Source organism: Mesorhizobium sp. M0139, from assembly GCF_040322455.1.
In the GTDB taxonomy this organism is placed as follows: Bacteria; Pseudomonadota; Alphaproteobacteria; order Rhizobiales; family Rhizobiaceae; genus Mesorhizobium.
Map to the genome: position 1 here is coordinate 278,063 of NZ_JAMYTN010000008.1, position 45,084 is coordinate 323,146.

Genomic DNA, 45,084 nt, shown 5'->3' on the forward strand with positions numbered 1-45,084 from the left:
TGCGCACCGCGCCCTTTCTGTCGATCGTTCCGGGCATCGCCTTGGTGCTGACCGTGCTTGGCGTCTATCTCACCGGCGAAGGCGTGGTCGAAACGACGGCGGTGCGGAGGAGCCTGTCGTGACCGCACTGGCTGAGATACGCGATCTGTCAGTGCGCTATCGGCGAGATGGCAGCGAGGTGACGGCGCTGAAGGGGGTCAGCCTGGATGTTATTGCCGGCGAGCGGCTGGCGATCATTGGCGAAAGCGGTTCGGGCAAGAGCACGCTGGCGCTGGCGGTGGCTGGACTGCTGCCGGCGAGCGCCAAGATTGAAGGGCATGTCAAGTGGCAATTTCAGGCGCCGCGATCCTTCCCACCCCCCTCTGTCCTGCCGGACATCTCCCCCGCAAGGGGGGAGATCAGCAGCTTTGCCGACGGCTTCCCTTCTGCAACGTTCGTGGTTGGCGAAGGCGGAGATGAGAGAGCAATCTCCCCCCTTGCGGGGGAGATGTCCGGCAGGACAGAGGGGGGTGTGACGGAACGCCGACCTCTCAAATTAACCGAGCCCAGCACGCTCCCCCTTCCCGGTCGCGACATTGGTTTCGTCTTCCAGGACCCCTCCGCCAGCCTCGACCCCGTCATGACCGTCGGCAAACAGATCGCCGAAGTCGCCCGCACCCACCTCGGCCTCGACTGGCCACAAGCTTACGCCAAAGCCAAAACCCTGCTCCAACGTGTCCGGCTGCCCGACCCACAAACCGCCATGCGTGCTTTCCCGCACCAGCTCTCCGGCGGCCAGAAGCAGCGCGTTGCTGTTGCCGCGGCCATTGCAGCCGGTCCGAAACTGCTGATCGCCGATGAGGCGACCAGCGCGCTGGACACCATTGTGCAAGCCGAAATCGTCAGCCTCATTCGGCAACTGGTGGCGGAGGACGGCATGACGCTGCTGTTCATCAGCCACGACATCGCGCTGGCCGCCGAACTCGCAGAGCGTATCGCTGTATTCCGGAACGCCGAACTGATCGAACTCGGCCCGACGGAGCAAATCATAAACGCCCCGCGCCATGCCTATACGCGAACGCTGCTCAACGCCCATCTCGGCCTCGACGCCGATCCGCTGCTACGACGGGCGCCGGCATGAACTTGCTCACCGTCTCCGGTCTTACCAAGCGATACCGTCTTGGCGGCAAGGCCATCGCGGCCGTCGACGGTGTCTCCTTCGCCATCGAACCCGGCGAGACGCTGGCGCTGGCCGGGCCCTCCGGCAGCGGCAAGTCGACGATCGCGCGGCTGGTGCTTAGGTTGATCGAGCCCGACGCCGGCACCGTCCAGTTCGAAGGCGATGACTTTCTGCTCTTGAAGGGTGCGGCCCTGCGCACCAAGCGCGCGCGCCTGCAAATGGTGTTCCAGGATCCGCTCGCCGCGTTCAACCCGCGCGCCACGGTGGCTCGCGTGCTTGACGATCCCTTGCGCATCCATGCCATCGCTTCCCGCGCCGAGAGGCCGGCCCGCATTGCTGCCTTGCTGGATCGCGTCGGGCTGGCAGCCGATCTCGCCCCGCGCGCCATTCACGAAATCTCCGGCGGCCAGCGCCAGCGCGTCGCCATCGCCCGAGCCATCGCGACCAAACCGTCGCTGATCGTGCTCGACGAGGCGGTGTCGGCGCTCGACGTTTCGGTCCGCGGACAGATCCTTGAGTTGCTGCTCGACCTGCAAGCCAGGGAACGGATCGCCTATCTCTTCATTTCGCATGATCTCGGCGTCGTACGGGCCATCGCCCACCGCGTCGTTCTTCTCAACGCCGGGCGGATCGCCGAGAGCGGCGACCCCCGCAACGTAGTCGACGCGCCGCAATCGGCAATCGGCAAGGCGCTGGTTGCGGCGGCGCCAAGATTGGACAGAAGCAGCAGGCAAGTACCATGAACGAACCAGAAGCCAGAGCCGAAAAACTCTCGCGCGAACTCGATTCCGCCTTCCGCAACCGCGCCGATCTCTACCGTCTGTTTCTCGACGAGCTGACCGGCGAACTCGGCGCGGAAAAGGCCGAGGCGATCATGATCCGCACCATCGAGCAGCGCGGCAAGGAGGTGGCGGCGGCCGCCTTCGCCCGTTTCGGACCTAACGACGCGCCGGCCATCGGCGAGGCATTTTTGGCCGTCAGCCCGGATGGCGGCCTGATGTATCCGACCGATGTCGAGCGCGGGCCGGACCACATCGCCTTCAAGGTGAAGCGTTGTCCGCTGAAGGACGCCTGGGTCGAGGCCGGTGTCGGTGATGAAAAACTCGCCACGCTCTGCCGCATCGCCGGCGCTTTCGACCGTGGTCTGTTCGAGGCAACGGGCGTGCGCTTCGACAATGTCACCTGGACGCCGGGCCACGGCCCCGGCTGCTGCCACATCGCGCTGACCAACAGGGATGCCGCCGGATAGCCAATGCTGATCAGTCGGCGGCAAACACATGCAGCTCCGTGCCCGCCTGTTCGGCAGCAGTGCGCAGGTCGGCCTTCGGTTCGCTATCGGTGACGATATCGGCAATGTCATCGAGCCCGCAGATGCGTTCCAGACTGCTGCGGCCAAACTTGTCGTGGGTCACCACCAGCACCGTCGACAGTGAACGCGATATCATTGCGCGTTTAACGGCTGCGGCGCCCGAGATCATGTCGCTCGGACCATCGGCGCTTATCCCCGATGCCCCGATAATGGCGACGTCGGCATTGTAGCGGCGCAGGAACTCGACGGTGTCTTCGCCAAGCACGCTGCCTTCGCGGCTGTCATAGGTCCCGGGGCAAAGCAGCACGCGGAAGGTCGGATTGGCGCCGGCCACCGAGGCCACGCCGGTGGAATTGGTGATGATGGTCAGGTCGCGCTTCAGCTGCGAAAGGTTGCGCGCCACCTCATAAGTGGTCGAACCGCCATCGATCATCACGATCTGGCCCTTCTGGACCAGGCCCGCTGCGCCGCGGCCGATGCGGGCGCGCTCCTCGACCAGGGTCAGGCCGCGCTCCGAAATCACCGGCTCTGATGTCACCAGCGAGATCGTCGCACCGCCATAGGTGCGGTTGATCAGCCCGGCATCGCCGAGTTCGATGAGATCGCGGCGGATGGTCTCGCCGGCGACGCCGATGCGCCGTGCAAGTTTGGAGATGCGGATGGACGCCGACCGGCGCACTTCCGAAAGGATAAGCGCGTGCCGCTCCTTCTTCGTCAGTCGGCCCTGATCCATGATTATTCCATTCCCTTTGCAGCAATCAGTGCGTCGGCAAGCTCGGCAAACCCTTGCGCGCCGCGCCCGCTTGTGACGAAGGCAGGAGATGCCGGAAGTTCGCCGGCGAAGTCCAGCACATTAGCGACACCGACGCTGTTGGGGAAGAAGCCGAACATTGGCGCATCGTTTGGACTATCGCCGACGAAGACAATGCTGTCCTTGTCGTGGTCTATGTCTATACCAAAACAGTCGCGCAAGAATAGCCGGCTTGTTGACAGTTTGTCGTATTTGCCGAACCAGCCATTGACATGGATGGACGAGATTTTCGCCGCCGCTCCATAGCGCTGAAAGATAGCGACGATCTTCAGCACTTCAGATTTGGGCAGCGGCGCGACATCCTCGCGAAAATCGATCGCCAAATCGGCTTCGCGATAGGCCTGGTCAGCGGCGACCGCCGCACCCGGAATTTCCGCGAGCACGGCGCGTTCGATCTCGCGCAGGCGCGCCGCGTCAGCCTGCCTTTCCCCGGCACTCCTGGCATAGTGACGAACGATGCGCTTGGCAGTGCCGTCATAGCGGAAATAGAAAGCGCCGTTCTCGCCGATCACGCCATCGACCGGCCATTGCCGCGCGATCAGGTCGCACCAGCCGGCAGGGCGGCCGGTCACCGGCGCGACAAGGAAGCCGGCCTGCTTCAGCCGCTCGAGCGCCGCATAGGCTTTTGCCGGCAGCCGTCCCTTGTCGGTCAAGGTGTCGTCGATATCGGTCAGAACGACGGCGATGTTGCGCCGGTCTAGCGCGGTGAAGTCGGCAAGCGGACGCAGCACCCGCTCAGGCTCCCGCCGCAACCGTTTCGAGCGAGGCAGCCGCGACGTCGAGCATGGTGAACCTGTCGCGGATCAGCCGGGCATTGGCGACCGCCTCGTCGTAGAAGCCAGCCGGTATGGCAACCTCCTGCGGCGTGGTCGGCGCGCCGGCGGCGCGCAGTGCTGCCGCGATCTCGCGCGCCGGGCGTGCCACCCGCACCAGCCTTTCACGATGCGAGCGCCATTGCTTGGCCAGCATGGTGTTGATGGCGTTTGCCCGTTCGCGGTCCAGCAGCTTGGGCTTGAATGCCGCCCAGCAGGAACGTCCGAGCGTTTCGCCGAAGATTTCGATGAAGCGGTCTGGCGTATCGGCGGACGGCGCGAGCTGCAGCTCCCGCAGCGCCAGCACGCGTTCCTGCAGCCGCGCCATCGTCAACGTCGTCACCGCTATGTGTTCGCCGTGATGCGCCTCAGGCAATCCCTGGCCCCGCATGTCGATATAGTGGGCGATCAGATGTTCGCCCTGGCTGGCCGGATAAGAGCCGCCGCACAGTGTCATGCCGAGACCGGACATGACCAGCGTGCGCACCAGCACTTCCATCGCCTCAAGGTCGCCGGTCCCGAGTTCGCCGGCCTTGGCGATGAGCGCCTTCTCGTCCTCGGCCAGAAGCATGAACGGCGCCTGCCTGTAGGGCGTGCCGAGCAACAGATGCGCCATCAGCCAATCGGTCTGCGCGGTCGGCCGCGCCATCGAATCGCCGAAGCCGGCAGCGATCAGCCGGTGCGGCGCCCGCGCCATGACATCGAGATCGAGGAAGACGCCGACCGGCAGGCTGGCCGTCAGCGATTTCTTCAGGCCGTCCTCGGTGATTGCCGCCGACACCGAGGTGTAGCCGTTCATCGATGGCGCGGTGCCGAACACCGCATAAGGTTTTTGGGTGAGATGGGCAGCATATTTGGTGATGTCGTTGATCGAGCCAGATCCGACCGCGACCAGGCCGCTGGCGTCTTTCGTGCGTGCGATCACCGATCGCACCGCGTCCATGTCCGGATGCGGATGGCGCGGCAGGATGATCTTGTCGACATCGCTGCTGCCACGCAGTCCGATCGACACCCTCTCACCCAGCGCCAGCCTTGTGTCGGGATCCATGACCACGGCGAGCTTGCGGCCGAGCGGCAGCGGCTTGACCAGCGCATCGGCCTCGTCGCCGAGACCGCGCCCTATGACGATGGTCTTCAGCGGCACCGACAGCATTCCCTGGCTGTCCGGGTCAGGCAGCGTGCCGGCAATAAGGCGATCGAGCATTTGTCTGGACATAGGATGCAGTCCGGTCAATCAGCATGAAGCGGGGTCAGGGCATCGAACAAGGTGCGATACCGGCGGTAACTTCTGTCGTAGGCGGCCTTGGCGGAAGGATCAGGGTCGATCGTCTCGATGTGGCCGGCCAGCCTTTCAGCCGCCTGCTGCACTGAGGAGGTAAGGCCGATGGCTGCGGCGGCAAGGATTGCCGCACCGATCGGCGAGGCATCGGCCGCACCCGTGATCTCGACCGGCCTGCCGCTGACATCGGCACGGATTTGCGCCCATACCCGGCTGCGCGCGCCACCGCCTGAGAGCCGGATGCGATCCGTCGCGATATCGAGATCGTCCAGCCGGTCGACCACGTCGCGCATGGCAAAGGCACAGCCCTCCAGCACGGCACGGGCACAAGCGGCTTTGCCGTGGAAGGATGTCAGGCCGTAGAAAGCGGCACGCGCTTCGGCGATCCAGCGCGGCGCCATGGCACCGGACAACGCGGGCAAGAACAGCAAATCGTCGCTGCCGGCAACCACCGTCGCCGCCAGTTCCGACATCGCCGCCGGCGAATCGACGCCGAAGGTTGTTAGAAACCACGTCACCGCGCCGCCCGAGAGCCATCCGGGATTGGAGATGAAATAGCCGTCGCCGAGAAAGCCATGGGTCTCGACCAGGCCGCCGGGGTCGAGGCGAAGCGTGCCGGACACCGCGCCGACCACTTCGGCCGTGCCGAGATTGCAGGCGACGACACCGGGCACGACAACCCCGGCGCCTATGGCGGCCGAAAAATCATCGCCGGTGCCGACCGCCAGCGGCGTGCCCACAGGAAGACCGGTGAGCTCGGCGCCGGCGTGGGTCAAGGCGCCGGCGATCTCAGATGCATCGTCGATGCCGGGCAATTTATGTGCATCGATGTCGAAGGCCGCCAGCAGATCGCCGGCATAATTGTGCTCCTTCAGCCCATAGAGCATGGTCGTCGAGGCCAGCGCGTGATCGATGACGGCACGACCGCACAACGCTGCGACCACGAATGATACCGGTTGATGCCAGAGCGCCACTCGGCGCGCTTCGGGCAGGTTGCGCGCGGCCCAGCGGATTTTCGCCGCCATATGGGTGGCGTCCAGAACGAGACCGGTGCGCTCACGGATGAAGTCCGGGTCGATGGCGGCGATCTCTCCTGCCGCCCGCCGGTCCATCCAGATGATGCACGGAGCCAGCGCCTCACCATTGCGATCGACCGCGACGCAGCCGTCGAGCTGGCCGGCAATGGCAATACCCTTGATGTCGGACGGCGCAAGCCCAGCCTTGTCGAGCGCGCCGGCAATGGCCGGCTTGAGCGCCGCCAGCCACAGCGCCGGGTTCTGTTCGGCCCAGCCGGGCGCCGGGAAGGCCGGCTGGTACAACACAGCGGCCTCGCCACGCAGCCGCAATTCGTCATCGACAACGATCGCCTTTAGGCTTTGTGTGCCGAGATCGATGCCGATGACTGGCATTAGACACGCTCGCAATCCGCGAGGACATCCCGCAGTTGCGAGAGGATAGAACCTTTCGTCGGCGAATAGGAGCCATCGAAAACCGCTGTGCCAATGGTAAAAGCGTTGGCGCCGGCCAGCTTGATTGCCTTGATCCGATCGGCTGATGCCACAGCGCCGGCGACGATCAGATGCCGCGACGGACCAAGCCCGCGCCGGGCTGCGCGCACCAGTTCGGCCGGGTCGGCCTCGGTGGCGCGATAGGCGAGGATGTCGCATCCCGCACAACCCTTCTCGGCGAAGGCCCGGCAGTCGGCCTCGACATCCTCGGCCGAACCGCCGAGCTTGGTCGGATGGCCGACCGGCCGCCCGGGAAAAGGGTAGTATTCGGTGCCGCTCCCCTCCAGCAACGCCATGATCTCGTCGACCTGGGTACCACCGAGCAGGCGCTGGATGCCGAGATCCCTGGCGATGCGCGCGGAATTAAGGCAGGCCTCAGCCGTCGTCGAGACAACTTCCATGTAAGTGGTGGCGCCTGTCCGGCCAATGGCGACAGCGAGCTTGCGCAGCACATCCGGCGCGACGCCAATATCCTTGAAGCCGACATGCTTCAGGCCGACCGGCTCAATCAAATCGACCAGGTCGAGACAGTCCTCGACCGTGCGATCGTTGCGCGTCAGCATGAAGATGAAGTCCATCCGAAAGGTCCCTCGCCTGGTCGGGAAAGCCGGTTTGCTGCCGGTCTGTTAACACCTCCCAACCATTTGTTGCAAGGTGCCACATTTTGATTTGCAGTACCACACATTTTATGACAAAACGGGCGCCGGCCCGCCAGGCACGACTTCTAGGGAGAGGGAAGAATGCTCAAGCCGCTGAGACGTACCGCGTCCAGACTGCTCGTCGCAGTCGTATTTGTGTGGCCCCTGACGTGGCAAGTGACACAAGCGGACGCGTGGGATCTGAAAGAGGCGTCGAAACCCTATAGCGGCCAGACCATCCGCATGGTCGGCGAGGCGCTGCCGCCGCTCGAAGCGCTGAAGAAGATGGCGCCGGAGTTTGAAAAACAGACCGGCATCCATGTCGAAGTCGAGATGTACGAGCACTCGGAAGCCGTCAACAAGGTGCAGCTCGATCTCAACTCGCACCGCGGCCGCTACGACGTCATCATCCAGCCGCATCGCGAACTCGGCAAGTTCGCCACCAACAACCATCTGGTCGAAATCGCCAAGATGATGGCCGACCCGGCTTTGCGCGATCCGAGCTTCGAGCCGGAGAAGCAGCTCTACCAGACCGCCTGGCACGAAATCTCCTGGTATGACGGCAAGGAGTACGGCTTCCCCTTCACAGTGCTCAACATGTTCATGTGGTATCGCTCGGACCTGCTCGCCGATCCCAAGGAGCAGGCAGGCTTCAAGGCCAAGTATGGCTACGGCCTCGCTCCCGCCAAGGACTGGAAGCAATACCGCGATATCGCCGAATGGTTCTATCGCCCCGACCAGGGTTTTTACGGCACCGCCCTGCAGGGCAAGCGCCATGAGGCACTGTGGTATGAGTGGCTCAATTTCCTTTATTCCTTCGGCGGCGACGTGCTCGACGTGAAGAGCGGCTCGGCCTGCGGCCCGGTCATCGTCAACAGCCCCAAGGCCGTCGCCTCGCTCGAATATTACAAGAGCCTGCTGCAATTCTCGCCGCCGGACAGCCTCAACTATTTCTGGGATGATGTCATGGCGCTGATGCAGCAAGCCAAGGTCGCCGAGCTGATCATGTGGAACGACGCAACCTATGCCGTGTCGGTCGACACCACGGCCTCCACCGTGGTCGGCAAGGTTGGCTTCGATCTCGTGCCGCAAGGCGACGGCGGGAAGATCGGCCAGGTCGAGGGCTGGACCTATCTCATCCCGGTCTATTCGAAGAACCAGCAGGCCGCCTTCCTCTTCGTCCAGTGGATGATGGGCTATGACCGCCAGCTCGAACAGCATCTCAATGGCGGCGCTTCAGGTCGGCCGGATGTCTATGCCTCCGCCGAGGTGCAGAAGCTGCCCTATGCCAAGGCTTCGATGGAGGCCAACGAGCATGCGGTGCCGAAGGCGACGCTGCCGCAATCGGCCGAGATGACCGACATACTAGTGCGCGAACTGTCATCCTACCTCGCCGGCGAAAAGGAGGCGCAGGCCGCCCTCGACACCGCCGCCACCGACATCTCGACACTGCTCGGTTCTTGCGCACCCATGACCTATCCGGCACGATAGGCCTTGAGATGTCGCGCAGAGGCTACCCGCACAAGCGGGTAGCCGTTCTTGTCCGCAGGAAACGCCCGTGACGAACCGCACTCCATCGCCGCGCGGAATGCCGCTTCTCGACCGTGGGGTGGGGCCGCTCTTGATGCTGCCGGCGACGCTGCTCGTCGTCGTCTTCCTGGTCGGCCCGTTCTACTACATGGTCTACACCGCGCTGACCGACCTCAGCTTCGCCGACGCCAGCCATGCCGGCGCCTTCGTCGGTTTCGACAATTTCCGCAAGCTGATGCGCAACGACCCATTCTTCTGGGCATCGTTCCTGCTGACGCTGAAATTCGTCATCATCGCCGTCGGCCTGGAATTCCTGCTCGGCTTTGCGCTGGCCTTCCTGATCTTCCGCTTCGTCGCCAGCCAGCGGCTTCTCACCACACTGCTGCTCATCCCGATGATGATCGCGCCGGTCGCCGTCGGGCTGATCTGGCGGCTGCTGTTGCAGGGCGATTTCGGCATGCTCACCTTCTACATGCGCAAGGTCGGCCTGCTGGCGCAGAATTCGGCGGTGCTTTCGGCACCCGACCTGGTGTTTCCGACCATCGTCGCCATCGATGTCTGGCAGTGGACGCCTTTCGTCACCCTGATCATGCTCGCCGGGATGATGAGCCTGCCGCGCGCGCCGTTCGAGGCGGCGATGATGGATGGCGCCAAACCGTTCCAGATTTTCCGAAACGTCATGCTGCCGCTGCTGCGGCCGGTCATCGCGCTCGTGCTGCTGCTGCGCGGCATCGACGCCTTCAAGGAGTTCGACAAGGTTTTCCTGATGACCGGCGGCGGACCGGGAACGCTGACCGAGCTGGTCTCGATCTACGCCTACCGCGTCAATTTCCGTAACTGGGACCTCGGCTACGGCGCCGCGGTCGCCTTCATGATCTATCTCGTCGTGCTGATCCTGTGCTCGGTCTTCTACAAGGCCGTCTACTGGTCGAGCCGCAAGCAGGTGGGGGCGTTTTGAGGGCGCTGCGATGATCGATCAGTCCACCAACCGCGCCTGGAAAAGCTTTGCCTGGGCGGTGTTGCTCGTCGCCGTCGTGGTGGCGCTGACGCCTTATGTCTGGATGGTGCTGGCGTCGTTCAAGAACCGCGTCGATCTTCTGTCTTCTGTGCCGAAATGGATTTTTTCGCCGACGCTTGCCAACTATCCCGCCGTCTTCATCGACAAGGGATACTGGCCGCTGGCGATCAATTCGGTGCTGATCTCGGTGTCGTCGACCATACTCTGCATCGTCATCGGCGCGCCAGCGGCCTATGGCTTTGCCCGCTCGGATTTTCCCGGCAAGGAAGACCTGTTCTTCTTCTTCCTGACCACGCGCATGGCGCCGCCGATCTCAATCGCCGTGCCGCTGTTCCTGTTCTTCACCTCGCTGGGCCTGATCGACACCATCTACGCCGTTGTGATCGCCCACACCTCCTTCAACCTGTCGCTCGTCGTCTGGATGATGCGCGGCTTCTTCGCCGAAATCCCCAGGGAGATCGACGAGGCCGCGATGATGGACGGCCGCTCGCGGCTCGGCGCATTCTTCTTCGTCGTCGCGCCGCTGGCCGCACCCGGCATCGGCGCCACAGCGGTGCTCTGCTTCATCCTGTCGTGGAACGAGTTCCTCTATGCCTTCATCCTCGTCGCTTTCGACGGGCGGCCGCTGACCGTCGGCATACCGGGGCTGGTGACGCCGCATGGCACGCTCTGGGGACAGGTCGCGGCAGTCGCGATCGTGGCAACGCTGCCGATCGTGCTTTTCACGTTCCTTGTCCAGAAACAGCTCGTCCGCGGCCTCACCTTCGGCGCGGTCAAGGGTTGAAGGGATCTTGTATGGCAATTGTTTTCGACGGCGTCACCAAGGCCTTCCCGGACGGGACGGTGGCGCTGCAGGCGCTCGATCTTGCTTTCGAGCCCGGCGAATTCCTGGTTCTGCTCGGCCCGTCCGGTTCCGGCAAGACGACAGCCTGCCGGCTGCTCGCCGGGCTGGAGCGGCCGACCGCCGGGCGCATCATGGTCGAGGGCCTCGATGTCACCGACCTGCCGCCGCGCCTGCGCGGCATGGGCATGGTGTTCCAGAACTATGCGCTCTACAGCCATAAGAGCGTCTACGAGAACATCGCCTATCCCTTGCGCATCCGAAAGATGCCGGCCGCCGAGCTTGACCGCTGCGTCCGCGCCATGGCCGAGCTGCTCGAAATCACCCGTTACCTCGACCGCCGCCCTTCGCAATTGTCGGGCGGCCAGGCGCAGCGCGTGGCTGTGGCCCGCGCACTCGTCTGGCAGCCGAGCCTCTGTCTGATGGACGAGCCGCTGTCCAATCTCGACGCCTTGTTGCGGCTCCACATGCGCACCGAGCTGAAGCGTCTGCATCGCGAGCTGAAAAAGACCTTCGTCTTCGTCACCCACGACCAGGAAGAGGCGATGACGCTGGCGACCAGGGTCGCGGTGTTGCGCGAAGGCGCACTGATCCAGTACGACGACCCGCGCGAGATCTATCGGCGGCCTGCCAATCGCTTCATCGCCGAATTCATCGGCCGTCCAGCGATGAACACGTTCGATGGCGATGTCCGCGCCGGCGTCTTCCACGCCAGCGGTTTCACTTGCCCGCTTCCGGGAAAGCCTGATGGTCCCATCGTGCTCGGCATTCGCCCGGAGCAGATCCAGCTTGTCGACGCGACTGCCGGCGACGCCATCCTGTTTGCCGTCGACGTCGTCGAACCGGTCGAGCCGGACGTGCTGATCTTCGCCAATAGCGAGGCCAACGCGCTGATCGTCAGGACTGTGAATGACGATCGCGCTTTCGATCCCGGCCAGCCGCTTTATCTACGCTTTCCGCCGGCAGCGCTGCACACATTCGATGCTGTGTCGGGAGCGCGGCTGCCGTGAGCACGCTGCTCGCTTTGGTGCCGCTGGCCGCCGCAGCCTTGGTCTGGTGGCTGTTCTACAGCTTCAACCGGTCGCGGCGCTGGTTCTCGACAGGCGAACTCATCTTCTGGGACGCCATTGCACTGGTAACCCTGCAGCTTGTCTGGCTGATCTGGTTCTGAATGCGCATTCCAGCAACGCAGATCAGTAGCCCAGCGCACAACCGTCCTTGCGAGGATCGGAGGCACCGGTGAGCGTGCCCTTTTCCCAATCGATCAGCACCAGCTGGCCGCCGCCATGCGGCTCCTCGGCGATCGAAACCTGATGACCGCGCTGACGCAGGCCGGCGATCGCCTCAGCCGGAATCCCGCGCTCGGCCAGCACGGCATTGTCCTTGTAGAACACCCGTGGCGCATCCAGTGCCTGCTGCGGGTCCATCCCGAAATCGATCATGTTGGTCAACAGATGGACATGGCCGAACGGCTGGTAGCCGCCGCCCATCACCCCGAACGGCATCACCACCTTACCCCCTCGCGTCGCCATGCCAGGCATGATGGTGTGCATCGGTCGCTTTCGCGGCGCGATACGATTTGGATGGCCTTCCGTGAGGCGAAAACTGCTGCCGCGATTCTGCAGCACGACGCCTGTCTTGGGACCGACGACGCCGCTGCCGAAGGAACCGAAGGTCGAGTTGATGAAGCTGACTGCATTGCGGTCGCGGTCGACCACGGAGATATAGACGGTGTCGCTGCGCGGCAGCTCAAGCCGCGGCAGATGCGTCATGGCGAGGGCCGGATCGATGGCGGCGCGCAGCCGCTCCGCATAAGCTGCCGACAGCAGTTGTTCGACGGGGACCTGGACGAAATCCTGGTCGCCGATGAAAGTATCGCGGTCCTGGTAGGCAAGCCGGCCGGCTTCGATCTCGAGATGCAGCCGCTGGGCACTGTTCGGCTCCAACGAACCAAGGCTGAAGCCCGAAAGCACATTCAGCATGATCAGCGCCGTCATGCCCTGATTGTTCGGTGGCATCTGATGGATATCGTAGCCGCGATAGGACGTATTCACCGACGTGACGTAGTCGCCTTGGGTCTCGGCGAAATCCTCCAATGCATGCAGCCCGCCCAGCGCGCGAAGACGTTCCACCAGATCGTCCGCGACTTCACCTTCATAAAACCCTGCACGGCCTCGGTTGGAGATGATGCGCAAGGTGTCCGCCAAGTGCGGCTGCCGATGCACATCGCCGGCTTGCGGCGCCCTTCCCTCGGGCAGGAATATGCGCGCGGCATGTTCATCGGCTGAGAGCAGGGCGACCTCGTCGGCCCAGTCGAAGGCGACGCGATCATGAACGACATAGCCTTGTTCGGCATAGCGAATGGCTGGCGCCAGCGCGGCGTCGATGCCCTTTTTTCCGTGGTCCTCGAGTAGCCGGCACCATGCATCGATGGCGCCTGGTATGGTGACGGCATGCGGTCCGGCCGCAGGCAGTTCGCAATGCCCCCGCTCCAGATACCATTCGGCGGTTGCCGCAGCGGGCGAACGCCCCGAGCCGTTGAAAGCGAGAACATCGCCCTCGCCTTTGGGACTGTAGAGCACAAAACAGTCGCCGGCGATGCCGGTCGATTGCGGCTCGACGACGCCTTGCACCGCCGCAGCGCACACAGCGGCATCCATGGCATTGCCGCCGGAGCGCAGCATGTCGATGGCGGCCAGCGTCGCCAGCGGATGCGATGTCGCCGCCATCGCTTCTGTCGCGCGAACTGGCGAGCGTCCGGGGGACTGAAAATCACGCATGCAATCGCCTCCAATGATTTCGCGCCCGCCGGCCGCAGCCTTCAATGCTTGATGCGGTCGCGCATGGCGTACCACAACATCCCCAGCACATAGAGCGGGCCCCGCAGCGCCGTACCGCCCGGGAACGGCATCGGCGTCAGCGTCGAGAACAGGTCCAGCCGCGAGGCGTCGCCCGTAATCGCTTCGGCCAAGAGCTTGCCCGACAGCGTTGACAGGATGACGCCCTTGCCGGAATAGCCATGCGCGAAATAGACCTCGCCATAGTGCCCGACATGCGGCAGCCGCGACGTGGTCACCGACACCAGACCGCCCCAGGCATGATCGATGCGGCAGCCCTTCAGTTGCGGGAAGGTGGCCTCCATGTGCGGCCGCACGAAGCCAGCGATGTCGGCCGGCGGCGATGGCGTGTAGCGCTCGCCGCCGCCGAACAGCAGCCGACCGTCCGCCGACATGCGGTAGTAGTTGACGACGAAGCGCGTGTCGGACACCGCGACATTGGCCGGGATGACATTGTGTTTGCCCTCCAGCGGTTCGGTGGCGACGATGTAGTTGCCGACCGGCATGATGCGGCTGTTGACGCGCGGCTCCAGCCCATGCAGCAACGCGTCGCCGGCCAGCACGACATGTTTGGCCCTTACCGACCCCTGCGCCGTCGAGACCCGGATCGAAGGCTCGCGCTCCAGCTTTACCGCGACGGAATTTTCATGGATGACGACACCGGCCGCCACGGCGGCACGGGCAAGGCCGAGCGTGTAGTTCAGCGGATGCATATGGCCGCCAAGCGGCTCATACATCGCGCCATGATAGGGCGTGTCCACCTTGCCGCGTGCCTGCGCCGCCGACAGGATCTCGACGTCGCGGAACTTCATCACGCTCTCGAGGCATTTGGCCTCGTCTTCGAGATCCCTGAGGTCGGAGCCATTAACGGCACCGACGAGATGGCCGGTCAGCCGCAGATCGCAATCGATGGCGTGGCGCTCGATGATGTCGAGCACCAGGCCCCGCGCCTCGAAGGCGAGGTCGAACAGCGCCTTCGCCCGCTCGGGGCCGTAAAGCTTGACCAACCCCTTGGCGCCTTTGCGCAGGCCAGGGATCATCTGGCCGCCATTGCGGCCCGACGCGCCCCAGCCGATCTTGCCGCCTTCGAGCAGCACCACCTTCAGGCCGCGCTCGGCGGCATGAAGGGCGGCCGACAGGCCGGTGCAGCCGCCGCCGACCACCACCAGATCGGCGCCGACATCTCCCACCAGCGCCGGATGGTCCGGCGCCGGATTGGCGGTGGCGACATAATAGGAATTGCCGATATCGAGGCTCGAATTGAAACCCGTTGAGCCGGAGGCCATGATCACACCTTCAGCAGCAAATGGTCGCGTTCCCAGCTCGTCACCACGCTCTGGAACAGGTCGAGTTCGACGCTCTTGACGCGCAGATAGGTCTGGAAAAAATCCTCGCCGAGCAATGCCCGCACCGGCTCGCAAGCAATGAAACGATCAAGCGCCTCCTCCATCGTTTTCGGCAGCGTGCTTTTGATCTTGTAGGCATTGCCCGAGGCCTCAGCCGAGCGCGCCAGCTTCTGCTCGACGCCGAGATAGCCGGCAAGCAGCGAACCGGCGATCGCCAGATAGGGATTGCAATCCGCTCCCGGCAAGCGGTTCTCTACCCGCCGGGCGGCGCGGCCACCTGCCGGCACGCGCAGGCCGCAAGAGCGGTTGTCATGCGACCATTCGATGTTGGCCGGTGCGCTGTGGTTCGGCCGGATGCGGCGGAACGAGTTCACGTTGGGTGCGAACAGCGGCATGATCTCGGGCACATATCTCTGCAGGCCGCCGATGAAATGGCCGAACATTTCGGTGTCTGCATCATCTCTGTCGGCAAACAGCGCGGCGCCTGTCGTTTCATCGACGACAGACATGTGCAGATGCATCGAGCTTCCCGCCTGCGCCGCGATCGGCTTGGCCATGAAGGTCGCGTGCATGCCGCTCTGTTGCGCCGCTTGGCGAGTCAGCCGCTTGAACAGCAGCACCTGGTCGGCGAGCGGCACCGCGTCGCCGTGCAAGAGATTGATCTCCAGCTGCGCGGTGCCGGACTCATGGATCAGCGTGTCGAGCGGCAGGCCGGCGGCTGCGGCATAATCATAGACGCGCCTTATCACCGGCTCGAATTCTTCCAGCGCCACCATGTCATAGGGATGCTGCGAGCCCTCGGCGCGGCCATTGGCGCCAACCGGTGCCGTCAGCGGCTGGTCGGGATTCGGATTGGGCGCGGTCAGATAGAATTCGATTTCCGGCGCCACCACCGCGCGCCAACCGCGCTTCCGGTAGAGATCGAGCACGGCGCGCAGCACATGTCGTGGCGAGGCCATCCAGGGCTTGCCTTGCATGTGGAAGGCGTCGGCGAAGACATAGGCTTTGCCGACGCCACCGCCCGGCGCCAGGCACAGCGTCGACATATCAGGCACCATGCGCATATCCGGGTCTTGATAGGCAAAGCCTTCGTCGATGGAACCGGAGTAGCGGCCATCGATGCTGACCAGGAAAGCGCTGCTCGGCAGGTAGAGTGCGCGGTCTTCCAGCGCCTTGAGGAATTTCACCGTCGGCAGCGCCTTGCCGCGCAGCACGCCATTCATGTCGGGCACCAGGCACTCGACCTCCGTGATGCCGTGCTGGGCGAGCCAGGCCTTGGGATCGTTGCCGGTGAAGAGAGCGGTGTTGGTATTTTTGTCCTGCATTTTGGTTCACGTACCTATGAGAGAGAGTATGGCTTGCGCGGCCACATCCGTTCCAGGGGTCAGCGCCATCTTGGCAGCATTGTCCCTGAGGCGGGCGCGCATCGCATCGTCGGCCAGCAGGCCGAGAATGGCTCTCTCCAATCCCCCTTCCGTCCAGGCGTCGCGGCCGATATGGTCGCCGACACCTGTCTCTCCCGCGCGTTGCGCATTGTCGTGACCGTCCCAGCAATAGGGCATGATCAGCGACGGCACGCCGAAGCGCAGCGCCTCGCAAAAGCTGTTGTTGCCGCCATGGTGGATGAACAGGTCCGACTTCGCCACCACCGAAGGCTGCGGAAACCAGGCGTCGAGATAGACATTGTCCGGCACCGCGCGATAGGCGTCGCGCAGGCCGCCGGCATTGACGATGAAGCGCGCCGGCAGCCTGTCGAAGACGGCGAGCATGCGCTCGATCAGCCCGACATCCATCGCGCCGAGGCTGCCGAAGCTGACATAGACCAGCGGGCCGCCATTGCGCGGAAACACCGGCACCTCGAATGGCCCTTCCGAACGCACGCAGCCTTCGAGATAGACAAAGCGTTTGGGGTCGAGCGGCTCGGCCCGCTCACGCCGTACGATCGCTGGCGTCAGCAGCAGATTGAGGTCGGGTGATGTCTCGAGGAACAGGCCCTTGGGCAACGGCGCCAGGCCGGCATCCGCACGAAAACGGTTGAAGCGCTCATGCGCGGGTGCGGAGGCCGCGAGATAGCGCGCTTCGAACGCCGCACGTTGCGGGTCGTCGGCACCCATCCCCGAGAGATAGGGCGGCACCTCGGCATCCGGCAGTTCCGTCTCGGCACAGGAGACGACGCGCACCCACGGGCAGCCGGCGGCGGCGATCGCCGGGAACATGATGACGTTGTCGAGCACCACCGCGTCCGGCTTCAGCCGCGCCAGCAATTGGCGCAGCGGCGCCTCGGCGTTAACGGCGGTGTCGACGATCGCTTGCCAGGTCGGCGCGACATAGGTCTCGAGCTGGTCGATCGGGCTCAGCCGGAAATGCGGCAGGTGCCGGCGCACGAAGGCCTGCCAATAGCTCTGGCGGTCGCTGTCGCTCAGCGGCTCATCCGTCGGCAGATGGTATTCCTGGAAGCCATAGTCGGTAAAGACGCCGGAGAAGCCGGCATGGCAGATGAAGACGGGGCGAGCGCCCCGTGCGCGCAATGCCTGTGCGATACCGACGCAATTCAACGCGGCGCCGAAACTGGCTTCGGGAAACAGCGCGATGGTCGGGCTGGCTTTACGCGTCAATTATTCCTCTTCAATCCGGCCGGCTGATCATGCTGAACAGTGCGGGAGCTCCGCGGCTGGCTGCTTGCGGTCGCTGGCTGCGGGAGAGCCGCAGGTGGATGCGAAGCAGATCGGCAGCCACCTCATACTGCCGGCTTTCAAGATAGTCGAGTATGCCCGAGTGTTCGCGCAACGATTGCCGCAGCCGAAACACGTTGACGCCGGAATAGATGCCCGGCAGCCGGCGCAGGCGGAGATGATCGGCCAATGCATCCGACACAAAACGGTTGGCGCAGCCCTCGGCGATCATGCCATGAAAATCCATGTCCAGCCGCTGGAACTCGCGCGTGTCGAATGTCTCGTCCGGCAGCGCTGCAAGCGCTTCCATGCCTTGCCGCAACATTGCTGCCCGCGCCCCGTCCAGCCGAAAGCCTGGCGTCAGGATGGCCGCCGGCTCTAGCACCAGGCGGAACTCGTAGCTTTCGCCTTGCGCCTCCGGATCGTCCGGCGCGCGGCGAAACAACCAGGATTGCCCAGGCGCACGATCCAGAAGATTCTCGTCGGTCAGTTTGTTAAGTGCTTTTAGTACCGTCTTGCGATCAGCGTCGTAGCGTCGCATCAGCCCCGCGATGGTCACCGTCTGGTCCAACCGTCGCGCCGAGCGGTCGCGCAGGATGGCTTCGGCGAGCTCGTCTTCCTCCGCACTGGGTAGTTCGGCGGCAATGGCGGGCTGGGCGGCGAGGTCGACCGTCAGATGATAACCGCTGTCGGCCTCCCAGCGCGCCACGCCCCGTTCCGCGAGCAGGCCGAGTGCGGCGCGTACGGGCGTGCGCGAGACATTGCACAGCGAGGCGATCTGCTGTTCGGGCAGGCGGGCGCCAGGCTCGAAGCCACGCTGCCGCGCCACATCCAGGATGCGCTGCGCCAGATCGAGATGGTTGGTGCGAGGTCGTCTGGCTACGGCTTGCATGACTTTTCTCGAATGCGAATGTGGCGCATTGGTCTGGCTGATCGCCGGAACAGGGACAATCGGCCAAATTCCTCCGTCGGTTGACAGATTATGGATTGACGTACTTTTTTCTGCAATAGTACTGTCGGCACAATCGGCGAGAAAAGACCGAGGGAACAGGATCGAGGCAGGCGCGCGCGTCGCCGGCCTCGGTCCGGCAAATGATTTCGACGATCAAACCGAATGGGAGACTGCCATGCCCGCTACCAGCCTGCGGCGCCGTGCGCTCAATACATCCTCAATCGCTCTCGGTCTCGCCCTGACGCTCTCGGGGCCGGCCGCCGCAGCCGACCTCGTTATTTCGAACTGGGATGGGTACATGGCACCCGACGCCATGGCCGCTTTCAAGACCGTCACCGGCGTTGCCGGCGAAGTGGTGGTGCACGCCACCAATGAAGAGATCATGGGCAAGCTGATTGCCGCCGGCGGCAAGGGCTATGACGTGGTCTTCGTCTCCTCGCCCTTCGCCGAAGTATTAAACAAGCTTGGCCTGACCGAGCCGATCGACCATGCCAAGATCCCCAACCTCGCCAACCTCTATCCCGAAGCGACCAAGCTGCCGCACGATGCCGGCAACGCTTTCTCCGTGCCTTACACCTGGGGCACGACGGGCCTCTGCTACCGCTCTGACCTTGTCAAGACGGCGCCCACGAGCTGGAGCGACCTGCTCGCCCCTTCCGACGAGATGAAGGGCAAGACCACCATGCTGGCGACCGATCGCTGGCTGCTGGCCGCCGGGCAGCTCGACAAGGGCTATTCGGTCAACGAGACCGACCCGGCCAAGATGGCCGAGGTCAAGGACCTCTTGATCTCCGCCAAGAAGACCCTGCTCGCCTATGACGACACCACCTTCTATTCCAAGCTGGTTTCCGGCGAGGCGCTGATGGTGCAGGCCTGGGACGGCTGGTGCAATTACGGCATCGCCGACAAGCCGGAGATCAAATACGTCATCCCTAAAGAAGGTTCGGACCTGTGGGTCGACACGATGGTGGTGATGAAGGCGTCCGAGCACAAGGACGACGCCTTCAAGTTCATCAACTTCATGCTCGACGCCAAGAACCACGCCTGGGCGGCGCAGAACATCGACTACAAGGTGCCGAACAAGCCGGCGATGGAAAGCCTGCCGGCCGACTTCCTGGCCAAATTCCCCAACATGGCGATGCCGGTGGCCGATCTCGTCAAGTTCGAGCAGTTGCGTGACGTCGGCGAAGCCCAGCGCGACTATTCCAAGATCGTCAGCGAGATCAAGGCCGCGCAGTAAGCGGCGCAGACTTCACGGCCGGCAGCACTTCTGCCGCCGGCCCTGAGCGGTACCCGAGAAATTGTCCCAGACCCGACTTCGTTCCTCTCTGCTGATGGCCCCGGCGCTGGTCTGGCTGACCGCGCTGATGGTTATCCCATGCGCCCTGGTGCTGGCGCTCGCCTTCTTCCGGCGCGGCGTCTATGGCGGCATCGACTACACTTTGACGCTGGAAAATTTCGGGTTGGTCTTCGACCCGCTCTATGCCGGCATCTTACTCAAATCGGCGCGTATCGCCGGCACCGCGACCCTGATCGCGGTGGTGATCGGCTATGCCGCCGCCTATGCGATCGCGGCCGCCCCGCGCCGGTGGCAGCCGGTGTTCCTGTTTTTCGCCGTGCTGCCGTTCTGGTCCAACTACCTGATCCGCACCTATGCCTGGATCGTGCTGCTGAACCGCGAAGGCCTGATCACCCAGCTCTTGCGCTGGTTCGGCTACACCGGCGAACCGCCCTCGATGCTCTATACCGAAGGCTCGGTCATCGCAGGCCTCGTCTACAACTATCTGCCCTTCGTCATCCTCGCCTGCTACGCGCCGCTGTCACGCCTCAACCCGGAACTGGCCGAGGCCTCACGCGATCTCGGCGCCTCCGCTGCCACCACCTTCCGACGTGTCATCCTGCCGCTGACCGTGCCCGGCATCGCTGCGGGTGCTGTCTTCGTCTTTGTGCTGTCGATCGGCAATTTCGTCACCCCGGCGCTGCTTGGCGGCGGCCGCTTCCAGATGATCGGCAACCTCGTCTACGACCAGTTCCTGACCGCCAATGACTGGCCGTTTGGCGCGGCATTGGCGATGGCGCTGATCGCCATCATGCTTCTGGTGCTGATGGCGCAGGCGCTCGCCGCCGACCGCGCCGCGGGGCGTGCGGCTGAGGCAAGGGGCGACGCCGATGGCTGAGCGCTGCGCAATTCTTGCTTTCTCCCCGTTCACCGGGAGAAGGTGCCCCGAAGGGGCGGATGAGGGGCGGCGTCAACCTTTGCGACGCTCAACGCTGCCCCCCGTCTGCCTGCCGGCATCTTCTCCCCGTGAACGGGAAGAAGGACTCTGGTCGTTCGCTTGCGTTCCAATTGTCGGAGGCCGGCGATGACCCATTCCTTCACCCGTACGCTCGGCATGCGGACGATCCTCACCCTCGTCTTCGCCTTCCTCTACATCCCGATCGCCGTGCTGGTGGCGCTGTCCTTCAACGAAGGCGGATTGCCGACGGCATGGTCGGGCTTTTCGCTGAAATGGTATGCCTCGCTGGCCGGCAATTCCGCAATCCTTTCCGCTGCGCTCAACACGCTGATCGTGGCGTTGGTCTCCACGGCCATCGCCACGCTGCTCGGCACGCTGCTGGCCATCGGCATCGAGATGCGCCGGCAATACGGCAGGGGTCTCGAGGCGCTGATCTTCGCACCGATGATCATCCCCGACATCGTCCTGGCGATCGCTCTGCTGTCGTTCTTCTCCATGCTAAACCTGACCATGGGCCTGCACACCATCATCCTCGCCCATGTCGTCTTCAACCTCGCCTTCGTCTGCTCGGTGGTGCGCGCAAGGCTAAAGAGTTTCGACTGGTCGATCGTCGAGGCCTCCGCCGACCTCGGCGCCTCGGCTCTGACCACCTTCCGGCGTGTGACATTGCCGGTCATCGCGCCGGCAGTGATCGCCGGCGCTCTGCTTGCCTTCACGCTCTCGGTCGACGAGTTCATCATCGCCTTCTTCACCGCCGGTGCCGGCCGCGCCTCGACGACGCTGCCGATGCAGATCTACGCCATGATCCGCTTCGGCATCACGCCGGAGATCAACGCGCTGGCGACCATCGTCATGGCGGTATCCATCACCGCGCTGACCCTGTCGCAGCGGCTCAACCGTGGGATCATCGGCCAATGAGCGAACCGCGCACGCTGCTGGCCATTGATAACGTTTCGAAGAAGTTCGGCCGGGTCACCGCCGTCGACGGCATCTCGCTCGACATCCGCGAAAACGAGTTCTTCGCGCTGCTTGGACCCTCCGGCTGCGGCAAGACCACGCTGCTGCGCATGCTGGCCGGCTTCGAGACGCCAACCGACGGCCGCATACTGCTCGATGGCAAGGACATCGCCCGGACCTCGCCCAACAAGCGGCCGGTCAATCTGATGTTCCAGTCCTACGCGCTGTTCCCGCATATGAGCGTGCGCGCCAATGTCTCCTACGGATTGGAGATGGAGCGCTTGCCGAAAGCTGAAATCCGTTCCCGCGTCGAGGCCATTCTGGCCACCACCGAGCTTGTCCCCTTCGCCGACCGTAAGCCTGAGCAATTGTCGGGTGGCCAGAAGCAGCGCGTCGCGCTCGCCCGCGCGCTGGTCAAACGGCCTCGGTTGCTGCTGCTCGACGAACCGCTCGGGGCGCTCGACAAGAAACTGCGCGGCGCCATGCAGTTGGAGCTGAAGCGCCTGCAGCACGAAGTCGGCATCACCTTCGTCATCGTCACCCACGACCAGGAAGAGTCACTCGTCATGGCCGACCGCATGGCGGTGCTCAAGGACGGCCAGTTGCTGCAATGCGACGCGCCGCACGTGATCTACGAGCATCCCGCCGACCGTTTCGTCGCCGACTTCATCGGCGTGATGAATTTCGTACCGGGCAAGGTGTCTGCGGATGGCGTGATCGCCGCGAACGGCGCGCGCATTGCCGGCAAGGTTCCCGCCGCGCTTTCACCCGGCGCTTCCGCCGTGGCCTCGGTGCGACCCGAACGCATCCGGCTGTTCCCGTCACCCGAGACCGCCAACCGCACCGCCGGCATGGTCGAGGCGCTGGCCTATCACGGGCTGGACCTGCAGTTGCATATCCGCACGCCTCTGTCGCCAAAACCATTTCTGGTGCGCGTCACCGCCGATGCCGCCGACCGCCGGCCGGTCTCGTCAGGCGATCAGGTCGAACTCGGCTGGGACGCCGCCGATGTCAGAATTTTTCAGGAATAGGAGAGCTTGATGGCGCAGAAGACGATCGCGTTTTTTCCCGAAGCGGCCTACGGCCCGGCGCTCAATTCGGTCGGCATCGCGCAAGCGGTCGAGGCGCGCGGCCATAAGGCAGTGTTCCTGTCCGACCCCGGCTTTGTCGATGTCTACAAGGGTTACGGCTTCGAAGCGCATCCGGTGAACCTGTCGGAGCCGATGCCGCCCGAGCAGATGGCGAAATTCTGGGAAGACTTCATCAACGGCCACATCCCGAACTTCCGCAAATCGCCCTACGATCAGGTCGACAATTACGTGAAGGATTGCTGGACCGCGATCGTCGACAGCGCCAAATGGGCGCAGAAGGATTTGCCGCGAGTCCTAGCCGCCATCAAGCCTGATGTTATTTGCGTCGACAATGTCATCCTGTTTCCGGCCATCAAACAGTTCGGCAAGCCTTGGGTGCGCGTCATCTCCTGCTCGGAAAACGAGATCGAGGATGAGGACATCCCGCCGCATCTCTCCGGTTGCGGCGAGAACGACCATGTGGGCCACCAGCGCTATCGCGATCATTTCAATGCGGTGATCAAGCCCATCCACGACGACTTCAACGCCTTCCTCACCGCAAACAATGAAGCGCCCTACCCCGTCGGCCAGTTCTTCGAGGCCTCGCCCTATCTCAATCTGCTGCTCTATCCCGAAGCGGCAAAGTTCAAGCGCCGCCATCCGCTCGACCCGGCAAAGTTCCAGTATCTGGAAGGCTGCGTGCGGCAGGAAAAGCCCTATACCGTGCCGACATTCGCCGAGAACAATGACGGGCCGCTGCTCTATGTCTCCTTCGGCAGCCTCGGCGCCGGCGATGTCGATTTGTTGAAGCGCATCATCACAACACTGGGCAAGACCCGTTACCGCGCGTTGGTCAATGTCGGCGGCTACAAGGACCTGTACACGGATGTGCCGGGCAACGTCATCGTCGAGAGCTGGTTTCCGCAGCCTTCGGTCATTCCGCAAGTCGATGCGGTCATCCACCATGGCGGCAACAACTCGTTCACAGAGTGCCTCTATTTCGGCAAGCCGGCCATCATCATGCCCTATGTCTGGGACGGCCACGACAACGCCACCCGCGTCCAGGAAACCGGCCACGGGTTCGGTATGCCGCGCTACGACTGGAGCGACGCCCAGATGGTCAGCAAGATCGAAGCCTGCCTGACTGACCCGAAGATGAAGATCAGGCTGGCGAAGACCTCGGCGCAGATGCATGCCCAGAACGGGCCGGAAAAGGCCGCAGGGTTGCTGGAGAAGTTGCTGTGACCTCCTCCGCCCCGCACCTTTACCAAGCCTCCACCCGCACCGACCTCGTCGACTGGGGCGCCCAGTCCGACGCGCTGGACGGCGCGTCGCACTCGACCGGCAGGCTTGTCCACAAAGGACCCAACAACCAGCCGGAATCCGGCATCTGGATGTGCACGCCCGGCCGCTGGCGGCTCTCGATTCCGCGCGACGAATTGTGCCATTTCGTCGCCGGCCGCGCGAGCTACCGGTCGGATGCCGGGGAGGTGGTAGAAGTCGCAGCCGGGACCGTGGTCATGTTCCCTGCCGGCTGGACAGGCGAATGCACCGTGCATGAGACCATGCGCAACGTCTACATGCTGGCTTGAACAGCAACGGAGCTTCCCAATATGCCGACACCGCACTGGCCAAAGGCCTCGACCGTGAAACTGGAGGACTGGGGCGGGGGCAGCAACACGCTTGCCGGCCCGCCGCGCGCCTCGGGCAGGATCCTCTCGCAGAACCCGGACGGCTCAAGCGAATGCGGCCTGTGGTCGTGCACGCCAGGCAGCCGCAAGGTTACCTTTGCCGCCGACGAGTTCTGCCATTTCCTGTCGGGCCGCGGGACCTATGTCCGCGAGAATGGCGAAGAGATCCCGGTCGAGGCCGGCACGCTGGTGTTCTTCCCCGCCGGCTGGGCCGGCACCTCCACCCATCACACAAACACTGACCAAGGCCTTCATGTGCCGCTGAGCACTTTTTTAAAGGAAATCGCCATGACCACGCCAATCATGCAATCCCCACTTGCCATCACCGACCTCGTCGACTGGGGCGTCATCCCGACCATGATCGAGGGCGAGTCCCACACCTCGGGCAAGCTGCTCTACAAGGGGCCGGAGGGCCGTTCGGAATGCGGCCTGTGGGTCTGCACCCCCGGCAAATGGCACTGCCATGTCACCCGCGACGAGTTCTGCCACTTCCTCGAGGGCCGCTGCACCTATGTGCACGAATCGGGCGAGGTCATCCAGATCGAGCCGGACACGGCGGCGTTCTTTCCTCAGAATTGGAAAGGCGTCTGCACCGTCCATGAGACCATCAAGAAGGTCTACATGATCCGCTGAGCGGACCTGAAAGGATGACCATGCAATTCTCCGCTGACCGACCGGCTTTCTTCGTCAATCCGGACTACCGGCCGATGACCGGCACGGCAAAACCGGTGATCGATCCGGCGACGCTGGAGACCGTCGGCTCGATCTCCGCCGCAACGGACGGTGAGATCGATGCGGTGCTGTGTGCCGCAACCACGGCACAAGCCGCCTGGAAGAAGCTCGATGCCAAGAGCAGGGCCAAACACCTGCACGCCGTCGCCAACGCTATCGAGGCGGCAGACTTCACCCGCTGCGCAGAGCTGATGGTGCGCGAGATGGGCAAGCCTTATCCCGAAGCGATCGGCGAGATCGCCAATTGCGCACCGATCTTCCGCTACTACGCCGAGATGGCGCGCGACGATGCCGGCAAGATCGCCGGCACGACCCAGGCCGGTTCGTTCCAGTATGCGCGCTACGAGCCGTATGGCGTCTCCGTCCACATCATGCCCTACAACTTCCCGATCCTGCTGATGTGCTGGACGGTTGCGGCCTCGCTTGCCGCCGGCAATGGCTGCATCATCAAGCCGGCCGAAGCCACGACGCTGTCGACACTCGATTACATGACCGTGTTCCGCTCGCTGCCCGAAGGGCTGGTCTCCTGCCTGCCCGGCACGGCCGCCACCGCGCAGGCGCTGATCGCCTCCGAGCGCACCCACGCTGTCGCCTTCACCGGCTCGTTCGCCGCCGGCAAAGCCGTGGCAGTCGCCTGCGCCGAGCGCATGAAGCCTTGCGTCATCGAAGCCGGCGGCAGCGATCCGCTGATCATCAGCGAGCACGCGCCGCTGGAGGTGGCCGCTGCCGGCAGCGTCACCGCAGCCTTCCACCTGACCGGCCAGGTCTGCACCTCGGCCGAACGCTTCTTTGTCGTCGACTCGGTTCACGATCGCTTCGTCGAGCTGTTCGCCGAGGAGACGCGGGCGCTGCGCATCGGCAATGGCATGGACAAGACCGAGATCGGCCCGCTGGTCAGCGAAGCCGCCCGGGCGAAAGTGATGCGGCTGGTCGATGATGCTATCAGCAACGGCGCTATAGCCGTTGCCGGCGGGCGCATTCCGCCGGCGCACAACACTGGCTGGTTCTACGAGCCAACGATCCTGACCGGCGTCACCCCCGATATGGCGATCGTACGCGAAGAGTGTTTCGGACCGGTCGCCGCGATCTGCCGCGTCAAGGATTTCGACGAGGCGATCCGGCTTGCCAATGACAGCCCGTTCGGCCTCGGCGCCTCGGTGTTCACCACCGACCTCGCCGAGGCGCATGAGGCGGCCGAGCGGCTCGAGGCCGGCATGGTCTGGGTCAACAACCCGCTGATCGACAATGACGCCTTGCCCTTCGGCGGCTGGAAGGCATCAGGCCTTGGCCGCGAGCTGGGACGCCAGGGACTCGACGCCTTCCGACGCTCCAAGATGGTCATCATCGACCACAGACCGGCGATCCAGGACTGGTGGTACCCTTACCCCGACAGCTGGTTCCGCGAGACAGGCGGCCGCAAGCACGTGTGAGCCCGGCCAGTCCAAAACGTAAGCTGATGCTTACGCATCTGCCGAGATAGGCCGGCTATTTCAACGCTTGAAGCTTGTCGATCGCGGCAGTGAATCCGGCAAGCGAGACCGGAATGGTCACCGGCTTGCGCGTCACCGACTCCATGCCGATGTTCAGGTTGGTTCCCGATTTCATCGCCTTGACGAGGTCCGCCGACAAAGGGGTCGCGGCATAGGCGCCGTTCTGGTCGCTGGTCTGGATGGCGATGGTCGTCTTCTGCCCCTGGTCGATCTGGTACGAGGCGCCGGAAGGCAGGAACAGCCCGTGCGGCAAGGCCAGCAGCATGGCGAGGTTGCCGTTGCCATTGTCGCGGCGAACCGTAACGGTAAGAACGCGCTGCCCCGTCTTGGCCTCGGTAAGGTTTTGGGAGACCTGGCATTGAAGCTCGGTGCCGGCCGATCCGCTGGCGCAGTTTAGCGCCCACGGATTGCCTTCTGCAGGCTTCGTCTCGGCAGATTTGGTTGACTTCGGCTCTTCGGCAAGCACCGACCCTGCCGACACAACCAGCCATAGCGCGCCGACCCAGGCGGCCCGCCCACAAACGGTTCTCAGCAATGAAGCCACCCGATCCTCGTCGTGTCAGGGTTTCGCCGAGCGCGTTGATACAACAGCCGAGCCTGGCGGGGAAGCCAATACGGTACATGAGCGTCGGCTAAATTACTGTTGCTGGATTACCACAATAAACAACTTTGAAATCTTGTATGTGTAAAGCAAACGATCGATGCTCGCTATACACTGGGATTCGGATAGTATTATCGACGGAGCGTGTACTCGTCGGGGTTCGCAAGGGATGGAGACGACCGAGAAAACTCGGCAGATCAATGACATGGCGACGCACGGAAGAAGGTTCCGGGCGAATACCAAGTATCGCCGGTCAGGTTTTTCCAGACATCTCTGGAAGACGACTGCGCTGTCCACTCTGGCACTTGCCCTTTCCGGCATAGCCGCCCATGCCGGCGACACCGGACTGTGGCAGCCGCAGGTCCGCGCCATCATCGGCGCCAACAACAATGGCGGCAACACGGCGATCGAGGGTTTCCTGCCGCTGAAGCAGAACCTCGAATCCGTTCTCTTTCTCGATGTGCGCTCGAAATACGATTTCGACGACGGCTTCGGCCAGGACGTCGCCCTCGGCGTTCGCCGCATCGTCAATCCGGATCTGATGATCGGCGGCTACGCCTATCTCAACATCCAGAACCACGACAGTCACCAGTTCGTCGCCTCGACGCTCGGCCTCGAGGCCATCACCTCAAAATACGATGCGCACGTAAACGTCTATCTGCCGATCAGCGGCGACCGCAGCACGGCCGGGCAAGAGTCGAGCCTGTCGCTGGTCGGTCATCAGCTGATCGAGCAGATATCGGCCATCGCCCACCGCGATTACGCGGCCTGGGGCATCGAGGGCGAGGTCGGCGTTCAGGTGCCGCTCAACCTGCCCGAGAACCATTCACTGCGTTTCGATGTCGGCGCCTACCATTTCGGCGATCCCGACGGCGACGACGGCAGCATCACCGGCGCCAAGGCCGGCCTGGAATATTCCATCGGCGACGTCATCGGCAAAGGCACGTCGCTGACCTTCACCGGCGAGGTGCGCAACGACAACCGCGATGACACCCAGTTCGCCGGCAGCATCCGGCTGACGGTGCCGCTCAACGCTTTCGACAAGGGCTCGTCTTCGGCCGATGACGGCGCCGAGCCGGTCTATCCGGTCAGCCCCGGCCTGCGCAAACGCGTTAACGAGCGCGTGCGTGGCGATATCGGCGTTCGCATCGAGAGCCAGGACAAAGTTACCGGCACGTCGACGCGGGTGGCGATCAATGCCGCCACCAACACGGCATTCGGCCAGTTCTTCTTTGCCGATGGTGACAACGACGCGCTCGGCCTCGGCACGATCGGCGACCCGACCACGCTCGACAATGCGGTCGCCGGCGCCGGCGCGAACGGCGTCGTCGTCGCGCTCGGCGGCAAGGGCAACATTACGACAGCCGGTGTGACGCTCGCCAACGGCCAGACCGTCATCGGCGGTGGCGGGGGCGTCCAGGCGCGGCTCGTCGACGGCAGCATCGGCACCTACAATTTCGGCGGCTCCAACGGCACCCTCCAGGGCACCAACCCCGCCAACAACGTCCTGACGCTCGCCAATGGCAACACGCTGAGCGGCATCATCATCACCGGCGGCAAGGACGGCATCTTCGGCAACAACATCGCCGGCGCCACGCTGACCAACGTCACGGTCACCGGCACCGGCGGCCACGGCGCCGACTTCACCGGCACCTCGACCGGCGTCAATGGTTCGAACTTCACCGCGACCGGCAACGGCCTCGACGGACTGCATATCGAAGGCGACGGCACCTATAACTTCACCGGCACGACGCTGCTGCAGGGCAACGGCGACGACGGCCTGGATATAACCGGCCACGGCACCTACACTTTCGCCACCCTCAACGCGCTCGACAACAACGATGCCGGCATTACCGTGAAGGGCACCGGGGTCGCCGGCTCGATCACCATCAACGGCGGCCAGGTGTCGGGCAACAAGGCGCTCGGCGACGACGGGGTCGGTGTCTTCATCGATCCGATCACCGCCCATATCGTGCTGGATTCGATCACCCAGACCGGCGGCGCATCGGGCGTCGTGCTCGAGAATCTTTCGGGCAGCTTCACCGTCAACGGCGCGACGACGATCTCGAACACGACCGGACCGGCCATCGCGATCACGGATTCGCCGGCCGCGATCCGCTTCGGCGACATCGACATCACCAATCCCGGCACCGACGGCATGGTGTTTGCGGGCGCCAACACATCAATAATTGCCGGCAACATCGTCATTGCTGGCCTCGGCTCCGGCGTCGGCCTCGATTTCTCCGGCAGCCAGACGAATTTCACCGCGCAGTCGCTCAACATCACTGGCACAGGCGCCGCCGGCTCGATCGGCATCGATCTGTCTTCCCCGAGCGCGGGCGGGGCTACGATCGTCATCACCGATGGCGGCGCGATCGCCAATGTCGACACCGGCGTGCGCTTCGGCATTTCCGGCTCGCCGGCCAATTCGGCCAATGCCCAATTCAGTTTCGGTGGCGGCTCGATTGCCGGCATCACCGCCTCCCTCGACGCGCGGGGGCTCAACCAGACGCTCGGGCTCTATGCTTTCGGCTCGACGACCTTCAGCGGCCCGCAGCTGTTCGACCAGCAGAATGTGATTTTCGTCGGCGCGACCGCGACCGGTTCGGGCACCGGATCCTCGCTGCTCGATCTGGCGACGGTCGCGACGGCCGATGCCAATACCGACGGCACCGCGATCTTCGTGCTGGTCAATCGCGGCACGGACATAGACGATGCGGACGCCTTCTCGCTGAGCGCCGGCCAGACGCTGGCTTCGTTCGGCAACGGCCGCACGTTCTCGCTCGGCGGCATCCCGATCAATGTGACGGGCGACAATGTCGTGCACAGCAGCACCGTCTCCGACGCCGGCGGCGCAGCCACGCTGACCAATAGCGGTGCCGGCGACACGGTGACGCTCGCCAACAATACCTCGCTGCTCGACTTCAACCTGTCCAATACCGGTGGCGGCAACGCGGTTCACGGCAGCGCCGTCAGCAATGTCACAATGACGGGCCTGGCCGTCAGCGGCGCCGACCTGAACGGCTTGCTGTTCGACGGCACCAATACCGTTACCGCCACCAACCTCAGCTCGACCAACAATGGCGGCGCCGGCTTGTCGATCCAGGGCGACGGAACCTATTCGTTCAACGGCACGACGACGCTGTCGAACAACGGCACCGACGGCCTGTTGATCAACGGCAACGGTACCTACGGCTTCGAGACGCTTGACGCCAAGGTCAATGGCGGCAGTGGCGTCGACGCCAAATCGACGGGCGCCGGCAAGCTGACGACCACTGGCGGAACGATCTCCGGCAATGGCGGCAACGGATTCAGCGCATCCCAGATTGGGCTCGATGTCACGCTGACCAGCCTCAACCAGATTAGTGGCGGGACCGGTGTCGGCCTCACGAACGTCACCGGCAGCTTCGATATCTCCGGCTCGACGACGATTTCGAACGTCGCAAACGGCATTGTCATCCAGAATAGCTCGGCAACGGTAGGCTTTGGCGGCAATGTCACGGTCACCGCTCCTTCTGGCTCTGGTATCATACTGGCTGCCAATTCCGGTGCCATCACTTTCGGCGATGTCGCGATCGACCAGCCGGGCCAAAACGCGATCGACATTTTCGGTACGAACGGCACGATCAGCTTCGCCAACATCGACATCACCGGCCTGCCGCCCGGCAAGACCGGGCTCGACCTGTCGGGCAGCCAGTCGACCTTCACCGCCACCTCGCTCGACATCACCGGCGCCGGCACTTCGACCGGCATCGACCTTTCCGGCACCACCGGCGGCTCGGTGACGATCGGCACCGGCGTCATTTCCGCCGGCACCGGCGTCCAGATGGGCACGCACGGCGCGGCCGGGACCAGCGCCAACACCACCTTCTCGTTCGATGCCGCCGGCGGCGCATCGATCACCGGGACCACCGCCTCGCTCGACATGCGCGGCCTGCTGGCCGGCAACGGCACCTATGCTTTCAATGCCACCCATTTGGTCGGCCCGCAGCTGTTCGACACTGCCAACGTCATCTTCGTCGGCGCAGCAAACACCGGGACCGGCTCCGGCGCGAGCGTTGGCGACCTTATCAACGCCGACGCCGCCGACGGTCTGACGACCGACGCCAACACCATCTTCGTCCTTGTCAACAGCGGCGCTGGAACTATCAACACCGATGCCGACGGCTTCACGCTTGCCGACGGCCAGCAGATCGTCTCCTTCGCCAACGGCAACACCGTCGCTCTCGTCGGGCCGCCGGCCAACGTCACCGGCGCCGAGGTGGTTACTTCGGGCACCCAGGTCGATCCGTTCGGCAATGGCGCCGCCACCCTCAACAACTCGGCCGGCAGCACCATCGATCTCGCCAACGGCAACCGCGTCGCCGACCTCAGCGTCAGCAATGCGGGTTCGGGCTCGGCGATCAACGGATCGAATGTAAACGCGGCCACCATCACCGGGGTGACGATCAGCAGCGCCGTAACCGGCATCGACCTGACCGGCGCAACGGGTGCGATCAACATCACCAACACGACGATGGGCGGCGTCAGCGGCACTGGCCTGCTGGCCAGCAACTTCGGCGGCACCGGCACCTTCAACAATTTGGACATCACCGGCGCCGGTATCGGCGTCAGCGTCACGGGCGGTTCCACGGGCACGCTGACCTTCGACAATGCGAGTTCGATCGCCGGCACGACGGGCACGGCGCTCAGCATTCTTGGAGCAACGCCTAACCTCACCTACAACGGCACCATCAATCAGACGAGTGCCGCGAGCGCGGTCATCATCAGCGGCATGACCGGCGGCTCGGCCACCTTCGCCGGCCAAATCACCGCCAGCACCGGCGCGGCCAACGCCATCGACCTGACCGGCAATGCCGGCGGCACGATCAATTTCACCGGCGGGCTCGACCTCACCACCGACGGCGGCCTTGCCTTCAGCGCCATCAATGGCGGCACGCTCACCGTCACCGGCACTAACACGACCGCATCTGGGCTCGGCCCTGTCGAAAACGGCATCCATCTCGGTGGCGCCGGCGGTTTGACCATCGGCGCAGGCGGCGTCATTTTCGACAGCGTCACCGTCGACGGCTCAGGCGGCGCCGTGCAGACCGGCATCCTCATCGAAAACACCAGCGGCGGCAGCGTCACCTTCGGCGCTGTCGACATCAATCGCGTCACTGGCGACGCCATCCGCCTCACCAACGTGGCCAACGCCGTTACCTTCAATGGCACGACGACGATCGACACGGTTGTTGGCGGTGGCCCCGGCTTCGTGGTGCAAGGCAGCGCCGCGACGGTCAATGTCAACAATCTGGTGACGACGCTGGTTTCGGGCGACGACGTCAGCCTGACCAACAACACCGGCACGATCAACATCGGCGGCACCATCACCAATTCCGGCACCGGCAACGGCGTCGTGGTTTTTGGCGGCAGCGCCGCGATCACGGTCTCGGCCAACATCTCCAGCTCGGCAACAGCACCAGGCACGGCGGTCAAGATCGACGGCACCATCGGCGGCTCGGCCCAGTTCAGCGGCAGCGTCACGTCGACCGGCACCGGAAATCTGTTCGCCATCGGCTCGACATTGCCCCCGGCAGGCGGTGCGTTCAGCTTCACCGGCCCGACCCTGTCGGCGAGCGGTGGCGGCGGCGCGGTGGTCGGTGGCATGATCGGCACCGCAACGTTGAATGTTACCACCCCGCTATCGATCACCAATGCCTTGGGCACCGGCCTGTCCGTCTCCGGTGTCGCGAGCACCGCATCGGCAACCTTCGGGGCGGTGACCGTGACGGGCGCCGGCGGCATCGGCATCAACATTGTCGGCAATGCCGGCCCGGTGACCTTCGGCACGACCCAGGTCACGCTGGGCACCACGAGCGGCACTGCCGGCATCAACTTCGCCGGCACCAACAACGATGTCAGCTTCGGCACGACTACCATCGACGATGTCGGCGCCAACCAGACCGGCATCGACTTCAGCGGCTCCTCGACGACGGCCGATTTCGGCCTGACGACGATCACCGGCCTGGGCGACCTGACCTCGCGCGGCATCGACCTGTCGTCGACCACGGGCAACAAGGTCATCACCTTCCTGCAGGGTTCCAAGATCGACAATGTCGGCGTCGGCGTCGAACTGTCGTCCGGCGGCACCACGGCGACTTCAGCCAATGCCACCTTCACCTTCGGCGACGGCGATTCGACCGACGGCCTGGAATCCTTCATCACCGCGGCCGTTGGCGGCTACACCGTCGACACCGTCGGCCTCGACCCGATATCGGGCAACTACGATTTCGACGACGTGTTCTTCACCGGCAGCGCCAACCTCGCCACCGCGCCCGGTTCGGTCACGCTGGTCTCGCAGTCGGGCGGCTTCATCGCCGCCGGCACGACCGGCAATCTCAGCATGGGCGTCAACACCATTTCGCTCGCCGCCGCCGATGCGCTGACAGGCGCGCAGAACTTCGCCTTCGTCGGCACGATCAATCTCGGCGCCACCGCCTTCACGCTCGATTCCGGCCAGACGATCACCGGCTTCGGCAACAGCAATGTGGTTTCGACCGGCACGATCCAGCCGGCCAACGTCCAAGGTGCTCTTGGCGCCACCGGCGGCAACATCACCGGCGACGAGGCCGTCGTCAGCGGGACGGCCAACTTGATGCAGCTGCTCGGCGACAATGCCGTGCGCCACACCGCATTCGACTTCAGCAGCGCGGCCGGTGCCGCCTTCCTGATCGACCAGAGCGCGGCCGGCTTCAGCAATGCCAGCGGCATCACCATCGAAGGCGTGACGATCTCGAATGTCGCGGCGGGCCAGACCGCCATCCAGGTTACCGGCCTCAATGGCAGTCTGTCGGTCATCAACAACAACATCAACCTTGCCGGCACGCTGCTCGACGTCAATGGCGGCACCAGCACCATCTCGGTGTCGCGCGGCTTCCTGCCCAATGGCGGGCCGGCCGGAACGCTGACCGGTGGCGGCATCAACATCGCCAACCGCACCGGCGGCGCGGTGACCTTCACCGACCAGGTGGCCATCACCGGCGGCAATGGCGTCTCGATTTCGGGCGGCACCGCCGGCGGCGCCGTCAATTTCAATGGCGGCCTCGACATCACGACGTCCCTCGCCACTGGCCTCAGCCTCTCGGGGCTGAATGTCCTGACCGTCGCGAATGCCGGCTCGACGACGATCAACGCTACGGGCCAGACAGCGCTATCGCTGCAAGGCACACTCGGCGCCGGCGGCGTCAATTTCGACAGCATCACCTCGAGCGGCGGCACAAGCGGCATCATCCTCAACGGCGTCACCGGGGCGGTGAATGTCTCCGGCGCGACCAGCATCACCGGCACCAGCAGCTTCGGCATAGACGGCACCGGCGCCAACACCGGCACGTTCACCTTCGGCGCGGTGACGGTCAACAACACCGCCACGGCCGGCGGCGGCATCCATGTGGTATCAGGCACGGTCAACGTCACCGGCCTCGCCAACATCGATACGACGAGCGGCGTCGGCCTGTCGCAGAGCGGCGGCACGACAAGCTTCACCGGCGGTGTGACCATCGACACCACCTCCGGCACGGCCATCGTGGGCACCGGCGGCACGATGGGCATCACCGCCACCGGCGGTGCCGAGACGGTAAACTCGACCCTCGGCCAGGCGATCAACCTCATCAACGTCACCGCCAGCATTGCGCTCGACTCGACCTCGTCGGGCGGCGGCACCAACAATGTTGGCCTGGCCAATGTCACCGGAACAGTCAGCCTCGGATCCGGCGCATTGAGCGGCGCTTCGGGCGTCGCATTCCTGCTCAATGGCGGTGCTGCGACCGTCAGCTATGGCGGCACGGTCACCAAGACCACCGCCGGCAAGATCGTCGACATCTCCGGCGTCACCGGCGGCACGGTCACACTGTCCGGCGCGCTCAGCGCCACCGGCGGTTTCGACAATGGTGTTTATGTCCACGGCAACTCCGGCGGGACCATCACTCTCAGCGGTGGCACGAAGACGCTGACCACTGGCGCCAATACGGCGGTCGACTTGACGACCAACACCGGCGCGACGATCAACTTCGATACGGGTGGCCTGGTGATTACCACCACCTCCGGCACCGGCTTCAACGCCAGCGGCGGTGGCATGGTCAGCGTCGGCGCGCTCCTCAGCGACAACAGCATCACCACGACGGCCGGCGGCACCGCGTTGAACCTCAATGGCGGTACGATTGGCGCTGCGGGCATGAATTTCGACAGTGTTTCGGCCACTGCCGCCGCAACCGGCATCTCGCTGACCAATATCGCCTCGTCCGGCGGCGGCGCCATCATTCTCGGCACGGTCAACCTGCAAGGCATCACCACGCGTGGTGTCGATGTTTCCGGCACGCTTGGCGCGGCGCTGTCCTTCAACGATCTCGACATCGGCCTGAACAGCACCACGGGCGTGGCCTTCGACCTCAACGGTGCCACCATCAATGCGGCGGTGACGGCCAATGACTTCGATGTCACCAATGCCGCCGCCGCCGGCACCTCGATCGCCGTCGACCTGCGCGGCGCCATCGGCGGCCAGACGGTGCGCCTCGGTGATGCCGTGGTCGGCGGCGCCAGTTCGAGCATAGCCGGGGTCAACACCGGCGTGTTCCTCAACAGCGCCACCAACCTCGCTTTCACCTATGGCGACGGCGAATCGGCGACCGACCAGCTCTCGACCATCGGCGCCAATGTAGGCATCGACGCCTCCAGTGCGCCGGTTGCCGGCACCTACAACTTCCAGGACGTGAACTTCCAGTCGACCCCGGGCTTGGGCTTCGGTGTCGGCAAGGTCTATTTCGTCGGCGCTTCCGCGGCCGGCGACGGCAGCGGCCGCGACCAGAACAATCTGGCGACGCTGACCACCGCCGAAGCGGCAGCAGTCTCGACGGACATTCTCGTCCTCGTCAACGATGGCGGCGTCATCACCGCGGCAGGCAGCAATGGCAACGATACGCTGGCGCTCGCCATCGGCGAGCAGGTGCGCGGCTTCGGCAACGGCAACATCAACCTGGCGCTGACGGTGCCCTCCACCATCCAGCTCGCCAGCAACAACATCTCGATCATCGACCAGACGCCCAACGGCGCCGCGACGCTGACCACGAGTGCCGGCAACAATGTCATCACGCTCGGCGCGAGCGGCAATATCATCGACGGTTTCATCCTCGATGGCAGCCCGGCGGGCGCGGCGCGCGGCATCAAGGACAATGGTGGCGGTGCGAATACTGTCATCAGCAACATGACTATCAGCAATTTTGCCACGCAGGGTATCGAGATCACGCCGTCAAACAGCACGACGATCAACAACGTTACCTTCTCCGGCAACGCCAGCGATGTGTGGCTGAACGCGCCCAACAGCACCATCACCAACGTCACCAGCACCGGCGCCACCGGCATTGCCTTCAGGCTCGACAACACCGTCGGCACGACGACGCTGACCAACGTCAACATCACCACCGCAGCGACCGGCACCGGCATCGCCTTCGGCGGCGCGTCGGGCGCTGGCGGCACGATTGCCGGTACCAATGTCGATATATCGGGCGGCAGCGGCCTTTCGGTGACCGGCGGCAACGCGGTGATCAGCTTCGACGGCGCTAGCTCCATCATCAGCACGTCGGGCGCGGCGGCCACGATCTCGACCCGCGCTGGCGGCAGCTTCACCTTCGCCGGCTCGGTGATCGCCAACGGCGCTGCGAGCGGCATCAGCATTTCCGGCGCGACGGCGGCCAATACGGTGAGCTTCACCGGTACGGTCGATCTCGGCACCACGACGCCGATGACCGGCACCGCAGTCGCAATCAACAACGGCGCCACGGCCTCGACCGTCAGCTTCGCAAACCTCGACATCGTCACCAACGGCACCACCGGATTCAGCGCCGTCAATGGCGGCACGGTCAATGTGACGACCGGCAAGGTGAGCTCCACTTCCGCGCAGGCGGTCAACCTCAACGGCATCGCCACCACCACCGGCATCAATTTCACCTCGACCAATTCGACCGGCGGCACCAACAACGTGTCGCTGACCAATGTCACCGGCGCCGGCACTGTCAGCCTCGGCTCCGGTGCGCTCGGCGGCGCGACCGGCGCGGCCTTCCTGGTCACCGGCGGCTCGGCCAATGTCAGCTATGCCGGCTCGGTCACCAAGACCACGGCCGGAAACGTCGTCAGCATCTTCACCCGCACCGCCGGCACCACGACATTGTCGGGCACTCTCAGCGCCACCGGCGGCGTGGCCAACGGCATCCTCGTCAACGCCAACACCGGCGGCACGATCAACTTCTCCGGCGCCAGCAAGATACTGACCACCGGAGCCAACAATGCCGTCGACCTGACGGCGAACACCAACACCGCGGTCAACTTCACCGGCGGCGGCCTGGCCATCACCACCACCTCCGGCACCGGCTTCAACGCCACGAGCAACGGTACTGGCACCGTGACCGTTATCGGCTCGGGCAACACGATTTCGACCGGCAGCGGCGTCGCGGTCAACCTTGACAGCGTTGCTATCGCGGCGGGCGGCGTGACCTTCGCTTCCACAAACAAAGGCGCCGGCGGCACCAGCGCCGTCATCCTCGATACCGTCACCGGTTCGGGAGCGATCGACCTCGGCACCGGCGCGCTGGTGGGCGGAACAAGCGCCGTGATCCGGATCGGCGATGGCCTAGGCACCGCCAACAGCGGCGGCACGGCGGCCTTCACCTATGCCGGCACCATCACCAGCGGCACCGGCCAGGCCATCAACATCCAGGATCGCGCCGCGGCCGCCGGCAACATCACGCTGTCAGGCAACATCTCTCACAATGTGGCGGGCGTGAACGGCATCCAGCTGGATGACAACGCTGCCGGCATCATCACCTTCTCCGGCACATCGAAGTCGATCACCTCCGGGTCGGCCATTGCTGTGAACCTGACCGACAACACCGGCGCGACGATAGACTTCATCAATGGCGGGCTGGTCATCAACACCACCGGCGCCGCCGGCTTCAATGCCACGGGCGGCGGCACGGTGACGGTGCAGGGAACCGGCAACAGTATCGCGTCCGGCACGGGCACGGCGCTTAATGTCGCCAACACGACGATCGGCGCCGGCGACGTGACGTTCAGGAGCATTGCGTCCAATGGTGCAGCCAACGGCATCGTGCTCAACAACACCGGCACCAGCGGCAATCTGGTGGTGACCGGCACCGGCGCGACGGGGGGCAGCGGCGGCACGATCCAGAACTCGACCGGCGATGGCGTCAGCCTGACCGACACTCAGGATGTCAGCCTGAGCAACATGATCATCAGCGACAATGCGGGCAACGGCATAAAGGGGCTGCGGGTCAACGGCGTGGTGCTCAACGGTCTGACCCTGAACAGCAATGCCGATGCCAACACCGAGTCCGGAATCCTGTTCAACGAACTTACCGGCAACGCCTCGCACGTCACCACGTTCACCAACCTTACTGTCTCGAACTCTTTCACCCACAATGTGCAAGTCATCAATTCCGGCGGCACGTTGACGAACCTTGTGGTGAGCGGCGGTACGTTCTCGAACAACGGCGCCTCAAACAATGCCGGCAGCGACTTCATCTTCGAGGCGGACGGCGCCGGTGTCGCCGGCGCGCCGACGATGACGCTGACAGTCGACGGCGCAACCTTCACCGGCAACAACGCCTATCCTGGACCGGGAGTCATCCCTGGAACCGGTCTGTTCGTCATTGCCAATGACGGCACCGTCAACGCTCACATTGGCGAGACCACGGGAAATCTATTCAACAATCTGAACAACGGCATCAACCTCACCCAGAGCAGCAATTCCGGCGCCGGCACGGGCGGCAATCTGAATTTCACCGTCCGGAACAACACCGTCACCAACAGCGACTCGACGGCCATCAACGTGTTCAGCAGCGGCGACCTCGCACGGACGCTTGACGGCATAATCGCCAACAACGTCATCGGTACGCAAGGCGTAGCAACCTCGGGATCGCGAACCGGCAACGGCATCAGGGTTGGGCATGAAAGCCTCGGCGTCGCCAAGGTGCTGATCGACAACAACATTATCCAGAGCATCGGCGTCAACGGCATAAGCGGTGGCGACAGCGTCTCGATCACGCAGCTCGTGCAGCCGGGCACCGTGCACGCGACGGTCACCAACAACACCATTCGCGACATTGCCGACAGCCGCGGCATCACGGTCACCGCCACATTTGCCGGCGCTATAATCAATGCCGACGTTCATGCCAACACCATCACCAACGTCAACAACGCCAATGCCATCCGCTTCCTCGCGGACGGCCTCGGCGGCGCCGACGGCACGATCAACGTACCGCAGGCGAGCGAGGCCGGTATCGAAACCGTCAATGGCGGGGCAACGGCACTGACGGACACCCGGACGTTCTTCAACCAGCCGCTGCCACTGCTGCCTGCCGCGACACCGTAGTCAGCAACCTTGGATTTCGTCCTAGGAAATATATTTTATGAATCTGATATCGACTTGTTGTCTTACTTAGGCATAATACAAGAATTCAGACAGTAAGCCGCCAACGGAGGGAACGGGGATGAGTGAGCCTTATTTAGGTGAAGTCAAGATCATTTCCTGGAACTATGCACCGCGCGGCTGGGCATTTTGTAACGGCCAGTTGTTGCCGCTTAACCAGAACCAGCCATTGTTCTCACTTCTTGGCACCAGGTACGGCGGCAACGGCCAGACAAATTTTGCCCTTCCGGATATGAGGGGACGTGCGCCGGTTCATACGGGCGGCCCTATTGGTGCAATTGTCGGCGGCCAGGGCGGCGAAGAGTTTCACACGCTCACGCTCGGCGAAATGCCGACACACAACCATTTCGTCAACGCATCGAACACTGCCGGCAACGTCAACAATCCATCCGGCGCGCTGTTGGGGGCGAACGCCAGCCCGATCTATCAGCCGCCTGGCAGCGCGGTGGCTATGGCGAAGGAAAACATCACTTTCGTCGGTGGCGGCCAGCCGCATGAGAACAGATCGCCCTATCTCGTCTTGACTTTCATCATTGCCCTGCAAGGCATATTCCCGTCGCGAAATTAAGAGGACGCTTCGATGAGCCAACCTTTTGTCGGCGAGATCAGGATGTTCGGTGGCAATTTCCCTCCGAATGGCTGGGCGTTCTGCCAAGGCCAGTTGATGCCGATCTCCGAGAACGAAACCTTGTTCAATCTGATCGGTACGACCTATGGCGGCGACGGGGAGGAAACATTCGCCCTGCCCAACCTCGCATCCCGCATCCCCGTCCATGCTGGCAAGGGCCCGCTGGTCAGCCAGACCTATATCATCGGAGAACTGGGCGGGGTCGAATCCGTCACTGTTTCAACCCAACAAATGCCGAACCATTCCCATACCTGGACCGGTTCGTCGAATATCGCCAAGAATCCGGGTCCGTCCGGCGGTGTCCTGGCGACATCGAGCCTGCTGACGCCTTATGTGGGTATCGCACCTGATGGCAACATGGCCGCCGGAGCCATTTCGCCGGCCGGCGGCAGCCAGCCTCACGACAATATGGTGCCGTTCCTCGCCGTCAGTTTCATCATCTCGCTATTTGGCATCTTCCCCCAGCAAAGCTAGAGACTTGCCATGACCAATCCGTTCGTCGCCGAAATTCGAATTTTTGCCGGAGATTTCGCCCCGACGGGGTGGGCGACCTGCGATGGCCAGCTCCTGCCAATCTCGCAGAATACGGCGCTGTTTTCGCTGCTGGGCACAGTTTACGGCGGCGACGGCAAGTCGACCTTCGCGTTGCCGAATATGGCTGGCTCCGCGCCCATGGGGCAAGGACAGGGCAATGGCTTGTCGGAGCGGTTTCTCGGCGAGACGGGTGGCGAAACGTCCATCACCCTTCTGCAAACGGACATGCCGCAACATAATCATTTTGTCGCGATATCCACCGAGAGTGGCGCCCAGGGAACTCTTACCGATGCGGTTGTTCTGGGGAAGTCGGGGGGCGGAACGCTGTATCAGAACAACACTTCGCAAAATCTGGTCCAGATGGACCCCCAGGCACTGAGCATGACGGGCAGTACGTTGCCTCACAACAACCTGCCTCCCTATCTGGCGATGATGTTCATCATTGCCATGCAAGGCGTTTATCCGGCGCGTCCGTAAGCGCCACTCCATGATCCAGCTTCCGATTGTGGACAACGGGCCTGTTATATTTTGCTGGGTGCGCGCGGCGCGGATTGATCTGACGTTCCGCCCGATGGCGGACGCCGATCTGCCGTTCATGTCGGCGCTCTACGCCTCGACCCGCGCCGAAGAACTTGCCGTCACGCCGTGGAGCGACGCGCAGAAAACGGCGTTCCTCGACATGCAGTTTCAAGCGCAGCACGCGCATTACCAGAAATACTATCCCAACGCCGACTGGCTGGTGATCGAGCAGGCAAGGCAAGATATCGGTCGCCTGTATATCGAGCGCTCGGCGAGCGAGCATTGCATCATAGATATCGCCTTCCTGCCGGCGCATCGCGGCAAGGGTTCTGGCGGTGCGTTGCTCGCCGATCTCATCGATGAGGCCGCCGCCGTCGGCAAGTCGGTCTCGATCCATGTCGAGAAGAACAATCCAGCGCGGCGGCTCTACAAACGCCTCGGCTTCACCGTTGCCGAGGACAAGGGCGTCTACGACCTGATGATCCGTTCGCCGTAAGGGCCGTGCCGGTCGTCACGTGCCGCGATACCAGGAGACGATGGTGAAACGTTCGTTGCGCGTGACCGGGGTGACTTCATGCGTCGTTTCCGAACGAAAGGCGACGAGAGAGCCCGGCAACGCGGGCATGGCAACGCGCAGGCCCGGGCCGCTGTAAGGCCCATGCAGGACCAGCGAGCCGCCTGCATAGCTTTTTGGCGAAGGGTTGTCCGATTGACGGTTGAGAAAGATCACCGCCGAGATCTTTCGGAACCGCGACTCGTCGTGAATGAGCGGCGTGTTGCCATCCTGGTGCGGCACAAAGAAATCGCCTTGCCGATAGTGAAGGAACTGAGGTTTCTCGACCTGGCCGAGCAGCAGCCCGAAATGCCGCTCCAGAGCCGCCTTCTGCTGCGCCAACAGGGCACTCACTCGCTCTTCAGTGGCCTGCGAAACATCGGCGCGCACGGTCTTTCGGATCTCCGGCCATGCCATCTTCTGGTCGGCACGCCCCAGCAGGCCGGCCGGACGGCCCACGGCCGCCCGAATTTCCGCGCACAGTGCGCTACACGCCGCTCCGTCAAATACGTCCGCAATCTCGATATAGTCGATCATATGTCGAGCCGCCGCGCTGCCAAATCGCCCTGATGGCCGGAGCGTCCCCGTGGCCGATCCGGTCGAAAAAAATCAGTTGAATACCGCCTCGTAAAGCCGCCCTGCCTCATCGGCAGCGATCGGCACGATGAAGATCTCATGGGCGCCGCTTTTGCCGTTGAACCGATAGATAGCCTGCGGCAGCGCCGCGTCGCGCGGCCCCCTGAACAGCAGCGTGAAGCCACCGCCGTCGCGCGGGCTGTTGGCAATGGGCTGCACCGCGCTCAGTTCCATCGTGAGCGTCTGACCGCCGGCTTCGACGGAAAAGCTCTGCCCCTGCTCGAAATCCGAAAGCGATGCCATGCGCCTGCCCTGGTTCGTCTGTCTTTCAGACGGCTCTCTTGAGATGTCTATCCCGTCAGCCAATCTCGCCGCTTCATGGCGTGCTGTCTATAGAGCTCGATCTCCAGAAGTACAAAAGAGCACGATCAAACAAACAGATAGATTTATCTTGGCCACGTAGGGTGAAGCAGCCGTCAACGCGTTGCGCACCGGCAGCCACTGGCCTAAACCGGAATGGTATAAGAGGAGAACACTAGGGATGACTGACGCGAAAACAGACACGGCCCCGGCCGGAAGCACCGCGACCAACGCGCTGCCGCTGTTCTACAAAAAACCCGAGGCGCTCAATCCGCTGCGGCACGGCTCACTCGGCCTTACGGCGCGGGCCGATTTCTCCTTTGCCCGCACCGCGCACGCCATCCCCGTCGTCGCATCGGAAATGCCGGCGGCGATGCGCTCCTATCCGATCGTTTTCATTGGCGACGCCAAGGCGCCTGTCATCATCACCGGTCTGCGCCAGGACCAGAACCTGTTCGTAGGCGCCGACGGCAAATGGGCGGAGCCGCATTACATTCCCGCCTATGTCCGCCGTTACCCCTTCATCCTCGCCGATGAATCGAAAACGACCGGCCGCCTGACCTTGTGCATCGACCGTGCCAGCGAACGCGTCGTCGAGCAGATGCCTTCGTCCAAGGACAGCGACGAGATCGCGCCCTTCTTCGACGGCAACGAGCCGGCCGAGGCCTCGAAGCAGGCGCTCGCCTTCTGCAGCCAGTTCCAGACCGACTTCAATGCGACTCGCGCCATGATCGACAAGATCGACGCGCACGGCCTGTTCGCGCCGCGGCAGAGCAAGGTGACGCTGGAGGGCGGCGAGACCCTCAACCTCACCGACTTTCAGGTGATCGACGAGCCGGCCTTCAACAAATTGAGCGACGAGGCGTTTCTCGATCTCAGGAAATCCGGCGCGCTTGCGCTGCTCTATTGCCATCTCGCCTCGAGCAACAGCTGGACCTCGCTGGTCTTCCAGGCGTCATTGCGGCGAGCTGGCTGACGCGGCCCGCGACGAAAAGCTTCGGCAAGGCGCGGGTTGTTTAAATCAACGGTTCGCGCCTTCGTACGACGATCTCTCCGCCGCTCGAATCATGCTGTTGTCGTGCAGATCGCTTGCCATGACGGGCTGGCGAACTCCCAATGCTCGACGTGTAGCTCTCGCCGAAATGCGCCGAGGCGGCATCACCCCCCGGTTCGCGGACCTGTCAATAAAGTCGAGCACGCCAGCCTTGCTGCCCTCCTCGATCGTTGAATAGCCGGTCGCGGCCATCGATCACGGTCCGAACGCAAAAAGCCCGCGTGAAGCGGGCTTTTTTTGTTGGTTGCGGGGACAGGATTTGAACCTGTGACCTTCAGGTTATGAGCCTGACGAGCTACCGGGCTGCTCCACCCCGCGTCACCTCCAGGGCAAGCTCTTGCTTGCTCCGGACTCTCCAGGGCAAGCTCTTGCCTGCTCCGGATCTGAAGCAAGCGTTTGCTTGCTTATCTGGACGTAAGCCTGGGCCTATGAACAGGATGGCTTACAGATAGGTATATGGCTGACCAAATGAAAGGGCCGCTTGCGCGGCCCGTGATCCCTTGGCGGGCCTTTTCGTAGAGAGAAGATTCAGTTTCATCCGGTTTGCGGATGAGAGTTCAACGTGCGTTTTGCAGACCTGGCAGCGACCTACTCTCCCGCGTCTTGAGACGAAGTACCATCAGCGCTGGAGCGTTTCACGGCCGAGTTCGGAATGGGATCGGGTGCAGCCGCTCCGCCATAACCACCAGGTCGGCAAAACGCACGTTATATCGAGAAGCTGTTTTTTCGTGCCAAGGCGACGTTTGTGTCTAGCTAACGGACAAAATCCGCAAGCGCGACTGCGCGTCGCCGGTCTACCGGCGCCCTCGCGGAGCATAGGCCCTGTAAGGGCCGCTCATGCGTGAGCGCTGGTCAGATCATCGTGTTTCACGATGAGCATAAGGAATGAGAA

At 63.7% G+C, this 45,084-nt stretch carries 36 protein-coding genes, 1 tRNA gene, 1 rRNA gene and 1 pseudogene (1 of these 39 running past the window's edge); 24 read left to right on the forward strand and 15 right to left on the reverse strand.

Annotated features, from left to right (window positions below; translation table 11 throughout):
* The 4 genes in view from NKJ58_RS16435 to NKJ58_RS16450 are tightly spaced (each overlapping or abutting the next) and all read left to right on the forward strand, a layout consistent with a single transcriptional unit that may run on beyond the window.
* Window positions 1–122 carry the final stretch of an ABC transporter permease gene (locus NKJ58_RS16435; RefSeq protein ID WP_352853454.1) on the forward strand. Its footprint begins 709 nt before the window's first position, so only the last 122 of its 831 coding nucleotides appear in the window; its start codon lies off the left edge, out of view; its stop codon occupies window positions 120–122.
* Window positions 119–1,120: an ABC transporter ATP-binding protein gene (locus tag NKJ58_RS16440; protein WP_023804580.1), complete on the forward strand. Its 1,002-nt coding sequence runs from the start codon at window positions 119–121 to the stop codon at window positions 1,118–1,120. The genes NKJ58_RS16435 and NKJ58_RS16440 overlap by 4 nt, the downstream gene beginning before the upstream one ends.
* Window positions 1,117–1,902, forward strand: coding sequence for an ATP-binding cassette domain-containing protein (locus NKJ58_RS16445; protein ID WP_352498269.1), 786 nt, complete (start codon window positions 1,117–1,119; stop codon window positions 1,900–1,902). Before NKJ58_RS16440 ends, NKJ58_RS16445 begins: the two co-directional genes overlap by 4 nt.
* Window positions 1,899–2,408: an L-2-amino-thiazoline-4-carboxylic acid hydrolase gene (locus NKJ58_RS16450; RefSeq protein ID WP_352498268.1), complete on the forward strand. Its 510-nt coding sequence runs from the start codon at window positions 1,899–1,901 to the stop codon at window positions 2,406–2,408. Before NKJ58_RS16445 ends, NKJ58_RS16450 begins: the two co-directional genes overlap by 4 nt.
* 10 nt (window positions 2,409–2,418) lie before the next feature.
* Here the strand turns inward: NKJ58_RS16450 and NKJ58_RS16455 are convergent, their stop codons facing one another.
* The 5 genes from NKJ58_RS16455 to NKJ58_RS16475 are packed head-to-tail and all read right to left on the reverse strand — an operon-like array spanning window position 2,419 to window position 7,456.
* Entirely contained in the window at window positions 2,419–3,201 is a 783-nt protein-coding gene (locus tag NKJ58_RS16455) for a DeoR/GlpR family DNA-binding transcription regulator (RefSeq protein ID WP_023686645.1), read from the reverse strand.
* A 2-nt stretch (window positions 3,202–3,203) separates the two neighbouring features.
* Window positions 3,204–4,007: an HAD-IIB family hydrolase gene (locus tag NKJ58_RS16460; protein WP_023692036.1), complete on the reverse strand. Its 804-nt coding sequence runs from the start codon at window positions 4,005–4,007 to the stop codon at window positions 3,204–3,206.
* 7 nt (window positions 4,008–4,014) lie between these two features.
* The gene (locus NKJ58_RS16465; RefSeq protein ID WP_352853457.1) at window positions 4,015–5,307 is read right to left on the reverse strand and encodes an iron-containing alcohol dehydrogenase; all 1,293 of its coding nucleotides are present in this window, start codon (window positions 5,305–5,307) and stop codon (window positions 4,015–4,017) included.
* Between the two features lie 14 nt (window positions 5,308–5,321).
* Window positions 5,322–6,779 (reverse strand): xylulokinase, encoded by a 1,458-nt coding sequence (locus tag NKJ58_RS16470; protein ID WP_352853459.1) that lies wholly within the window; start codon window positions 6,777–6,779, stop codon window positions 5,322–5,324.
* On the reverse strand, window positions 6,779–7,456 hold the full coding sequence (locus NKJ58_RS16475) for a beta/alpha barrel domain-containing protein (RefSeq protein WP_023672934.1): 678 nt from the start codon (window positions 7,454–7,456) through the stop codon (window positions 6,779–6,781). The genes NKJ58_RS16470 and NKJ58_RS16475 overlap by 1 nt, the downstream gene beginning before the upstream one ends.
* A 237-nt stretch (window positions 7,457–7,693) precedes the next feature.
* On the opposite strand from NKJ58_RS16475, the gene NKJ58_RS16480 reads away from it, so the two are divergent.
* From NKJ58_RS16480 to NKJ58_RS16500, 5 genes are all read left to right on the forward strand, one after another.
* Window positions 7,694–9,007, forward strand: coding sequence for an ABC transporter substrate-binding protein (locus NKJ58_RS16480; protein ID WP_023672935.1), 1,314 nt, complete (start codon window positions 7,694–7,696; stop codon window positions 9,005–9,007).
* Window positions 9,008–9,074: 67 nt separating this feature from the next.
* Window positions 9,075–10,004, forward strand: coding sequence for a carbohydrate ABC transporter permease (locus NKJ58_RS16485; RefSeq protein WP_155923309.1), 930 nt, complete (start codon window positions 9,075–9,077; stop codon window positions 10,002–10,004).
* Window positions 10,005–10,014: 10 nt separating this feature from the next.
* Window positions 10,015–10,848, forward strand: a complete 834-nt coding sequence (locus NKJ58_RS16490; protein ID WP_023686650.1) for a carbohydrate ABC transporter permease — start codon at window positions 10,015–10,017, stop codon at window positions 10,846–10,848.
* An 11-nt stretch (window positions 10,849–10,859) separates the two neighbouring features.
* Window positions 10,860–11,915 (forward strand): ABC transporter ATP-binding protein, encoded by a 1,056-nt coding sequence (locus tag NKJ58_RS16495; protein WP_023685718.1) that lies wholly within the window; start codon window positions 10,860–10,862, stop codon window positions 11,913–11,915.
* Complete coding sequence (locus NKJ58_RS16500) at window positions 11,912–12,076, forward strand: hypothetical protein (RefSeq protein WP_023701459.1); 165 nt, start codon at window positions 11,912–11,914, stop codon at window positions 12,074–12,076. The genes NKJ58_RS16495 and NKJ58_RS16500 overlap by 4 nt, the downstream gene beginning before the upstream one ends.
* A 22-nt stretch (window positions 12,077–12,098) precedes the next feature.
* On the opposite strand, the gene ggt is transcribed toward NKJ58_RS16500, so the two are convergent.
* Genes ggt through NKJ58_RS16525 form a run of 5 tightly spaced genes read right to left on the reverse strand, consistent with a single transcriptional unit; the run spans window position 12,099 to window position 18,652 of the window.
* Window positions 12,099–13,685 carry a gamma-glutamyltransferase gene (gene ggt, locus NKJ58_RS16505; RefSeq protein ID WP_023704262.1) on the reverse strand — a complete coding sequence of 529 codons (1,587 nt, stop codon included), beginning with the start codon at window positions 13,683–13,685 and terminating at the stop codon, window positions 12,099–12,101.
* A 41-nt stretch (window positions 13,686–13,726) separates the two neighbouring features.
* On the reverse strand, window positions 13,727–15,028 hold the full coding sequence (locus tag NKJ58_RS16510; RefSeq protein WP_031201307.1) for an NAD(P)/FAD-dependent oxidoreductase: 1,302 nt from the start codon (window positions 15,026–15,028) through the stop codon (window positions 13,727–13,729).
* 2 nt (window positions 15,029–15,030) lie between these two features.
* A complete protein-coding gene (locus NKJ58_RS16515; protein WP_023698836.1) occupies window positions 15,031–16,413 on the reverse strand; it encodes a glutamine synthetase family protein in 1,383 nt (460 codons plus the stop codon).
* Between the two features lie 6 nt (window positions 16,414–16,419).
* Window positions 16,420–17,703, reverse strand: a complete 1,284-nt coding sequence (locus tag NKJ58_RS16520; RefSeq protein WP_023698837.1) for a glycosyltransferase — start codon at window positions 17,701–17,703, stop codon at window positions 16,420–16,422.
* A gap of 10 nt (window positions 17,704–17,713) precedes the next feature.
* Entirely contained in the window at window positions 17,714–18,652 is a 939-nt protein-coding gene (locus NKJ58_RS16525; RefSeq protein WP_352853462.1) for an FCD domain-containing protein, read from the reverse strand.
* Between the two features lie 235 nt (window positions 18,653–18,887).
* Between NKJ58_RS16525 and NKJ58_RS16530 the strand changes: the two genes are divergently transcribed.
* The 9 genes and pseudogenes from NKJ58_RS16530 to NKJ58_RS16570 all read left to right on the forward strand — a co-directional run bounded on the left by NKJ58_RS16530 (window position 18,888) and on the right by NKJ58_RS16570 (window position 26,829).
* A complete protein-coding gene (locus NKJ58_RS16530; RefSeq protein ID WP_352853464.1) occupies window positions 18,888–19,952 on the forward strand; it encodes a polyamine ABC transporter substrate-binding protein in 1,065 nt (354 codons plus the stop codon).
* Between the two features lie 94 nt (window positions 19,953–20,046).
* Window positions 20,047–20,889: an ABC transporter permease gene (locus NKJ58_RS16535; protein ID WP_352853480.1), complete on the forward strand. Its 843-nt coding sequence runs from the start codon at window positions 20,047–20,049 to the stop codon at window positions 20,887–20,889.
* A gap of 186 nt (window positions 20,890–21,075) precedes the next feature.
* The gene (locus tag NKJ58_RS16540; RefSeq protein WP_023672946.1) at window positions 21,076–21,867 is read left to right on the forward strand and encodes an ABC transporter permease; all 792 of its coding nucleotides are present in this window, start codon (window positions 21,076–21,078) and stop codon (window positions 21,865–21,867) included.
* Complete coding sequence (locus tag NKJ58_RS16545) at window positions 21,864–22,937, forward strand: ABC transporter ATP-binding protein (RefSeq protein WP_352853466.1); 1,074 nt, start codon at window positions 21,864–21,866, stop codon at window positions 22,935–22,937. The genes NKJ58_RS16540 and NKJ58_RS16545 overlap by 4 nt, the downstream gene beginning before the upstream one ends.
* Before the next feature lie 9 nt (window positions 22,938–22,946).
* Entirely contained in the window at window positions 22,947–24,221 is a 1,275-nt protein-coding gene (locus NKJ58_RS16550; RefSeq protein WP_352853468.1) for a glycosyltransferase, read from the forward strand.
* Window positions 24,218–24,568, forward strand: a complete 351-nt coding sequence (locus tag NKJ58_RS16555; protein WP_352853470.1) for a cupin domain-containing protein — start codon at window positions 24,218–24,220, stop codon at window positions 24,566–24,568. Before NKJ58_RS16550 ends, NKJ58_RS16555 begins: the two co-directional genes overlap by 4 nt.
* A gap of 21 nt (window positions 24,569–24,589) precedes the next feature.
* Window positions 24,590–24,832, forward strand: a pseudogene (locus NKJ58_RS16560) (cupin domain-containing protein); the annotation flags it as partial.
* 123 nt (window positions 24,833–24,955) lie between these two features.
* On the forward strand, window positions 24,956–25,300 hold the full coding sequence (locus NKJ58_RS16565; RefSeq protein WP_023737483.1) for a cupin domain-containing protein: 345 nt from the start codon (window positions 24,956–24,958) through the stop codon (window positions 25,298–25,300).
* A gap of 20 nt (window positions 25,301–25,320) precedes the next feature.
* Window positions 25,321–26,829, forward strand: coding sequence for an aldehyde dehydrogenase family protein (locus NKJ58_RS16570; protein WP_023692049.1), 1,509 nt, complete (start codon window positions 25,321–25,323; stop codon window positions 26,827–26,829).
* A gap of 55 nt (window positions 26,830–26,884) precedes the next feature.
* Here the strand turns inward: NKJ58_RS16570 and NKJ58_RS16575 are convergent, their stop codons facing one another.
* On the reverse strand, window positions 26,885–27,433 hold the full coding sequence (locus NKJ58_RS16575) for an invasion associated locus B family protein (protein ID WP_031197668.1): 549 nt from the start codon (window positions 27,431–27,433) through the stop codon (window positions 26,885–26,887).
* 262 nt (window positions 27,434–27,695) lie between these two features.
* Between NKJ58_RS16575 and NKJ58_RS16580 the strand changes: the two genes are divergently transcribed.
* The 5 genes from NKJ58_RS16580 to NKJ58_RS16600 all read left to right on the forward strand — a co-directional run bounded on the left by NKJ58_RS16580 (window position 27,696) and on the right by NKJ58_RS16600 (window position 42,145).
* Window positions 27,696–39,911, forward strand: coding sequence for a hypothetical protein (locus NKJ58_RS16580; RefSeq protein ID WP_352853472.1), 12,216 nt, complete (start codon window positions 27,696–27,698; stop codon window positions 39,909–39,911).
* 118 nt (window positions 39,912–40,029) lie between these two features.
* Window positions 40,030–40,536 (forward strand): phage tail protein, encoded by a 507-nt coding sequence (locus NKJ58_RS16585; RefSeq protein ID WP_352853474.1) that lies wholly within the window; start codon window positions 40,030–40,032, stop codon window positions 40,534–40,536.
* Window positions 40,537–40,548: 12 nt separating this feature from the next.
* Window positions 40,549–41,070: a phage tail protein gene (locus NKJ58_RS16590; RefSeq protein WP_023672956.1), complete on the forward strand. Its 522-nt coding sequence runs from the start codon at window positions 40,549–40,551 to the stop codon at window positions 41,068–41,070.
* Between the two features lie 9 nt (window positions 41,071–41,079).
* The gene (locus NKJ58_RS16595) at window positions 41,080–41,607 is read left to right on the forward strand and encodes a phage tail protein (RefSeq protein WP_352812207.1); all 528 of its coding nucleotides are present in this window, start codon (window positions 41,080–41,082) and stop codon (window positions 41,605–41,607) included.
* Window positions 41,608–41,617: 10 nt separating this feature from the next.
* Window positions 41,618–42,145 (forward strand): GNAT family N-acetyltransferase, encoded by a 528-nt coding sequence (locus tag NKJ58_RS16600; protein ID WP_352812205.1) that lies wholly within the window; start codon window positions 41,618–41,620, stop codon window positions 42,143–42,145.
* Between the two features lie 15 nt (window positions 42,146–42,160).
* On the opposite strand, the gene NKJ58_RS16605 is transcribed toward NKJ58_RS16600, so the two are convergent.
* Window positions 42,161–42,739: a 2OG-Fe(II) oxygenase gene (locus NKJ58_RS16605; protein WP_023733650.1), complete on the reverse strand. Its 579-nt coding sequence runs from the start codon at window positions 42,737–42,739 to the stop codon at window positions 42,161–42,163.
* A 72-nt stretch (window positions 42,740–42,811) separates the two neighbouring features.
* Window positions 42,812–43,081 (reverse strand): DUF6916 family protein, encoded by a 270-nt coding sequence (locus NKJ58_RS16610; RefSeq protein WP_023672960.1) that lies wholly within the window; start codon window positions 43,079–43,081, stop codon window positions 42,812–42,814.
* A 238-nt stretch (window positions 43,082–43,319) separates the two neighbouring features.
* On the opposite strand from NKJ58_RS16610, the gene NKJ58_RS16615 reads away from it, so the two are divergent.
* Window positions 43,320–44,114: a SapC family protein gene (locus tag NKJ58_RS16615; protein WP_023685704.1), complete on the forward strand. Its 795-nt coding sequence runs from the start codon at window positions 43,320–43,322 to the stop codon at window positions 44,112–44,114.
* Window positions 44,115–44,433: 319 nt separating this feature from the next.
* Here the strand turns inward: NKJ58_RS16615 and NKJ58_RS16620 are convergent.
* Window positions 44,434–44,510 (reverse strand) — tRNA-Met (locus NKJ58_RS16620).
* A 257-nt stretch (window positions 44,511–44,767) separates the two neighbouring features.
* Window positions 44,768–44,882 (reverse strand): 5S ribosomal RNA (rrf, locus tag NKJ58_RS16625).
* Between the last annotated feature and the right edge of the window lie 202 nt (window positions 44,883–45,084).

What these genes read in the sequence shown, in the direction of transcription:
- NKJ58_RS16445 (WP_352498269.1), top strand. Translation starts at nt 1,117, where the DNA reads ATGAACTTGCTCACCGTCTCCGGTCTTACCAAGCGATACCGTCTTGGC.
- NKJ58_RS16450 (WP_352498268.1), top strand. Translation starts at nt 1,899, where the DNA reads ATGAACGAACCAGAAGCCAGAGCCGAAAAACTCTCGCGCGAACTCGAT.
- NKJ58_RS16455 (WP_023686645.1), bottom strand. Translation starts at nt 3,201, where the DNA reads ATGGATCAGGGCCGACTGACGAAGAAGGAGCGGCACGCGCTTATCCTT.
- NKJ58_RS16465 (WP_352853457.1), bottom strand. Translation starts at nt 5,307, where the DNA reads ATGTCCAGACAAATGCTCGATCGCCTTATTGCCGGCACGCTGCCTGAC.
- NKJ58_RS16470 (WP_352853459.1), bottom strand. Translation starts at nt 6,779, where the DNA reads ATGCCAGTCATCGGCATCGATCTCGGCACACAAAGCCTAAAGGCGATC.
- NKJ58_RS16475 (WP_023672934.1), bottom strand. Translation starts at nt 7,456, where the DNA reads ATGGACTTCATCTTCATGCTGACGCGCAACGATCGCACGGTCGAGGAC.
- NKJ58_RS16490 (WP_023686650.1), top strand. Translation starts at nt 10,015, where the DNA reads ATGATCGATCAGTCCACCAACCGCGCCTGGAAAAGCTTTGCCTGGGCG.
- NKJ58_RS16495 (WP_023685718.1), top strand. Translation starts at nt 10,860, where the DNA reads ATGGCAATTGTTTTCGACGGCGTCACCAAGGCCTTCCCGGACGGGACG.
- ggt (WP_023704262.1), bottom strand. Translation starts at nt 13,685, where the DNA reads ATGCGTGATTTTCAGTCCCCCGGACGCTCGCCAGTTCGCGCGACAGAA.
- NKJ58_RS16510 (WP_031201307.1), bottom strand. Translation starts at nt 15,028, where the DNA reads ATGGCCTCCGGCTCAACGGGTTTCAATTCGAGCCTCGATATCGGCAAT.
- NKJ58_RS16515 (WP_023698836.1), bottom strand. Translation starts at nt 16,413, where the DNA reads ATGCAGGACAAAAATACCAACACCGCTCTCTTCACCGGCAACGATCCC.
- NKJ58_RS16525 (WP_352853462.1), bottom strand. Translation starts at nt 18,652, where the DNA reads ATGCAAGCCGTAGCCAGACGACCTCGCACCAACCATCTCGATCTGGCG.
- NKJ58_RS16530 (WP_352853464.1), top strand. Translation starts at nt 18,888, where the DNA reads ATGCCCGCTACCAGCCTGCGGCGCCGTGCGCTCAATACATCCTCAATC.
- NKJ58_RS16535 (WP_352853480.1), top strand. Translation starts at nt 20,047, where the DNA reads ATGGCCCCGGCGCTGGTCTGGCTGACCGCGCTGATGGTTATCCCATGC.
- NKJ58_RS16540 (WP_023672946.1), top strand. Translation starts at nt 21,076, where the DNA reads ATGACCCATTCCTTCACCCGTACGCTCGGCATGCGGACGATCCTCACC.
- NKJ58_RS16545 (WP_352853466.1), top strand. Translation starts at nt 21,864, where the DNA reads ATGAGCGAACCGCGCACGCTGCTGGCCATTGATAACGTTTCGAAGAAG.
- NKJ58_RS16550 (WP_352853468.1), top strand. Translation starts at nt 22,947, where the DNA reads ATGGCGCAGAAGACGATCGCGTTTTTTCCCGAAGCGGCCTACGGCCCG.
- NKJ58_RS16565 (WP_023737483.1), top strand. Translation starts at nt 24,956, where the DNA reads ATGACCACGCCAATCATGCAATCCCCACTTGCCATCACCGACCTCGTC.
- NKJ58_RS16570 (WP_023692049.1), top strand. Translation starts at nt 25,321, where the DNA reads ATGCAATTCTCCGCTGACCGACCGGCTTTCTTCGTCAATCCGGACTAC.
- NKJ58_RS16580 (WP_352853472.1), top strand. Translation starts at nt 27,696, where the DNA reads ATGGCGACGCACGGAAGAAGGTTCCGGGCGAATACCAAGTATCGCCGG.
- NKJ58_RS16585 (WP_352853474.1), top strand. Translation starts at nt 40,030, where the DNA reads ATGAGTGAGCCTTATTTAGGTGAAGTCAAGATCATTTCCTGGAACTAT.
- NKJ58_RS16590 (WP_023672956.1), top strand. Translation starts at nt 40,549, where the DNA reads ATGAGCCAACCTTTTGTCGGCGAGATCAGGATGTTCGGTGGCAATTTC.
- NKJ58_RS16595 (WP_352812207.1), top strand. Translation starts at nt 41,080, where the DNA reads ATGACCAATCCGTTCGTCGCCGAAATTCGAATTTTTGCCGGAGATTTC.
- NKJ58_RS16600 (WP_352812205.1), top strand. Translation starts at nt 41,618, where the DNA reads ATGATCCAGCTTCCGATTGTGGACAACGGGCCTGTTATATTTTGCTGG.
- NKJ58_RS16605 (WP_023733650.1), bottom strand. Translation starts at nt 42,739, where the DNA reads ATGATCGACTATATCGAGATTGCGGACGTATTTGACGGAGCGGCGTGT.
- NKJ58_RS16610 (WP_023672960.1), bottom strand. Translation starts at nt 43,081, where the DNA reads ATGGCATCGCTTTCGGATTTCGAGCAGGGGCAGAGCTTTTCCGTCGAA.
- NKJ58_RS16615 (WP_023685704.1), top strand. Translation starts at nt 43,320, where the DNA reads ATGACTGACGCGAAAACAGACACGGCCCCGGCCGGAAGCACCGCGACC.